Genomic DNA, 57671 nt, shown 5'->3' on the forward strand with positions numbered 1-57671 from the left:
TCGGCACCTCCATCGAAGCGGCCCGTTACCGGCAGCGTTTGCAGGAAGTTCTTGCCGAAACCCAACAGTTGAACGAAGAGCTGCAAGTTCAGCAGGAAGAACTGCGGACCGCCAACGAGGAGCTGGAAGAACAGTCGCGCATCCTCAAGGAATCCCAGGCGCACCTGGAAGCCCAGCAACAGGAACTGGAACAGACCAACGAGCAACTGGCTGAACAACGCGATGCCATGGACCAGAAGAACAGCGAACTGAACCTGGTGCAGATCCAGTTGCAGGAACGCGCCGAAGAGTTGCAGCGTTCGAGCAAATACAAGTCCGAGTTCCTGGCGAACATGTCCCATGAACTGCGTACACCGCTCAACAGCTCACTGATCCTGTCCAAGCTGCTGGCGGAGAATCCGCAGCAGAACCTCAACGAAGAACAAGTGAAATTTGCCGAGTCGATCTATTCCGCCGGTAACGACCTGCTGAACCTGATCAATGACATTCTCGATATTTCCAAAGTCGAGGCCGGGAAGCTGGAAGTGCGTCCGGAGAACACCGGCGTGACGCGCCTGGTGGAAGGCTTGCGTGACATGTTCATGCCCCTGGCGAGCGAAAAAGGCCTGAGCTTCGAGGTGCAACTGCTGCCCGACGCTCCGGCCATGCTGTATACCGACCGTCAGCGCCTGGAACAGGTACTCAAGAACCTGCTGTCCAATGCCATCAAGTTCACCGAGAAAGGCACGGTATGCCTGACGGTGGCCGGTCAGGCCGGGGCGGGCATCGCGTTCATGGTGCGTGACTCAGGCATCGGCATCGCCGCCGATCAACAACAAAGCATCTTTGAAGCCTTCCGCCAGGCCGATGGCACTACGAATCGCCGGTACGGCGGGACCGGTTTGGGCCTGTCGATTTCCCGTGACCTGGCCAGCCTGCTTGGCGGCTCGATTTCTGTCTCCAGCGAACCGGGGCAGGGCAGTGTGTTTACGCTGGTATTGCCAGAACGCTACGTCGAGTCGGGGGAGCCGCTGGTAGAACCGGGGATGTTCACTGCAGCCAACACGATGGCGCCCCCCGCGCCCCCTGAACCTGTCAGCGCACCGCTGATCGCCCAAGTCGATGTGCCCATCGCCCCCTTTGCCGATGACCGCGACAAGGCACCGTTCAACACCCGGTGCATTCTGGTGATCGAAGACGAGCCCAGCTTTGCCCGGATCCTGTTCGACCTGGCCCACGAGCTCGGTTACCAGTGTCTGGTGGCCCAAGGTGCCGATGAAGGCTTCGACCTGGCCTCGCAGTTGATCCCCGATGCAATCCTGCTGGATATGCGCCTGCCGGATCACTCCGGGCTGACGGTGTTGCAGCGGCTCAAGGAGCAACCTGGAACCCGGCACATCCCGGTACATGTGATTTCCGTCGAGGATCGCGTAGAAGCCGCGATGCACATGGGCGCCGTCGGCTATGCGGTCAAACCGACCTCTCGCGAAGAACTCAAGGAGGTATTCGCCCGCCTGGAAGCCAAGCTGACCCAGAAGGTCAAGCGGGTGCTGCTGGTGGAGGACGATGATTTGCAACGTGACAGCATCACCCGGCTGATCGGTGACGATGACATCGAGATCACCGCTGTCGGCCTGGCGCAGCAAGCCCTGGACCTGCTGCGAAGCAACGTCTATGACTGCATGATCATCGACCTGAAGCTGCCTGACATGCTGGGCAATGACCTGCTCAAGCGCATGTCCACCGAAGATATCTGCTCATTCCCACCGGTGATCGTCTACACCGGGCGCAACCTGACCCGCGACGAAGAAGCCGAACTGCGCAAGTATTCACGCTCGATCATCATCAAGGGCGCCCGTTCGCCGGAGCGGTTGCTGGATGAAGTGACACTTTTTCTGCACAAAGTCGAATCCCGGTTGTCCCATGAACGGCAGCGGATGCTCAGGACCGCCCGCAGCCGCGACAAGGTTTTCGAGGGCCGTAAAGTGCTGCTGGTGGACGATGATGTGCGCAACATTTTCGCCCTGACCAGTGCCCTGGAGGCCAAGGGTGCGATCGTCGTCATCGGCCGTAACGGCTATGAGGCGATCGAGCGTCTGAACGAAGTCGACGACATCGACCTGGTGCTGATGGATGTGATGATGCCGGAGATGGACGGTTTCGAGGCCACCGCGCTGATCCGCAAGGACCCGCGCTGGCGCAAGCTGCCCATCATTGCCGTGACGGCCAAGGCCATGAAGGATGATCAGGAGCGCTGCCTGGCGGCCGGTTCCAACGATTACCTGGCCAAGCCGATCGATCTGGATCGTCTGTTCTCGCTGATTCGCGTGTGGTTGCCGAATATGGAAAGAATTTAGTGGAACGTAACACTGACATTGAAATCCGTTTGTTGATCGACGCGATCTACCTCAAGTACAGCTACGATTTTCGGGACTATTCCGGCGCCTCCATCAAGCGCCGGGTCCAGCACGCGCTGAGCCAGTTCGAATGCAAGACCATCTCGGCACTGCAGGAGCGCGTGTTGCACGACCCGGGCATGTTCATGCAACTGCTGCAACTGTTGACGATCCCTGTCAGTGAGATGTTTCGCGACCCGTCGCATTTCCTGGCGATCCGCGAAGAAGTGGTGCCGCTGCTCAAGACCTATCCTTCGATCAAGATCTGGATCGCCGGTTGCAGCACCGGGGAGGAGGTCTATTCCATGGCGATCCTGCTGCGCGAGGAAGGGCTGCTGGAACGCACGCTCATTTACGCCACCGACATCAATCCGCGGTCCCTGGAAAAAGCCAAGCAGGGCATTTTTTCGCTCGAGAACGTGCGGGCCTACACCCAGAACTATCAGCGCGCGGGAGGGCGGCGATCATTTGCCGATTACTACACCGCCGCCTACGATTACGCGATGTTCGACAAAACCCTGCGCGAGAACGTGACCTTTGCCGATCACAGCCTGGCGACTGATAGCGTATTTTCAGAAACCCAGTTAATTTCATGTCGTAACGTATTGATATATTTCAACAAAAAGCTGCAAGATCGCGCGTTCGGATTGTTCCATGAGTCCCTCTGTCACCGTGGTTTCCTGGTACTGGGCAGCAAAGAGACACTGGATTTTTCGTCTTTCGGCAAGCAATTCGAGCCGTTGGTCAAACAAGAACGGATCTATCGCAAGTTATGAACCAGACGATGCACAGATCCAGATCGCCCATCCAAGCCGTTGTCGTCGGTGCGTCCGCCGGCGGCGTCGAAGCGCTGCTCAAAGTCTTCGGGCAACTGCCAAAGGGCTTCGGCGTACCCATTCTGGTGGTGCTGCATCTGCCCGATGAGCGCGACAGCCAGATGGCCCAGGTCTTCGGCCATCGTCTGGCGATACCGGTGCAGGAAGCTCAGGACAAGCAGAACATTCAACCGGGCACTTTGTATGTTGCCTCACCCGGCTATCACCTGTCGGTCGAAGCCGACCGCAGTCTTTCGTTGAGCCTGGAGGAGCCGGTGCACCATTCGCGGCCGTCGATAGATGTGCTATTCGAATCCGCCGCCGACGCCTTCGGCCCGAACCTGTTGGCGGTAGTGCTGACCGGCGCCAACAACGACGGTGCCCAGGGGCTGGCCAAGGTCAGGGAGCTGGGCGGAATCACGGTGGTCCAGGACCCTGACGAAGCCCAGGTTTCGACCATGCCCGAAGCAGCACTTGCCCTGCAAGAGCCCGACCATATCCTCACTTTGCAAGGCATCGGCCAATTACTGGCCGCTCTGGAATGAACCGCATGCCAAGAGATATTCAAGCCAAACTGCTGATCGTCGATGATCTGCCAGAAAATCTGTTGGCCCTGGAAGCGCTGATCAAACTCGACGGCCGCCAGGTTTTCAAAGCGCTGTCGGCCGATGAGGCGCTGTCCTTGCTGCTGCAACACGACTTTGCCCTGGCCATCATCGATGTACAGATGCCGGGAATGAACGGCTTTGAACTGGCCGAGCTGATGCGCGGCACGGAGAAGACCCGCAGCATTCCTATCATCTTTGTCAGCGCCGCCGGCCGTGAGCGCAACTATGCCTTCACCGGCTATGAAAGTGGCGCGGTGGATTTCCTGCACAAGCCACTGGACAACCATGCCGTCAAAAGCAAGGTCAATGTGTTCGTCGAGCTGTATCGCCAGAGAAAGGCGATGAAGGAGCAGGTCATTGCATTGCAGGAAAGTCGCCGCGAGCAGGAGGCCTTGTTGCAACAGTTGCAGGCCACTCGCGGCGAGCTGGAACAGGCGGTTCGTATGCGTGATGACTTCATGTCGATCGTCGCCCACGAGGTCCGCACGCCTCTCAACGGCCTGATTCTCGAGACGCAACTGCGCAAGATGCACCTGGCCCGAGACAACGCCGCAGCCTTCAGCCTGGATAAGGTGCGAGCGATGGTTGAGCGCGACGAGCGCCAGATCAAGAGCCTGATCCGGCTGATCGAGGACATGCTCGATGTATCTCGGATTCGTACTGGCAAATTATCCATCCGGCCAAGCCGCTTCAACCTGGCGACCCTGGTTGAAAACCTGCTGCGCAACTTCCAGCCGCAGATCGCGGCGGCCGAATGCTCATTGACTTGCACGATCGAGCCATCGGTGGAGGGACAATGGGATGAATTTCGTATCGAACAGGTGGTGTCGAACCTGTTGACCAACGCCTTGCGTTATGGCGGCAAAGGGCCGATTGAAGTGCGCGTTTACAGCACGCCTGAGCATGCTTGCGTCGAAGTCCAGGATCACGGTATCGGCATCAGCGAGGAAAACCAGCAGCGCATCTTTCAGCAGTTCGAGCGGGTGTCGTCCAAAGCCGTCACATCCGGCCTGGGCTTGGGGTTATTCATCTCCGAGCAGATTGTGACCGCTCATGGCGGTACTATTACGGTCAATAGCCGCCTCAATGAAGGGGCGTTGTTTCGCGTCTGCCTGCCTTTGCAGAAAACGGTCCTGGCCAAAACCGTCGAACAGACGCAACCTCTGAGTGACCCTACGGTCGTATCAGCAGCTATTGATCGAACAAAGGCTTCTCATGAGTGAAGATGCGCAAGACGTTGTACTGATCGTCGAGGATGACCCGTCGATCCTGATGGTATTGTCGGCCTACCTGTCGGGCGAAGGCTATCGAGTGCTGCAGGCCGAAAACGGTGAGCAGGCGTTCGAGATCCTCGCCAGCAAGCCCCACTTGGACATGATGATCACCGACTTCCGCCTGCCCGGTGGCATCACCGGCGTGCAGATCGCGGAACCGGCGGTCCGCTTGCGTCCGGACCTGAAAGTCATCTTTATCAGTGGTTACGCACAGGAAGTGCGCGACACCGACAGTCCCATCACCCGCACGGCCCCGATTCTGGGCAAACCGTTCGACCTGGATGTGTTGCAGAATATGATGCGCACGATGTTGTCGTAGGCGTGGAGAGGGATGACGGAGGGCGAGGTTTTGTGGGAGCAGGCTTTGCTGCCACAAAATCCCCGGTCACGGACGAACGAGGTGTGGACATTCGGCCGCCTCACACCTTGATCATCTCCCGCACCTTGGCCGTCAGCAGGTCAAAGGTGAACGGTTTGGTGATCATCTGCATGCCCGGGTCCAGGAAGCCGCCTCGCACCGCCGCGTGCTCAGCATATCCGGTGATGAACAGCACCCGCAGGTCCGGGCGGATCTGCCGGCCGATTTCCGCCAGTTGCCTGCCGTTCATGCCTGGCAAGCCCACGTCACTGATCAACAGATCGATGCGCTGGCTTGACTGAAGGATCGGCACGGCGCCGTCAGCATCGGCGGCCTCGACGAAGGCATAACCCAGCTCGCTCAGCACGGCGCTGACCAGCACCCGCACCGCCGGGTCGTCCTCGACGATCAGCACGGTCTCACCGTCCTGCGCGTAAGGGGCGTGCTGGGTATCGACCTGTGGCTCATTGACCTCTTCACCCACGAAACGCGGCAGATAGAGGTTCACGGTAGTGCCTTTGCCGACTTCGCTGTCAATTGTCACGTGACCACGCGACTGCTTGCTGAACCCATAGATCATCGACAGCCCCAGCCCGGTGCCCTGGCCGATCGGTTTTGTGGTGAAAAAAGGGTCGAACGCACGATTGATAACCGCTTCAGGCATCCCGCAGCCGGAATCCTGCACACTCAATACCACGTAATCACCCGGTTCCAGGTTGGTATAAGCCTCGGTGAAGTCGGCATCCAGCTGTTGATTGAAGGTCTTGACCACCAGTTGCCCGCCGTCGGGCATTGCGTCCCGGGCGTTGAGCACCAGATTGAGCAGGGCGCTTTCCAGTTGGTTCGGGTCGGCTTCGGCGATCCAGAGCTGATCGTCCAGTTGCATGTCCAGCCGGACGCTCTCGTTGAGGCTACGCTGCAACAGCTCGCCCATGGACAGCACCAGGGTGTTCATCTGCACCGCTTTTGAGTCCAGCGATTGTCGCCGGGAGAAGGCCAGCAAACGGTGCGTCAGGCCGGCTGCGCGATTGGCCGATGTCACCCCCAGATCGATCAGGCTGTTCAGGTCCTCGGTGCGGCCTCGGGCCAGGCGCCGGCGCAGCAGTTCGAGGCTGCCGATGATCCCGGTGAGCATGTTGTTGAAGTCATGGGCGATACCCCCCGTGAGTTGCCCGACCGCTTCCATTTTTTGCGACTGACGCAAGGCTTCCTCGTTGTGGCGCAGTTGGGCCGTGCGTTCTTCCACTTGTTGCTCAAGGGTCTCGAGGGTGGTTTGCAGGCGCAGTTCGCTGTTACTCAGGTCGATCAGCCGGTCTCGGGCTTCATATTGCCTGCGCCGACCACGCAGGGCGGTGGTGACCACGCTCACCAGCGTGACCGGGTGAAAAGGCCGCTCGAGGAACGTGACGTTGCCCAACTGGGTGCCGATACGCGCCGCAGGGTTCTGTTCCGGCCCACCGTGGTGGGTCAACAAAACAATCGGCAGGTCTGACCAGGCCGGTTGTTCTTCGATATGCAACAACAGCGTTTCCAGATCCGGCCCCACCAGGGCTTCGGAGGAAATCACCAACAGGCCGGCGCCGTGCTCAAGCTCTTCGCACAGATGGCCCAGATGCTGACAGATGAGGCCGCCGAAGCCGGCTTCGCGCAGGATCATCAGGGCAATCTGGCTGTCGCGCCCCAGTGGCGCGAGAATCAACGCCCGCTCCGACAGGGGCTCGGTCAACGTCACTGTGGATCATCCTTGAGCAACGGATTATCCGCTCCCATGTAGTTCGGCACCCCACGCAATACACCCTGGAAAGCTTCCAGTGGTTCGCCAATGGTCATGCCCTGTCTGCCGATGCGGTATTCGCGAATCGTGGATTCGTGGCTGCCGGTGCGTTTTTTTATGATGGAGATCGCTCGGCGGACTTTGCCCAGCGCTTCGAAATAACGCAACAGAATCACCGTGTCGGCCAGGTAGGTAATGTCCACTGGCGCCTGCATGTCACCCACCAGGCCGTGTTGCGCCACGGTCATGAAGGTCGCAGCGCCCCTGCGGTTGAGGTAGAGCAGCAGCTCATGTACGTGTAGCACCAAGGCATTTTCTTCCGGCATGGCGGCCTGGTAGCCATTGATGCTGTCGATCACAACAGTCTTGATGTTGCCTTCATCGACACAACGGCGTACCCGATGCGAAAACTCGCCGGGAGACAGTTCGGCGGCGTCCACCTGTTCGATCACCAGGTTCCCGGTCTCTCTGAGCGCTTCCAGGTCGATGCCGACGTTTTTCATGCGTTCAAACAGCAGACCCAATTCTTCATCGAAGATGAACAGCGCGGCTTTTTCCCCACGCTGCACGGCGGCCGCGGCGAAAATCATCGAAATCAGTGATTTGCCGGTGCCGGCCGGGCCCAGGATCAAGGTGCTGGAACCCGTCTCGATGCCGCCGCCCAGCAAGGCGTCCATGCCATCAAGACCACTGGACAATTGCTCGCGCAGGTATTGCCCGCGGTGTTCGGCGGCCACCAGACGCGGGAAGACATGAATGCCGTCGCCCATGATGGTGAAGTCATGATAACCACCGCGGTATTTCTGCCCGCGGTATTTGACCACCCGAATGCGTCGCCGCTCGGCGCCATAATTGGGCGTCAGTTCTTCCAGGCGAATCACCCCATGCGCGACGCTGTGCACGGTCTTGTCCAGGGATTCGGTGGTCAGGTCATCAAGCAGCAGCACCGTGGCGTCGTAGCGCACGAAGTAATGCTTGATCGCCAGGATCTGCCGGCGATAGCGCAGAGAGCTTTGCGCCAGCAGGCGGATCTCCGACAGGCTGTCGAGCACCACCCGGGTCGGCTTGACCCGCTCGACCACCTCGAAAATCTGCCGGGTCGCTTCCCCCAGCTCCAGGTCCGAGGAGTACAGCAGGCTTTGCTGGTGCTCGGCGTTGAGCAGGCTTTCGGGAGGGGTCAGCTCGAAGATATGGACGTTCTCGTCGATCGTCCAGCCGTGGGATGCCGCGCCTTGGCGCAGTTCACGCTCGGTTTCCGACAACGTGATGTACAACGAACGTTCGCCGGCCAGGGCGCCGGCCAAGAGGAATTGCAACGCGACCGTGGTCTTGCCGGTCCCGGGTTCCCCTTCCAGCAGGAACACATGGCCGCGGGACAAGCCACCGGAAAGGATGTCATCCAGCCCTTCGATACCGGTGGCGGCTTTAGCGCTGATCAACTCGTTAGATGTAGACAAAAAAAGCCCTCTCATGACTAGGGAAGTGGGCAGCAGGCTGGAGTACGCCTGAGAATGAACTGCCTGAACACTTGACCTTTTGCCGTGATCACGGTTCCGCTTTCGTTGATAAAACGAGGTGGACTGCTCAATTTTTCTGGCATCGGCGCAACACCTACAGGCCTTGCTGCAGCGCCGGATCATCGGGGTTGAGTTGCTCCAGTTGCGCCAACAAGATCTGCACATTCTGCAATTGCCCGGACTCCTTCCAGTAGTTGATCAGCAACACCCGCGCCCTGCGATCAGCCGGGTAGCGCTGGACGATTTCCTGCAACTGTTTCTGCGCTGCTTCCAGCTCCTGTTCGGCATACAGGGTGGTTGCCAGGTCATAGCGGTAATGTCGGTTATCGGGCTCAAGCTCCACGGCTTTTGCCAAGCCAAGCAGCGCGTACTCCGCCTGGCCATGGTGCAGCAGCCACAGACCCAATGCATGTTGCAGATAAGCCGACTCCGGCTGGGTTTTCAACTGTTGGGCGAGCAATTGGCGTGCTGCGTCGGCCTGGCCCTGTTTGTCCAACACGTCGATCTGCATGACCAGCGCCGGCAGGTTGTTCGATTGCAGGCGCAGGACTTGTTCTAGCGCCAACTGAGCCTTTTTCAGTTCAGCGTTATGCAGATGCAGCCGGGCGAGCTGATAGTGGGACTCGGCGGTTTGTGGACCGTCTTCAAGCATCTGCTCCCACTTGCCAATGACAAGCTGCATAGGCCCGAAGTACAAACCAAGCTCGTCCGGCGATAGGCCCAGCAACGCGTTCACTGCGGCGAAGCGCACGCTTGCGTCTTGATCTTCGAGCATCGGCCCCAGCAACAGGCTACGTTGGCCGGTGGGCACCAGCCCGCTGATGCTGCCAATGGCCGCTCGACGCACATCCGGCGACTCGCTGTGCAGGTCCGCGTCCGCCAGCTTCAGGGCTTGGGGACTTGGGTAGTTCGGTAGCTCGGCGTGCAGCCATACCCGGCGCTTGGGCGATAGGTCCGGGCGACCCAATTGCTGATAGAGCATCCGCGCCGCGCCTGGCTGCCCATTGCGTGCGTGTTCAAGGGTTTCACTGTAGCCACGTTTGATTGCCTCGGGGATTGGCGGCGTCGTGTTGCGTAGCCACATTGCGACTAGACCGATTACCAACAGGACGAACAGGCTGAGCAACAGATAGCGGCGAGGCGAGGGCATGCAGGTAGTCCATAACCAGGAAGCGTAAAATGCCGCCAGCTTCGGTCAGGTGCAGGCTTGAGTCAAACCTTGAAAGTATTTGCCCCAGACCCTGTGGGAGCGAGCAGGCTCGCTCCCACAAAAGTATGGCGATATGACCAAAAAAAGCCCCGCGTCCAACATGGGAAGCGGGGCAAAAATTTGGTTGGTTGCGGCCAACCAAAGGAGCTCGGTTGAATCAGGTCGGTCAGTTGCTGGCTACGGTTTCCGGTTGCCAGCCACCGCCCAGGGCCTTGTAGATCGCGACTATGCCGCGATACAGGTCCACTTCGGCCTGGGCCTGAGTGTCCTCGGCGGCCAGGCGCTCACGTTGGGCATCCAACAGGACGAGGAAATCCTCGGTGCCTTCGCGGTAGCGGATTTCGGCCAGGTCAGCGGCGGCTCGGCTCGATTCGCTCTGCCGGATCAGCGAAATCAGGCGTTGCTGGCGCTTGCCGTAGTCGCTGAAGGCGTTTTCCGATTCCTCCAGGGCCAGCAGCACTTGCTGTTCGTAGGTCGCCAAGGCGCCGTCCGCCTCGGCGTCGGCACCGCGCAGACGAGCGCGCACACTGCCCAAATCGAAGGCAGCCCAGGTGATGCTTGGCCCCAGCGCCCAGGCATTGGCCGCCGAGGAGCCAATCTGCGAACCGCGCCCGGCAGTAAAGCCCAGGAAACCGCTGAGGCTGACCCGTGGGAACAGGTCGGCCTTGGCCACGCCGATGCGCGCGGTGGCGGCAGCGAGTTGGCGCTCGGCGCTGAGAATGTCCGGGCGACGTTGCAACAGCTCACCTGGATCACCAATCGGCAGGGCCTTGGCGATGGCCGGCAGCTGTTTAGGGCTCAGGTCCACGCTCAGTTTGTCCGGGCGCTCGCCCAGCAAGGTAGCGATGCGGTTGCGCTGGCGTACCTGTTCGGCCTGCAACTGCGGCACGCTGGCTTCGACCGAGGCCAGGCGCGCATCGGCACGGACCACGTCGAGCTGATCGCCGACGCCGGCATCGCGCAGGCTTTCGGTGATTTTGCGCGATGCCTGCTGGTTCTCAAGGTTCGCCAGGGCGATTTTTTCCCGCAGTTGGGCCCCGCGCAGTTGACCGTAGGCGTCCACCAGTTCGGCGATCATCGTCACCTGTAACTGATAGAGATCGGCTTCGACCGCCTGCTGATCGGCATCGGTGGCTTCCAGGTTGCGCCGGATACGCCCGAACAGATCCAGTTCCCAAGCCATGTCCAGGCCCAGGTCATAGCGTTCGGTGCTGACCCGGTCGGTGGTTTCGCCCGGCACCTGGCCTTTGCCCAGGTTGCTGCTGGCGCGGCTGGTGATGGTCGGCATGACGTCATTGCTGGCGTCGTCGCGTATTGCCCGGGCCGCTCGCAAACGGGCGAACGCCACGCGTAACTCGCGGTTGCCTTCCAGGGACCGGGTGACCAGTGCATTGAGCGTCGGGTCTTCGAACTGCTGCCACCAGATCCCTTCGAAACGCGCCCGGTCGAAATTCTTTTGACCGGCGGCACCGTCGGTGGCGGTGGTAATGTTCGCCGCCTCCGTTTGCGGTGCCTTGTAGTCCGGACCCACGGCGCACGCACTCAAGGCCAGTACCAGCAGGCTTGGCACAAACACTTTCAAACTCATTGTTGCGCCTCCAGTTTCAAGGCACGGGCCGCTTTGCGGGCCTCGCTGCGCTCGACAAAGTTGCGGATCAGTACATAGAACACCGGCGTTAGCAGCAGGCCGAAGAAGGTCACCCCGAGCATGCCCGAGAACACCGCGACACCCATGGCATGGCGCATTTCCGCACCGGCACCGCTGGAGAAGACCAACGGCACCACACCCATGATGAACGCGAAGGAAGTCATCAGGATCGGCCGCAGACGCAAGCGGCAGGCCTCCAGCACCGCAGCCAGGGGGTTCAGCCCCTCGAGCTGTTTATCCTTGGCAAACTCGACGATCAGAATGGCGTTCTTGCAGGCAAGCCCCACCAGTACGATCAATCCGATCTGGGTAAAGATGTTGTTGTCGCCGCCGGAGAGAATCACCCCGGTAATGGCCGACAGCAGGGTCATCGGTACGATCAGGATCACCGCCAGTGGCAGGCTCCAGCTTTCGTACTGCGCCGCCAGCACCAGGAACGCCAGCAGGACGCAGAGCGGGAACACGAACAGCGCGGTGTTGCCCGAGAGAATCTGCTGGTACGTCAGGTCGGTCCACTCGTAAGTCATGCCATTGGGCAATTCGTCCTTGAGCAGTTTCTCGATGGCTTTTTCAGCCTGGCCGGAGCTGTAGCCCGGGGCGGCGGCACCGTTGATTTCCGCAGTGATGAAGCCGTTGTAGTGCATGACCCGGTCAGGTCCCGAGGTGTCGCTGACCTTGATGAAGGTCGCCAGCGGGATCATCTCGCCACGGTTGTTGCGCACCTTGAGCTGGCCAATCTGGTCCGACTCCAGGCGGAACTGTTGCTCGGCCTGAACGTTGACCTGATAGGTGCGGCCAAAACGGTTGAAGTCGTTGGCATACAGCGAGCCCAGGTAGATCTGCAGGGTGTCGAAGATGTCACTGACGGCCACGCCATGAGTCTTGGCTTTTTCACGATCGATGGCGGCATCGACCTGCGGCACGTTCACTGTGTAGCTGGTGAACAGCCCGGCCAGTTCCGGCACGTTGTGGCTCTTGGTGATGATATTCATGGTTTCTTTGTACAGCTCGTCGTAGCCCAGGTTGCCCCGGTCTTCGATTTGCAGACGGAAACCACCGATCGTGCCCAGACCCTGTACCGGCGGCGGCGGGAAGATCGCCATGTAGGCTTCCTGGATTTCCGAGTACTGGCCGTTCAAGGCCCCGGCAATGGCCCCGGCAGACATGCTGGGGTCCTTGCGCTCGTCGAAAGGCTTGAGGGTCACGAACACGATGCCGGCGTTCGGGCTGTTGGTGAAGCCGTTGATCGACAGGCCAGGGAAGGCCACGGCGCTTTCAACGCCCGGTTGCTTGAGGGCCATGTCCGACATGCGCTTGATCACGTCTTCGGTGCGGTCCAGGCTCGCGGCATCCGGCAGTTGCGCAAAGGCCACCAGGTATTGCTTGTCCTGGCCCGGTACGAAACCGGTCGGGGTATTGGAGAACCCGAAGAACGTCAACACCATCAGGCCCGCGTACACCAGCAGGGCGATGCCGCTGCTGCGAATCACTCGGCCTACCGTACCCACGTAGCTGTGGCTGGCACGATCGAAGAAACGGTTGAAAGGACGGAACAACCAGCCGCCGAAAATCTTGTCCAGGAACCTGGAAAACCGGTCCTTGGGCGCGTCATGACTCTTGAGCAGCACCGCGGCCAGGGCTGGCGACAGGGTCAGGGAGTTGAAGGCCGAGATCACCGTGGAGATGGCAATGGTCAAAGCGAACTGTTTATAGAACTGCCCGGTCAAGCCACTGATGAACGCCGCTGGAACGAAGACCGCACACAACACCAGTGCCGTGGCGATGATCGGCCCGGTCACTTCGCCCATGGCGCGTTTGGTGGCTTCCACCGGAGTCAGGCCCAAACCGATGTTCCGTTCGACGTTCTCCACCACCACGATGGCGTCGTCCACCACGATACCGATCGCCAGGACCAGCCCGAACAGCGAGAGCGCGTTCAACGAGAAGCCGAACAGATGCATCACGGCGAACGTACCGATCAGCGACACCGGCACGGCCACCAGCGGAATGATCGAGGCGCGCCAGGTCTGCAGGAACAGGATCACCACCAGCACCACGAGGATCAGCGCTTCGAACAGGGTGTGAACCACCGCCTCGATGGAGCCGCGCACGAAGATCGTCGGGTCATAGACGATGCTGTAGTCCATCCCCGCAGGGAAGTTCTGCTTGAGTTCGTCCATTTTGGCGCGAACGTCGTTGGAGATCTGGATGGCGTTGGAGCCAGGGCGCTGGAAGATCGGGATCGCCACCGCCGGCTGGTTGTCGAGCAATGAGCGCAGGGCGTATTGACTGGAGCCCAACTCCACTCGTGCGATGTCTTTGAGGCGGGTGATTTCACCGTCCTCGCCGGAACGAATAATGATGTTCTCGAACTCTTCTTCATTCACCAGGCGTCCCTGGGTGTTGATCGAGAGCTGGAATGCCTGGGCATTGGGTGCCGGAGGTGCACCCAGGGCACCGGCGGCGACCTGACGGTTCTGTTCGCGGATGGCGGTGACCACGTCGGTGGCGGTCAGGTTACGCGAAGCAGTCTTGTTCGGGTCAAGCCAGACCCGCAGGGAATAGTCTCCCATGCCGAACAGCTGCACATCACCCACGCCGCCCAGACGCGCCAGCTCATCCTTGATGTTGAGCAGGGCGTAGTTGGACAGGTAGAGCATGTCGTAGCGTTGGTCCGGCGAGGTCAGGTGCACCACCATGGTCAGGTCGGGCGAAGCCTTGTCCACCGTAATGCCGATTCGGGTGACTTCTTCCGGTAACTTGGGTTCAGTCCGCGTGACGCGGTTCTGCACCTGCACCTGAGCGTTGTCCAGGTCGGTGCCCAGCGCGAAGGTGATGGTCAGGGTGATCTTGCCGTCAGCGGTCGATTGCGAGGACATGTACAGCATGTTCTCGACGCCGGTGATGGCTTGCTCCAGGGGCGCGGCCACGGTTTCGCCGATGACCTTGGGGTTGGCGCCCGGGAAGTTGGCGCGCACGACCACGGTCGGCGGTACGACCTCCGGGTATTCGCTGATCGGCAACTGGAACAGTGAGATAGCGCCGGCGATCAGGATCAGCAGCGAAAGCACCGCTGCGAAGATCGGCCGCGAAATGAAGAACTGGGAAAATTTCATCTTGAGTTCAGTCCCTTAACCGCGTGGGGTCGCTGCGGCCAGTTTGCCTGCCGATCCGGAAGCAGCCTTGGCAGGCGCGACTTGGGGCAGGTTGCTGGCTTCGAGCGCTTTTCGTTGTTGTGCCAGGGCGGCGATGGTTTCTTCGCTGGCCATCGGCACGGTTTCAGGCGTGACCGGCGCACCGGGACGAGCGCGTTGCAGGCCCTTGACGATGATGGTGTCGTCCTTGCTCAGGCCCTTGCGCACGATGCGCAGGCCTTCGATCTTCGGCCCCAGCTCGACAGCGCGGTAGGCCGGCTTGTTGTCGGCGTCCATCACCAACACGAATTTCTTGCCCAGGTCGGTGCCGACCGCTTCGTCGTTGATCAGCACGGCTGAGTAAGTGCCGCTGCCCACCAGTTTCAGTCGGGCATACAGCCCTGGGGTGTAGGCGCCATCCTGGTTGTCGAACACCGCGCGACCACGAATGGTACCGGTCTGTGGATTGACCTGGTTGTCGATGAAGTTCATGTGGCCCAGGTGCGGATTACCTTCCTCGTTGGACAGGCCCATGTAGACCGGAGTCGCCTGACCGCGCTGGCCCTCGCGGGCAAGGCGGGTGTACTTGAGGAAGACGCGCTCGTCGGCATCGAAGTAGGCGTAGACCTTGTCGGTGGACACCACGCTGGTGAGCGGCGTGACATCGGCGGTCACCAGGTTGCCGGCGGTGATGTCCGCCCGGCTGACGCGGCCGCTGATGGGCGACGTGACCCGGGTGAAGCTCAGGTTCAGTTTGGCCAGGTCCAGTTGCGCCTGGATCGCCGCAGCGGCAGCACGAGCTTCCTGGGCAGCGCTGGTGCGCGAATCCGCCAGCTCGGCGGAAATGGCGTTGCTCAAGCGCAGGCGCTCGCCACGCTTGGCTTCGTTCTCGCTGCGGGTGGCGGTGGCACGGGCCTGGGCCAGTTGGGCTTCAAGGCGACGAACTTCAGCCTGGAACGGACGCGGGTCGATCTGGAATAGCAGATCGCCTTTCTTGACCAGCGCGCCTTCGGTGAACGCTACGCTATCGATCTGGCCCGAAACCCGTGGTCGGATCTCGACGGTTTCCGGCGCCTCGAGGCGCCCGGTGAATTCGTCCCACTCATTGACCGGCTGCTCCAGCACCTTGGCCACACTGACTTTGGCCGCCGGCATGGATGCCGCCGTATCTGGGGTCTTGCCGCACGCGCTCATCACCAGCACCGCCATCAGTGCGAGGGGAAAGCGCAGTTTTGAAAGTGAATATTCCATGGATAGCATCCGCCAAGAGTATTTGAGATGGGCGGATGATGCGGGGGGAGGCGGTGAGGCACGAATCGAATGAAGCAAAGGTAACTATCATTCGGAATGATATAAGCCATCACCCAGCCGTCTAGCCTGGGGCTTTCGTTAGGCTGCTATCAATCTTGCTGATATCCCTTCAGGTTGCTAGAGGCGCAAAGCTGCCTGCGGGAAGACTGCTACTGCGGCAGATAACGGTCATGGATGCGCTGGATCTCACCGCTGGCGCGAAGGCTTTCAACGGCCGCCCGCAGCTTCTTGACCATTTTTGGGGAGCACTGCTTGGAGCAGGCCAGATAGAGATCGGCACTGCTCTTGACCGGACTCATGAGCAGTGTTCGCTTGGACACCTTTGGCCAAATGTACCGACTCTCAGGGACGCCGTTGAACCAGGCGTCGATACGCCCCATCAAGAGCATCTGGGCGGGGTTGTCGCCGATGGCCAATGGATAGATCTGGTCGTCGCTGAACCCTTCGGTGCGCAGGATCTCCTGCTGCGCACTTCCCAGGCCGACGCCGATCTTGCGGTAGGTTTGCCTGGCTTCGGCGAAGCTGCTCACTGGCCGGTCGAGGGTGAAGAACGCTCGCTCCATGGGCATGACCGAAGCGATCCAGGTAAAACGATCCTCACGTTCCGGTGTGCGCGACAGGGGGGCGATCAAGTGATTGCGCTGTTCGCTGACATGTTTCTGTGCCCGGGCCCAGGGAAGGATATGCAGCTTGACGGCATACCCGGCTTGGGTCATGGCTGCCACGGCAACATCGCCGACAATTCCGTGCCCCCTGGGGTCGTCGACAAACGTCAGCGGCGGCGCGTCGAGAATGTGCAGTTCAATCGTCAAGGGGGCGGCGTACGCGCTACCGACAATCAGCATCGGCAATATCAGACACAGGTGCGCGAGTGCTTTTGTACGGCCTTCCAATACGCGTTTGATCCGGCTCATGATCGATACTTCAGGCATTGAAAGTGATGCGCCGTTCCAAACGCTTGGCGCCAGAAACATCGTCCTGCCATGTTTGCCACGGCTTTTTTATCAGTGCATGCCACGCTGTCGGCCTGATTGCGTGTATCTGAAGGTATAGATCATCCGGCCGACAAAAACCTTTTTACTCAGGCCCTGTCCTGGCTCGTTCAGCAATCAGTTGGGCCAGTATCCGTACCGGCTCGGTGAGGCTTTGCCCCGACCGATGCACCAATCCGATATCCCGGTGGAAGGTGTGCTGGCCAAGGTCGAGGGCTCTAACTCCTGCCGGCCAGTCATGCGCCGATGTTTGTGGCACCAGTGCCACCCCCACACCGTTTTCAACCAGCTTGATGATGGCCTCCAGTTCATCCAGTTCACACACCTCGCGCACGGTGAAGTGCATTTGCCGCAGGAAACGATCCACCTGCCGGCCACCGAATGAAGCACGGTCATATCGAATGAATGGAAGGCTGGAAAGGAGTGTCGTCCAGTCTTCCCCCGGCACTTGGCGTGCAACGATCAATCGATACGGCTCAAGTGTCAGGGTCGTCCAGCGCAGGTCGCTCTGAAGCGAGAAGGGCGGACGGATGATGGCCGCCATGTCGATTTCGCCAGCGTCCACCAGGTTGACCAGCTCCATCGAAAGCCCCGGCAGCACCCGCGTACGGCACTGAGGGCATTGCTGATGGAACCTGGCCAACGCGTCCGGCAAATAGGAACGCTGGACGGACGCAATGGCGCCAATGTTCACCAGGACACTGGCCGCAAGCTCCGGGAAGCCACCGCCCAGGTTGTCGTAGAGACGAAGCAACTCTTGCGCCTGCAAGAGGACTTGCTGACCCTCGCGATTGAGGTGGGCCGAGCGTCCTTTGCGGTCGAATATTTCGAAGCCCAACTGCGCCTCCAGGCGCTGGATCTGCGCGCTCACGGCAGCTTGGGTGAGGCCGATCCTGTTCCCGGCCGCCGCGAAAGTGCCTTCCCGTGCCACGGCGATGAGCGTCTTGAGTTCTTTAATCATTCACAAATATTAGTTGTGTTTCTAAGCAATATATATTGATTTTTCCGCCTGTAGCGCCGCACTACGATGGCCTCACCTAAAAGACACAAAAAAGGAATCTTGATGAGCCTCTCACCCTTCCACCTGGCGATCCCGGTTTACGACCTCGCGGGTGCCCGCACCTTTTATGGCGAAGTGTTTGGACTGCAAGAGGGGCGCTCCAGCGCCCAGTGGGTCGACTTCAATTTTTACGGCCACCAACTGGTGATTCATGAGCAGCCAAAAACCGCTGCCCAGGACAGCGTCCACAGCAACCCGGTGGACGGTCACGACGTGCCTGTTCCTCATTTCGGCATCATTTTGGGCTGGGAAGAATGGGAAGCACTGGCCGAACGCTTGAAATCCTTCGGCACCGAGTTTGTGATTGAACCCTACATTCGCTTCAAGGGGCAGGTGGGTGAGCAGGCGACGATGTTCCTGTTCGACCCTTGCGGTAACGCCCTTGAATTCAAGGCGTTCAAGGATATGAGCCAGTTGTTTGCAAAGTAGTCCAAGCAAAGGTGGGCAGGCACAGAGTTGGGGCGACTAAAGATGTAAGAACAGGCGATGGCGATCCTTTGAGGGTATACCCCTTCAGAACCGCACACACATGCCGATACAGCGCGCGTAGATCCTGATTGCGCAAGCGCTTCAGAGGGGTCGCCCCCCATACTCAGGGCGTATGTGCGCCTGTATCCACTAGGTTTTCGCAGGTCTGCCCATAAGCGGGCCTCAGGTAAGAATCATGTCAGCCCACCCCAGGACCGAGCTGGAAGGCGCCCTTGCCGTATGCAAAGGCAGTTTTCTTTGCGTTGGTTTTTTCAGTTTTTTCGTCAATTTGCTGATGCTGGTTCCATCGTTCTACATGTTGCAGGTGTATGACCGCGCCGTAGGAAGCGCCAGCCAGTCGACTCTGTTGATGCTCACGCTGATCATGTTGCTGTTGATGATCACGATGGGCGGCCTGGAGTGGGTTCGTTCGCGGATTATGGTACGAATCAGTACTCGCCTGGACACGCTGCTGGGCCAGCGTCTGTTCGACGCCAGTTTCAAGCGGGCACTCAACACCAACGGCATGAATGCCACCGCCCAGCCGTTGAGCGATCTTAACGCCTTGCGCCAGTTCCTGACCGGTAACGGCTTGTTTGCCTTTTTCGATGCTCCGTGGATTCCGATCTACCTGGCGGTAATGTTCATTTTTCATCCCTGGTTCGGGTGGATGGGGGTCGTGAGCGCGGTGATGCTAGGGGCGTTGGCTTTCATCAACGAGAAGCTCACTCACACACCGTTGCAGGCTGCCAACCGCGAGCAGATCGCGGCTACCACTTTCACTAACAAGAGTCTGCGCAATGCCGAAGTGGTCGAGTCCATGGGCATGCTTGCAAGTCTGCGTCAGCACTGGAACGGGCAAACCCATAAGGTCCTGACCCTGCAAAGCCTGGCCAGTGACCGCGCCGCGAGCATGATGGCGATGTCCAGGACGTTCCGTCAGATTGTTCAGTCGCTGATGCTGGGCCTGGGCGCCTACTTGACGATCAATCATGAAATTTCGCCCGGACTGATGATTGCCGGCTCCATTTTACTGGGGCGCGCCCTGGCGCCTATCGACCAGTTGATCGGCGTCTGGAAAGGCTTTCTTGGCGCACGCTCGCAATATGCCCGATTACGCGAGTTGCTGGTCAAGATCGCCGCCGAGCCTGAGCGTATGTCGTTGCCGGCACCTGAAGGGGCGATTCGCGTCGAGGGGCTTTCAGTGGGTTCCCCGGACAATCGCAAGCCGATCATTCGCGGCGTGGACTTCCAGGTGGCCGCTGGTGAAGCGGTGGGGATCATCGGTCCCAGCGGCGCAGGAAAGTCGACCCTGGCCAGGGCGTTGCTGGGGATCTGGCCAAACCTGGCCGGAACCGTGCGCCTGGACGGTGCGGACATCAGCCAATGGCGCCGGGACGAACTGGGCCAGTACATCGGCTATTTGCCCCAGGACATAGAACTGTTCGAGGGCAGCATCAGCCAGAATATCTCACGCTTCGGTCCGGTGAATGCGCCGGCAGTGGTCGCCGCCGCGCGCATGGCCGGTGTACATGAACTGGTGCTGCAACTGCCCGATGGCTACGACACATTGATTGGCGCCAATGGCGGTGGGCTCTCTGGCGGCCAGCGGCAACGCATCGGGCTGGCCCGAGCCTTGTACGGCGAGCCGCGTCTGGTGGTACTTGATGAACCGAACTCCAATCTGGATGACGCTGGAGAAAAAATGCTCGCCCAAGCGCTGCAGAAACTGCGGCAGAGTCGGGCCACGGTGTTTGTCATTACCCATCGATCCGCGGTGCTGGCGCAGGTGGACAAGCTGTTGGTTCTCAATCATGGCGAGCTGAGTCTGTTCGGGCCGCGCGACAAAATCCTGGCACGGCTGCAGGGCGCGACGCCCACGGCCCACCAGGCTGCCGCGATTGAATCGTAGGGACGGATGAACAACGTTATGCAAGACAGTAAGCACTCATCCGTCGATATGTCCGGGCTGCCAATCGATGACAAACCCGTGCGGCGCATCGGCTACCTCATGCTGCTGGTCACCTTTGGCCTGTTTGGCGGCTGGGCTACCCTGGCTCCGCTCGACAGTGCTGCGCTCGCGCCGGGCGTGGTCACCGTCAAGAGCTATCGCAAGACCGTACAACATCTTGAGGGCGGCATTGTGCGCGAACTGCGCGTGCACGACGGCGACCTGGTGAAAGCCGGCGATGTATTGTTGGTACTCGATAGCACCCAGGCGCGTTCGGAAATGGAAGCCATGCGTAGCCAGTTGATCGCCGCGCTCGAACTCCAGGCCCGATTGGTGGCTGAACGTGATGCACTGCCCGAGCCACCGCTCGTGCCTACGCTGGATCCCAATGATTCCCGAGTGCGCGAGGCTCGCGACAGTGAAGGGCGGATCTTCCAGACCCGACGGACCTCGTTGCTGGGCGAAATCGGTTTGCTGGAGAAGTCCATCGGACAAATCGAAGAACAGATTCGTGGATTCAAGGCCGTCATCGCCAGCAAGCAGATGCTGGCCGCTTCCTATGAAGAAGAGATTGTCGACTTGCGTGCATTGCTTGCCGAAGGCTACGTGGACAAGCAGCGTCTGCGCGAGCAAGAGCGAAGTCTCTCTCGCCTGCAGGCCGAAATCGCCGAAAGCCGCTCCGAAAGCGCGCGAGCGCGGGTTCATATCGACGAGGCGCGGTTGAAGATACTGCAACTGAAAAAGACTTTTGCCACCGAGGTCGCAGGTCTGCTGGGCGATGCGCAGACCAAGGTCTATGAATTGCGCGAGCGGCTGGCCACCCTGCAGGACCGCGACCAACGCACCGATATCCTCGCGCCCGAGTCGGGAATGGTCATGGGTATGAACGTACACACGCTGGGCGCAGTGGTCAGTCCAGGCACTGCGCTGTTGGACATCGTCCCGGCCAACGAAGAACTGATTGTTGAAGCACAGCTGTCACCGATGGACATCGACCGTGTCGCACTGGGCAAATTGGCGGACATTCGCTTCAGTGCCTTCAAGAGCAGCACCACGCCAGTCATCGAAGGGCAACTGGTGCAGATATCAGCTGATCGCCTGATCAACAAGGACACCGGCGCCGCTTATTACCTGGCACGCGTGGCCCTGACCGACAAGGGACGTCAGGCCCTGGGTGATCTGATCCTGGTACCAGGAATGCCGGTCGAAGTGCTGATTAATACGGGCGCGCGGACGCTGTTGCAGTATTTGATGCAGCCGGCCAGCAATGCTTTTGCCCGTTCGTTGATCGAGGATTGACATGAAGCTTCTGATCGCGATGAGTCTGGCCCTCGTGCCGCTTGGCGCTCTCGCTGACGACAGCTCGACGCCCCCTTACACAGATCTGTTGCAGCTGCATCAGGAAGCTCAAGGGGCTGACCCGCGTATTTTACGGGCACAAGCCATGGTCCGTAGTGGTGAGGGCAGCGAGCGGGCGGCCTTTGGTCAACTGCTGCCACAGCTCAATGCCAGCGGCAGTGTTAACCGCAGTCGCCGCGATGACGATTTGAATCGTATTCAATACAACGGCAAACGCCTGGCGATGATGCTCAATCAGGTTATTTACGATCCGCAGGTCTGGCGCAGCTATCAAAAGTACATAGAGCTGGCCCGCCAGAGCGAATATGAGTCCGATGACACCCAGGTGCAGGCCAGCATTGATTTATCCGAGCGCTACTTCGCGGTTCTCGCGGCGGAGGACGAATTGGCCCTGGTACGCAGCGAGCTGGATGCGACCGAGCGCAACCTCAAACGGACCCACGCGCTGTATGCACGCCAAATGGCGATGGTGACTGATGTACTTGACCTTGAGGCGCGCGTGGATGCGCTCAGGGCGGACGAGATCGAAGCCAGCAATGAGGTCGAGGTGAGTCGCCAAGCCATGTCCGAACTGGTGGGGCGTGATATCCGTGAGCCGCTCAAGCGCATGGCAGGCAATCCGGCCTTCAGTTTGCCTGCGCAAGCGCAGGATTATTGGGTGCAGACGGCACTCGACAGTAACCCGGCACTGCTTGCCCGCGAGCACGGTATCCGCGCCGCCGAGGCCGCTATCGGTGAAGCCAGGGCGGGACATCTGCCACGGCTGGGGTTGAACTTGACCGCGCAACGCAGTGATATCGGCTATGAAGGCGCGTTGACACCCCGCTCGGACAATCTCGTCGCCTCCCTGGACTTGCAGGTGCCGCTCTACAGCGGCGGCTCCACCCGTGCCCGAGTATCAAGCTCCGAAAACGATAAGGAAGTCGCCCAGCAAGAGCTGGAAGCCTTACGGCGTCAGATCATCACGCAAACCCGAACGGCCTATCTCGGCGTGACAACCGGGCTCAGCCGAATCAAGGCAACACAACGTGCCTTGGAATCCGCCGAAAAATCACGGATAGGCACCGAGAAGGCTTTCGGATACGGCGTCAAGCATGCCGTCGATGTGCTGGACAGTATCAAGGAAGAGTTTCGCGCACGGCGCGACTTCAATCAGTCCCAATACAAGTTCGTGACCAGTTTGCTGGTGCTGCATCGCTGGAGCGGCAGATTGGGGGAGGGGGATATCCGCAGGGTCAACGAATGGCTCGTAGCACCGTCATCTCAATGAAGACAAAAATAGTGGCAAGATGATGTTAAATCCACTCTTTCTGATGCAAAATATCCCTCTGTAATGGCCGCGTCCAGGAAAGGCCACAGACTGCTCAAGGAAGCTTCACATGCCCCATCCCGTTGGTTACTCGTTTGTTTCGTCCGCAAAGCTGACCGGCAATGCGCAAGTCAATAGCTTGCTTTATGGCACTTATTGGATGGGCAACTCGTGGAGTACCGGCACGTTTACCACGCCCCTGACGTATAGCTTCGTCACTGCGGACTCGCGTTTCGCCATTAATTACAGCAGTGATAATGAATATGAGTCCATTTACCTCCTGACGTCAGCGCAGCAAAACGCCATCGTCAGCGCGCTCGGCACCTGGAGTTCGGTCGCCAATCTCAAATTCACACGGGTCAACGAGTCCTCCACCAATGTCGGTGATCTGCGCTTCGGCGGCTATCTGGATATGGACGAAGACACCGCTGCCTGGGGCTATTTTCCCGCCCACACCGCCAGTGCCGGTGATGTCTGGATCGGGCCAGTGACGAACGACCCGACTCCCGTCAAAGGCACGTACGACTATCTGACTTTTATGCATGAGATCGGCCATGCTCTGGGCCTCAAGCACCCGTTCTCACAAAGCCTGTCAAACCCCACGGTACTGGCGCCTCAGTTCGATGATGTCCGCTATACCATCATGAGTTACGACAGTGCTTATTCCTATGAGCCCACCACGCCCATGTTGCTGGACATTGCCGCCATCCAGAGCCTCTATGGGGCCAACACTCAGTGGCAAACCGGCAACAACACATACAGTTGGGCGGCAGACCAATCGGTTTTCGAAACGATTTGGGACGCCGGCGGCAATGACACTATCGATGCCACCAATCAGGTCGCAGCGGTGCGCATCAATTTGAACGAAGGCCAGTTCAGCAAAATCGGTCAAGCGTTCATCGACCTGGACACCCTGGCGGCGTTCAACGAAGGGCTGGCGATCGCCTACGGCGCAAAAATTGAAAACGCAATCGGCTCGGCCAATAACGACACGCTCATAGGTAACGCACTAAACAATCTGCTAAATGGCCGTGCCGGCAAGGACATGATGATCGGCGGGGCGGGTAACGATACTTACGTCGTCGACAACGGCGGTGACGTGGTTCAGGAAAGCAGTGCCCTCAATGGAGGAATCGATAGCGTTGTTTCGTCCATCAACTACATTCTTGGCAGCTACCTTGAGAACCTGACACTGAGCGGCACCGGCAACCTCAACGGTACCGGCAACACGCTGAACAACCGCATCACCGGCAACGCTGGCGCCAACAACCTTTCGGGAGGGGCGGGCAGCGACACCCTGGATGGTGGCAGTGGTATCGACACGCTGATCGGTGGCGTCGGCAATGACACCTACGTGGTCGATAACATCAGGGACCTGATCAGCGAAACCAGCACTCTGGCCAGCGAAGTGGATACGGTGCGCTCCTCGGTGAGCTGGACCCTGGGCAACAATCTGGAAAACCTCACGCTGACCGGGTCAGCCTCTCTCAATGGCACCGGCAATGCGCTGGGCAACGTACTGATCGGTAATGCCGGCAGCAACCTGCTGAACGGCGGCGGAGGTATCGACACGTTGATCGGTGGCGTCGGCAATGACACCTACGTGGTCGACAACCTCAGGGACATCGTCCGTGAAACCAGCACTCTGGCCAGTGAAATCGATACTGTGCGTTCCTCGGTGAGCTGGACCCTGGGCGCTAATCTGGAAAACCTCGCCCTGACCGGCGCTGCTCACCTCAGCGGCACCGGTAATGCCCTGCGTAATGTACTGACGGGTAATGCGGGCAATAACGTGCTCAATGGAGGCGCAGGCCACGACACACTGGACGGTGGTAGTGGTATCGACACGCTGATTGGTGGCACCGGCAACGACATCTACGTGGTCGACAACCTCAGGGACATCGTCCGTGAAACCAGCACTCTGTCCAGTGAAATCGATACCGTGCGCTCCTCGGTGAGTTGGTCCCTGGGGGCCAATCTGGAAAACCTCGCCCTGATTGGCACTGCCCACCTCAGTGGCTCCGGCAACGCCCTGAACAATGTGCTGATTGGTAACGTCGGCAACAATCTGTTGAACGGTGGCAGTGGTATCGACACGCTGATCGGCGGCACCGGCAACGACACCTACGTGGTCGACAACCTCAGGGACGTGGTCCGTGAGACCAGCACTCTGGCCAGTGAAATCGATACCGTGCGCTCCTCGGTGAGCTGGTCCCTGGGGGCCAACCTGGAAAACCTCGCCTTGACCGGCGCTGCTCACCTCAATGGCATCGGCAATGCCCTGCGTAACGTACTGACGGGTAATGCGGGCAATAACGTGCTCAACGGAGGCGCCGGCAACGACACCCTGAACGGTGGCGGTGGCATCGACACGCTGATCGGCGGCAGCGGCAACGACGTCTACGCGGTCGACAACCTCAGGGATATCGTCCGTGAAACCAGCACCCTGGCCAGTGAAATCGACACTGTGCTCTCCTCGGTGAGCTGGTCCCTGGGGGCCAACCTGGAAAACCTCACCCTGATCGGCACTGCTCACCTCAATGGCACTGGCAATACATTGGGTAACGTGCTGATTGGTAACGTCGGCAACAATGTGCTGAACGGCGGAGCAGGTAACGACACCCTGGACGGTCGCAGCGGTATCGACACACTGATCGGCGGCACGGGCAAGGACACTTACGTGGTCGATAACCTCAGGGACATCGTCCGCGAAACCAGCACCACGGTTAGCGAGATCGATACCGTGCGCTCCTCGGTGAGCTGGTCCCTGGGGGCCAACCTGGAAAACCTCACCTTGGTCGGCAGCACCCACCTCAATGGCACCGGCAACACATTGGCTAACGTGCTGATCGGCAACGTCGGCAACAATGTGCTGAACGGCGGAGCAGGTAACGATACCCTGGACGGTGGCAGCGGTATCGACACGCTGATCGGCGGCAGCGGCAATGACACTTACGTGGTCGACAACCTCAGGGACATCGTCCGCGAAACCAGCACCACGGTTAGCGAGATCGATACCGTGCGCTCCTCGGTGAGCTGGAGCCTGGGGGCCAACCTGGAAAACCTCACCCTGACCGGCACCGCCCACCTCAACGGCACCGGCAACGCCCTGGGCAACATGCTGAACGGCAACACCGGCAACAACGTGCTGAACGGTGGAGCAGGCAACGATAAACTCAACGGCGGCGCAGGCGATGACACGCTGATCGGCGGCGTTGGCAGTGACACTCTCACGGGCGGCACTGGAGCCGATCGATTTGTTTTCAGTGCGCTGAATGAACTGGGTACGGGAAGCGCTCGCGACGTCATTACCGACTTCAGCAGCATCCTGGGCGATAAGATTGACCTATCGAAACTGGCTGCCGATGTCCTGAACGCGCCAATCAACGGGTTCAGCTTCATCGACTCGAACGACTTCACGGACGCGGGACAATTGCGCTTCGTCGATCAGGTGCTTTACGGCAACATCAATGGCAATCTGGATGCGGATTTCGAAATCCAGCTACTGGGCGTCAATACCTTCAGTGCCAACGATCTGATTGCTTGATAAAGCGGTGTCCTGACGCTTTGAGACAGTGAGAGCTTGCCCAATGCCGACTTGGCTTATAGCGACGCCCTGACTACCAATGGGCAATCTACTGGCTGGGCGCCCGATACCTCAAGGTTCTCGATCAGGTGCCGGGCAGCCCTGCGACCGATCTCGTAGTACGGCAGTTGGACCGTGGTCAGTGGCGGGATGAACAGCTCGGCGATGCCGATCATGTTGTCATAGCCGAGCACCGCAACGTCGCCGGGAATCTTCAGGCCACGGCCCAGCAACAACTGATAGGCACAGAAGGCGATACGGTCGTTGCCGCAGATCAGAATGTCGAACTGCGGTCGCCCCTCGATGATGTGCCGGTCGAGAATGGCTGCGGTTTCACCGTAGGCATCGTGATCGGAAAGGTCGTATTGCAGGAGCGTTTCAGGCGCCAGCCCAAAGGCCTGGCAGGCACGTCGCAAACCTTCTTGTCGCAGGCTCCAGGCAAGGCTCTGTTTTGGCAGATTAATACACAGAGGGCGCCGATAGCCTTGGCTCAAGGCGTGATGCACCGCTCGATGCTGCCCCGTTTCATCATCCGGCACATAGCTGACCAGGCGAGTGTCATCGGCCAGGCAATTGGCGAGTACCAGCGGTTTGCTCTTTAAACGTTCGGGGATGCTCACCTGGCGCAACCCCATGGCACTGAAGATCAGCCCGTCGGGACGGTGTGACATCATCAGGTCGATGTTCTGCTCGGTGGGCGGGTTGCTCAACAGGTTGAGGATAAACACATTCCAGCCGGCTTGCTGTGCGGTCTGCTCGATGGACAGTAGCAGCTCGACGGCGAAGGGGGTGGTGGCGGTATCCAGTGCGAACACACCGATGGTTCGCGCCTGGAGATTGTCCCCGCGCATCCTGCGCGCCGAAAGGCTCGGTACGAATTGCAGTTCGTCAATGGCGCGACGCACCCGCTGGAGGGTTTCCGGGCTCAGTTTTTCCGGGGTGTTGAGCGCTCGGGAAACCGTCATCAGGGACACGCCGGCCAGCTGTGCAACGTCTTTCACTGAAGTCATGCGAGGTGCGGCCAGTCAGGTTGACGCCGAATCATGACACAGGCCCCGGGCTTCTCGCGACTCGAATGACGATGCTCATAGCCACCCCGAGGCCAAAAGCCACGCATGGGTGATGGAGACATCCCCGCCAGTCCCGCTTGCGAGTAACTTCACCCCCAGGCTGTCGGGCTGGGGGTAGATGCGGCTGCTGAGACTGAAGCGGCCGCTTTGCTCAAACACCTCGATGGACGAGCGGTCCAGAAACACACGCAGTTGCAGAGGCTCTTGTTCCCGGTCGATCGCCACGCTGCGTTGACCGCTCACTTGTGCCCCCGAACGACTGCGGTCGAGCACCAGGCGCTGCAGTGACGCATCGTAGTAAAGCAGGGTGTATTCATCGCCATCGGCACTGCATCGCAAGGCGATGCCCAGGGTGCCTTCGGTGCAGTCGAGTAAATTCAACTGCACATGGATCTCGAGCCTGTCGCCATTCACTTGCGGCACCCACCGACTGCCCGATTCACCCCACGCAGGCGTGCTTGGCAACGGCGCCTTGCGCAACGCCGTCAATTCCCGGGCCGGGAACACCCTGAGGCGATCAGCATGCAATTGCAGCTCGCGGGGCAGTCCGAGCATGCCGCACCAGTGATGGGCCTGGCTCGGCATCGGGCTTTCCCACATGTCGAGCCAGGCCCACACCAGGCGCCGACCATCGGCGGCTACCAGCGTTTGCGCGGCATAGAAGTCATGGCCGTTATCCAGCTCGATAAACGGCCCGCCGCTGAAATGCCATTGGCTGTCGAGTTGCCCCACGCGATAACCGGTCTGGTACTTATTGAGCCGCTCGTAACCCTCGGGGCGCATGCCCTGGGGGGAGTACAGCAGCACGTCGCGCCCATTGAGGCGAAACAGATCCGGGCACTCCCACATATAGCCATCGCCCTCGTTGCCACGGGACACATAGTCAAGGAACTCCCAGGCGCGCAGATCGGTGGAACGGTACAACGGGAGCAAAGGCGTGTCGCCCAGGCGTGCGCCAGCAATCAGGTACCAATAGTCGTTGTCCTTCCAGACCTTGGGATCACGAAAATGCATGATCGCATCTTGCGGTGCTGTCTCGATGACGACACCCTGCTTGACGAACCGGATGCCGTCGACGCTGGTGGCAAGACACTGGACCTGGCGGATCTGGCGTTCGTCACCCACTTCCCCCAGCCAGGTGTGCCCGGTATAGATCAACGCCAGCGTGTCGCCACACACCACCGCACTGCCGGAAAAACACCCGTCGCGGTCAAAGTCATCGCCCGGCGCCAGTGCGATGGGCAGGTGCTGCCAATGGACCAGGTCAGCACTCTTGGCATGTCCCCAATACATTGGGCCCCATTTTGCGTCGAAGGGGTGATGTTGATAGAACACGTGATACTCGCCACGGAAGTACACCACTCCGTTAGGGTCGTTCATCCAGCCCGCGGGCGGGGCAAGATGATAGTCGGGACGATAGTCATCGATGACGCGGGACAAGCCAGCGTTCAGCGCCTGTTGCGCAAGCTCAAGGGTCGCGGATATTGGAGCGTTCATGGGATTCACACACACGGTCATAGGGCGCCTGCTCGTACCGAGCGCTGGGCAATATCATCCAACGGGGTTTCGAGGGTTTGTGGATGGCGCCTCAAGGCCGTACCGTCGGCATCGAACAGGTGCAGATTGTCGATCTCCACCTGCAGTTCGACCCGATCGCCCACTCGCCACCCGGCGTGGACCTCACAGCGACAGATCATGGGCTCATCCTGGCCGGTATCGAGGTGTACATAGGTTTCGCTGCCCAGGTATTCGACCCCGATCACGGCGATGCCGGCAGTGCCCTGTGCCGCCTTGAGCGTCACATGTTCCGGGCGAATCCCCAAGCTCAGTTGGCTGTTCGCCGCCAGGCTCGAGCTGTCAAAGGGCAGGGCGGTCCTGCCCAATACGAGGCTTTCAACCAGGCTGCTTGCGCCTGGCGTATGCAGGCTCGCAGCAAGAAAGTTCATTCTGGGCGAACCCAGGAAGCCGGCGACAAAGCGAGTGGCCGGGCGCTCGTAGAGCTCCCGCGGCGAGCCAACCTGTTCGATGTGGCCGCCATTGAGCACGACAATCTTGTCGGCCAGGGTCATCGCCTCAACCTGATCGTGGGTCACGTAGATCATGGTGGTGCCCAGTCGAGCATGCAGTCGGGCGATTTCGTTACGCATCTGCACCCGTAAGGAAGCGTCCAGATTGGACAGCGGCTCATCGAACAACAAAATGTCCGGCTCCCGCGCCATGGCCCTGCCCATGGCCACCCGCTGACGCTGTCCGCCCGACAGTTCCTTGGGCTTGCGTTGCAGCAGTTTATCCAATTGCAGGATTTGCGCGGTTTTCAACACGCGCTCACGAAGGCTGGTCTTTTCGGTCTTGGCCAGTTTCAGACCAAAACTGATGTTGTCGTAGACGCTCATGTGCGGGTAGAGCGCGTAAGACTGAAACACCATACCGACGCCACGCTCGCGCGGCTCCAGGTCATTGACCCGGCGACCGTCGATCAGTAGGTCGCCGGCGCAGATGGAATCGAGCCCGGCGATCAGTCGCAGCAGGGTCGATTTTCCGCAGCCCGAGGGGCCGACGAACACCACGAATTCACCGGCGGCGATTTCCAGGCTGACGTCGCGAAGAATGCGCATGCCGCCCAATTGTTTGTTCACGTTGTCTAGCTTCAACTTGATCACGATGCTGTTCCTTGTCTTTGTTGGGCATCAACCCTTTAACGCACCGGTAGTGAGACCGGAAACGATTCGGCGCTGGAAGATCAGCACCAGAATCACCAGTGGGACGGTGACCAGCACCGAAGCGGCCATCAACAGCCCCCAAGGCAACTCATGAGAGCTGCCGCCGGAAATCAGGGCGATGGCCACCGGCACCGTGCGCTGCGTGTCGGTGAGGGTGAAGGTCAGGGCAAACAGGAACTCGTTCCACGCAGCAATGAAAGCCAGCAGGCCAGTGGTGACCAGCGCCGGCCAGAGCAGTGGCAACAACACGCGGGTCAGGGTGACCCAGGGCGAAGCACCGTCCATGATCGCCGCCTCTTCCAGCTCATGGGGCAGTTGGCCCATGAATGTGGTCAGTACCCAGACGGTGAAGGGCAGGGTGAAAATCGTGTAGCTCAGGATCAACGCCCAGGACGTGTTGTACAGCCCCAGTGCACGGATCACCTCGAACAGCCCCGACAACACCGCGACCTGGGGAAACATCGACACGCCAAGGACCATCATCAGCACCGTGCCCCGCCCACGAAACTTCACCCGGCCCAAGGCATAGGCGGCGGTCAGGCTGAGGAACAGCGCCAGTGCGACCACACTCAGGGCAACCACCAGCGAGTTGCCGATCGCCCGCAAGAACGAGGCCTGCTGGAGCACGGCGGCATAGTTGGAGAAGTCGGGGTTGTCGACCCAGTAGCTCACCTGGAACAAGGCGCTGGACGGCTTCAGCGAAGTCACAATGGCGTAGTAGAAAGGGAAGACCGCATACAGCAGCAAAATCCCGATCAGGCACCAGAACCCGACGCGCAACAGCGCTTTTTTCAGTAGGCGCGGGCTCATGAGCGAACCTCCATTTGACGGCGTCCGAGGTACAGATAAATCATGGCGATGACTGCGACGACCAGAAACAGCAAGGTCGAGGCAGCGCTGCCGTAGCCGACGTCCTGGAACTCCATCAGATGCTGGCGGGCGTAGACCGACATGCTCATGGTGCTCGACGAGTTGGAGGTCAGCACATAGATGACGTCAAACACCCGCAACGAATCGAGGATGCGGAAAATCGCCGCCACCAGCAGCGCAGGCATCAGCAGCGGCAGGGTGACTCGCCAGAACACCTTCAGCGGGTGAATGCCATCGACGCGGGCGGCTTCGTAGCAATCGCCCGGCAACATCTGCAAGGCCGCCAACATCAGGAGCGTGACGAACGGGACGGTCTTCCAGACGTCGACGATGATCACTGCCCACATCGACAGGTCGGCGTCTGCCGTCCAGGCCAGGGGCGCGTCAATCAGGCCGGCGCCCAGCATCAGATGATTGATGATGCCGAACTGGTCGTTGAGCATCCAAGACCAGATTTTCGCCGAGACAATGGTGGGTATCGCCCAGGGAATCAGAATCAATGCCCGCACCAAGGCGCGCCCGGTGAACTTGACGTTCAGCAGCAGCGCCACCAACAGCCCCAGCACCATTTCCAACCCCACTGAAACCACAGTGAAATGCAGGGTGTTGCGCACCGCGTTCCACCATTGTGGATCGACTAGAACGCCCGACCAGCCGGTGCTGCTGTGCAACAGATAATTACTCAGGCCGATAAAGCTTGCGTCACCAGTGTCGGCCAGGCTGGCGTCGGTCAGACTGAACCAGAATGTGCGCAGCAGCGGCCAGGCCGCCACCAGGGCCAGACACGACAACATCGGTGTCAGGAACAGCCAGGCGGCGCGAACACGGCGGCGTTGTACCGGGGTTTCCCGGGCGGGCAGCAGCTCGTCACCGGTGGCCAGGGTAGTGGAGACAGACATGGTGATTTCCTTCCTTGTGGCTTACCAGTTCCGGCGTTTGATGCGCGTCAGTTCGCTTTCCAGCTCGGCCAGTGCTTGATCGACAGGCACCTCGCCGGCCAGCACGCCATGCACTTGATCGAAGAACGCATTGGAGACCCGTGGATAGCGATCGGCGGTAATCGAGGCAGGGCGCATGACCCCATCCTTGAGAATGCTGCGCAGTTGACTGTAATAAGGCATCGCCGCGAGCAACTCGGGGTCTTGATACAGCGACTCGATCACCGGGTTATAGGCGCCGACCAGGGCACGATGTTTCTGCTGCTGAGCACTGCTCAGGTAGCTCACCAGTTCTGCGGCCAGCTTGGGGTTGGCGCTGTAACGCGACACCGCCAGGCCCCAGCCACCGAGGGTGGAGGCGTGGGTGCCAGTCTCGCCACCGCGGGGCAGGGGAGCCACGCCAACCTTGTCTTTTACGACGCTATCCGGGCTTTGCACCAGGGCCCAGACATACGGCCAGTTACGCATGAACAGCGCATTGCCCGACTGGAACACGCCACGTCCTTCTTCCTCGGTGTAGTTGAGTACGCCGCGTGGGGAAATGTCTCCTACCCAGCTCTTGGCCAGCGTCAGCGCGGTTCTTGCCGCCGGGCTGTTGACCACGATGTCGCCTTGCGGATTGACCAACCCACCTTGTGGCTGGCTGCTGATCCACTCCAGTGCATTACACGTCAGGCCTTCGTAGGCGCGGCCCTGGAAGACGTACCCCCAGGCATTGGCGTTCCCGGCATTGCGCTCAGCCTGTTGGACTTCCCGGGCAGTTGCAGTCATTTGCTCCCAGGTCTGCGGCACCTGCTTGTGGTACTTCTCGAGCAAGTCCTTGCGGTAATACAGCAGGCCCGAATCGGTGAACCAAGGCATCGTCACCAGCCGGCCGTTCACCGTGGCGTTGTCCACCTGGGCCTGGAAGTAGCCCTCGGTCGCGTTGGCAGGGAGCACCGCGCGCAGGTCCATCAGATGTTTGGCCAGCATCCCCGGCCACACCATATCGATTTGAATGATGTCGATGTCGCTGGACCGGGCACTCAGGATTTGTTGGTAGAACGACAACCTTTCGGTGGCCGAGTTAGGCGTCGAAACCACTTCGACGCTGTTGCCGGTCTGCTTCGACCACGCGTCGACAGCCTCCTTGCACAGCTGCAGTTCAGCACCCACCGCACCGCAGGAGATTGTCAGGTTGGCGGCGGTCGAGAGGGATGGAAGCCCGACACAAAGGCCGAGCAGCGCAGCAGGAAGGAGCGATTTGAGCTGTTTCATAAAGCCCTCTTTATTTTTGTTTTTAGAAAAGTTAACGTTAACATCGCCAAATGTAGCAGCGTATTTGCGATGAGGCATCCTTTTTTTCATGGTTTTTGACAATTCAAAGGCCGAGAAAAAAAGACCATTGCGGGAACACAAAAATAAAAACAAAACAGGGAAATCCACATGCAGAAAGCATCAAGCTGGCTTCTCGCAGGCGTGCTCGGCACCTCGGCAGCCACCGCTCACGCAGCGACGCTGGAAGAACGCATGGCCGCGTTCGAGGCTCGTGCCAGTGCCGCGGAAAAACGTGCAGCGGCCGCCGAACAGCAAACCCAGGCCCTGGCCAGGGAACTGCAACAACTCAAACGCGCCGCTCCCGCCCTCCAATCCATGGCATCCCCTGCAAGTGTCGCCACGTCGACGCTGGACACGCGGCTGGCAAAACTCGAAGCCCATCAACAGAGTCTGGAAAAAAAGGACAGTGGTGCACACCTCACCGACGGGTTCAGTTTCAAGGGCTACGCCCGCTCCGGGTTGTTGGTCAATGACGGGCTGGGTGGCGGTCGTGGCGGTCCTTATACCACCCCGGCAGGTTCCGTCGGCGGCGCCGTCGGGCGACTCGGTAACGAGGACGACACCTACATGCGTATCGACCTGTCGAAAGAGCAGTACGCGCGCAACGGCACCCGCTCGAAATTCACGGTGTCCATCGCCGATGGCGTAGAAAGCTCCAATGACTGGACCGCCGACGAAAGTAACCTGAACGTGCGCCAGGTGTTTACCGAACTGGACCATATCGCGGCGTTCAAGGGGAACTCGGTGTTCGAGAATTCCACCCTTTGGGCAGGCAAGCGGTTTGACCGCGACAATTTCGATATCCACTGGCTGGACTCGGACGTCGTCTACCTGGCTGGCACCGGCGGCGGCATCTACGACGTGCAGATGAATAAGAACTGGCGCTCGAATTACTCGCTGGTCGGGAGAAATTACGGGGAGTTCAGTGACGGCGGCGTCAACGCTGATGTGGAAAGCTACGTCCTGACCTCCAACCAGTTTTTCGATAATGGGCAGTGGCAATGGATGTTCAACGCCATTGGCGCCAAGGAAAACGACATCGGTACTCGTAGCAATGAAGCGGGCCTGACGCCTGCGGACTCCGGCTTGCACAGTATGGTGGCCAATCACCAGAAGACCTTTTTCGGCAGGGAAGGCTTCTTCAAAACGGCGTTGCTCTATGGGCAAGGCCTGGGGGCAGAGGTCAAGAACATTGGCTCGGACGGCGAACTGATCGACGACGCCCGCGCTTTGCGTCTGGCGCTCTACGGTGAGACACCCATCGCTCCCGGCTGGCGCATCGGTCCGAGTTTACTGGCCGAGCAGAGCAAGGACCGCTACGTCAAAGGGGATGACTACCGCTGGATGACACTCAACGTGCGCCTGGCCAATGAAATCAACAGCAATTTCGAAATGGCCTACGAGATGAGCTGGCAAACCATGGACCTCGATCCCAAGGGCTACCTGCAACGCAACGCAGTCGACGGTAACTTCTGGAAGTTCACGATCGCCCCGACCTTCAAGCCTGATTTTGGGGACCTTCTCACACGCCCCGAACTGCGTGTGTTTGCCAGTGTCATGGACTGGTCCTCGGATCTGGACAGGTACAGCGCCGCCGATTCGTTCGGCAAGTCTGACTTCAATTCAGGTGGCGTGTGGCAATACGGGATACAGATGGAAACCTGGTTCTAAAGGGCTGGGGGGCATCTTCAAAGAGAATCACACCGTCAGGTTTACCTCCGCGGCCTCGTCAAATTTCGACCGGGCCGCTTCAACCTCAGACAGTTTGTCGAGCGTCCATTTATGCAGTTCGCGAAATGGCTGTTGCAGCGTTTGACCCAGTGGGGTGATCTCATACTGGACCGCCACGGGCGAGAACGAAATCACCTTGCGTGAGACAAGGCCATTTCTTTCCAGCCGCCGCAGGCACTGTGTCAGTGCTTTCTGAGTGACGCCCTCCAGGCGGCGCTTGATGGCATTAAAGCGGTGCGGGCCATCATCCAGCACCGCCAGCACCATCATTGACCACTTATCGGCGATCTGGTCGAACAGCGCCCGGCTTGGGCACTCCGACGAGAAACATTGCGGCTTTAATTCCAGCATCGAAGTTTCCTCATATATACCTAGGCGACTCTAGGTGCCTAATTGACATTTGGTTTACAAAATATACTTATATGGCTTCCAAAAGCAAACGGAGTCCATCCAATGTCAAACCCTGATACCAGCATACTATTTCGTCCTTTTTCGATCCGCTCGCTTGAACTGAAAAACCGGATTGTCATGGCGCCGATGACGAGGCAATTTTCGCCGCAGGGCATTCCCGGTGAAGGGAGCGCTGCCTACTACCGGCGGCGGGCTGAGGGTCGGGTCGGATTGATTTTGTCAGAAGGCACCGTCATCGACCGTCCCGCTTCACGTAACGGTTCCGGCATTCCTTTTTTCCACGGTGAAGCAGCGCTAGCTGGATGGAAGAACGTCATCGATTCTGTTCACACTGCTGGGGGCCGTATGGGGCCGCAACTCTGGCACACCGGTGCAGTACGTGACGTCAGCGGCTGGGAGCCTGATGCACCGGTTGAAAGCCCATCTGGCCTCGATTCGCCAAACGACCCGCGCGGTATGGCAATGAGCGAAGAGGACATTGCAGACACAGTTGCTGCTTTTGCCAGGGCAGCGGCGGATGCCAAACGGCTGGGTTTCGACACAGTCGAGATCCATGGGGCTCATGGATATTTGGTGGATCAGTTCTTCTGGGCGGGTACCAATCAGCGCACCGATCGTTATGGCGGACCGACGATCAAAGAGCGCTCGCGCTTTGCCGCTGAGATTGTGTCTGCCGTTCGTCATGCGGTGGGGCCCGAGTTCCCTATCATTATGCGCGTTAGCCAGTGGAAGCAGCAGGACTTTGGGGTGCGCCTCGCCGAGACCCCTGCATTGATGGAAGAGTGGTTGCTACCGTTGGTTGAGGCGGGTGTTGATGTGCTGCATTGCTCGCAGCGACGCTTCTGGGACGCTGAGTTTCCCGAAGTCGATGGTGAGAACGGGCTGAACTGCGCGGGCTGGGCAAAGAAAGTCACTGGCGCCACGACTATTAGCGTCGGTTCGGTCGGGCTGGACAATGATGTTACTCACGCCTTCGCTGGCAAGGGATCAACCCCCGCGAGCCTGGAGCGGCTCGTCGAGCGCATGGAGCGCGAAGAGTTTGATCTGATCGCTGTAGGGCGTGTTCTGCTGAGTGACAAGGAGTGGGTCGCCAAAGTGGAAAAAGGCGATTACGCAGATCTGAAGGGCTTCAATCCGGCATCTTTAGCCGAATTGGTTTGAGCCTTGGAGAGTGTCATGCCACACAGGTAATCCCGTAACCGGTGGACCTTGAGAGGTAAATTTGGCCAGCCGGCTCAGGTTCTGCATGCCTTGCCGGCCGGGCAGCGGTATTCCTCAATCTCTTCATTCCAGTGGAAATCGTTGCTCGAAAAACTGTCGTTCTTGCGCTCGGTTTGTCCCACGCCGGCGCGTGAGGTTCGATGTCTTTTTCCTCCACCAGATGCCAAGGATTGGTGCTAAGTAGCGATCGCCTGCTCGTCGTCGGCCCGGAGCTTGTCCAATACTGAGCGCTCCGGACGCGGTGCACCGAGATGCAGGTAACGTAGTTCATCCATAAAGGCACTCCAAAGCGAAGGGCCGCCCTTTTCCAGCACCTCCGCGCGCAAAGACGCTTCCTTGCTCGGATGCGTATGCCGAACACCCCATGCAGCCAAATGCGCGAGCAGAGGTACAAGCTGTATCGCCGCTTCCGTGAGGCTGTAAATTACTTTCTGCTGGTGATTCGGATCCGGGCATCGTGTCAGCAGGCCAGAAGCGGTCAAGTGTTTCAGCCTACTCGCGAGGATGTTCGTGGCGATGCCTTCCTGGTTTTTCTCCAGCAGGACGCCATAAGTGCGTCTGTTCTCGAACATAACATCGCGGATAACGATCAGGCTCCAGCGGTCGCCGATCTGCTCAAGCGTCAGGTTGATCGGGCAGCCCGATCGTCTTGTTTGTTGCACAGTTACTCTCCTTGAATTTCCACTTGCATTGTGCAAGTCGCTCAAATATTATTCAACCACTTGCACATTGCAAGCGCTATGGTGGCTCAGTCGGATCGGCGAAAAAATCGAACATCCGGGCTTTCATCACGGGTAATACCGGCAATTCGATGCTGCGTATGGCCGGAAAGGCGGTAACAGCGACATGGCACGATGAGCTGGGCGTTTTGCTAAAGATCATTACAGCTGTACGTACCTACATACCCACCACACACAATGGTTAAGAACACTATGAAATTCTCCACCATCACTTCGCGTACCCTGCTCGCGGTATCGTTAGCCTTCGCGGGTGCCTTCGCTGCCGTAGCTCCGGCCCAAGCTGCAGCGCCGATGCAGCACAAGCAGGTGCCGGGCTTCTATCGCACGATGATTGGCGACTATGAAGTCACTGCGCTCTATGACGGTGGCGGTAGCATCGACTCCAGTCTCCTACACGGTGATCCCGCGCTCATTCAGTCCCTCTTGGCGCGCTCCTTCCAAAACGATCCCAAGCAGGTTTCGGCAACCGTCCAAGGCTTCCTTGTCAACACTGGCTCCAAACTCGTTCTCATCGATACCGGTTCAGGCGGTCACTGGGGCCCTCCCACGCTGGGCAAGCTCGTGCAGAACTTGAAGGCCTCCGGCTACAAGCCGGAGCAGATTGACCTGGTTCTACTGACTCACCTTCACGCTGACCATGCCGGCGGTATCTACCAAAACGGGAAACGCGTCTTTCCGAACGCGACCGTGATGATGACGAAGGCCGACGCCGACTTCTGGTTGTCGAAGGAAATCATGGCCAAGGCCCCGGAAGAAGCAAAGATCTTCTTCAAAGTCGCACAGGAAGGCGCCGCACCTTACATCGCCGCAGGCAAATGGAAGCCGTACGAAGGCCTGGCCGAAATCGTCCCCGGTATCGCACCGTATGCCATTCCCGGCCACACGCCCGGTCACACTGGCTACATGATTTCCTCAAAGGGTCAGTCGCTGCTCATCTGGGGCGACGTAGCTCATGTTGGCGCCGTCCAGATGCCGCATCCGGAAATCAGCATCGTCTTCGACTCAGACAGTGCGACGGCCATCAAAACGCGTGAAGCCCTTTTGGTAAAGCTCGCTACGGACAAAACGATGATTGCCGCAGCCCACATGCCGTTCCCTGGCCTGGGCCGTCTTCGCAAAGCCGACAACGGCGAGGGCTATGACTGGGTGCCGGCGACTTTCCTCAACCTGGAGTGAGCTGATCATGACTTACGATTCATCTTCCGTCCGGGAGCTTCGGGATGCGATGTTCGCCTTCGACTTTGCGCATCCTGTACGCACCATTGAGACGCTCCGCGTCGGCATGGAGGCCATTTCACAAGCGAACCCGCCGGCGGCCGACCTAACCGTCGAGGCGATCAAGCTCGATGGTGTGGCCGCGGTGGCGATTACAGCTCCTGGCGCATCTAAGGACCGAGTCATCTACCATTTCCATGGTGGTGGCTGGGTGGCTGGCTCTCCTGCGTCGCATTTGGGCATGCTTGGGGAGCTGTCTCGAGCGGCAAAGTCCCAGGTCATCGTTCTGGACCACTCCAAGGCTCCCGAGCACCCATTTCCAGCATCCTACGACGAGTCCATCCGCGGCTACGAAGCCGTGCGTGCGCTTGGCAAGCCGTTTGCCGTGACAGGTGATTCCAGTGGCGGTGGCATGGCTCTCAACGTTCTGGCCTATGCAGCCTCGAAGGGCCATAAGGACGCACGAGCAGCGCTACTCATTAGCCCATGGGCAGACTTAACGCTAACGCTGCCCTCGTTAACGCAACTGGCTCACCGCGACCCAATGGTCAACGCGAGCGCGATGCGGGAGATGGTAGAGGCTTACGCCGGCAACCACGATTTGAAGGATCCGCGCATCTCACCCATGTTCGCCGACATGCACGGTTTTCCTCCGCTGCTCATACATGTCGGAAGCGACGAAGTACTTCTCGACGACGCGCTTGAAATTGACCGAAAGGTGCGCGCGGCCGACGGCGAGTCGCACCTTGAGGTCTGGCCGGAGATGCTCCACGTCTGGCACATTCAGACAGCTTCTTTGCCTCAGGCCCACGACGCTCTCCAGAGAGCCGGCGAGTTTCTCATCGGGCACCTCGCTGACTAGCACGCGCACGCACACTGCAAAACCGCAGACACTAGATAGGAGATGGTAATGACTACTGACGCCACCCCACCGGGGACAGCGTGGATGCAAATCGTCAAGAAGAAAGGAACGAGCGACTTCGCGACGTCGTTCACTGCTGACGCCAGCCTTCAGACCTCAGCCCTCAGCAAGACCGTGATCGGCCCGACATCCATCGGGGCATTCTTTGCCGCGACAAGTACGATGTACGAAGATTTCGTGTTCACTGCGGAGACGGTTGACGGTGCGAAGACTTACCTGGAGTGGGATGCCATCCACGGGGGTAAGCCGATCGCCGGCACCACCATCATCACTCGGAATGAGTCTGGCCTCGTCCGCAATATCAAGCTCTTTCAAAGCCCGTTCCCCGTCGTTCGTGAGTTCTCGGCGGGCCTGAAAGAGCGACTCGAAGAAACACTCGGTCAAGACTTCTTTAGCTAAGCCGGGCCAATTCGTCGCGGCGTTAGCTGAGCAACACCACTGAGGAACCACTCATGCCAATTTTCCACGCCCACATTCCAGCTCAAAAATTCTCTAGCGAAGAGAAACGCGCGCACCGAGCCGGAAGCACTGCAGGTGGCAGTCCTTGCGCGCGTCCCCAAAGAGGTAAGCTATGACCGATTGGCATTCCTGCGAACCGGCACAGGGACATTCCCTGCGGCACGATCCGCTCAACGCCATCGTTGCTCCGCGCCCGATCGAATGGATCAGTACTGTCTCCAACGACGGCGTACGTAACCTTGCTCCCTACAGCTTTGTTAACCTATTCAGCTACAAGCCGCCGATCATCGGCTTTTGCTCGCTTGGCGCGAAGGACTCGCTCGCCAATGCGCGTGCGACCGGTGAGTTCGTATGGAATCTGGCGACGCGAGAACTCGCCGAGGCGATGAACGCCTGCTTGGAAGCGGCGGTGCCCGGTCATCCACCGTTTAAGTGTGCGACGGTTTGAATCAAAGACTCTCAGGATCGCCAAAAAACATTTTGACTAGGCCCTAGGAAGGCGTTTTCAGGTCGATAATGCTGTTATTTGCTCCCACTTTTGCCCCCAATCGCATTGAGTGTGCGAGTGATCTTGAACGGCGACCTGCGACTGGCTCCAGTATGGTAGTAGCGGGTATTCGGTGCGCCTTCGCGTTCTTTTGGCAGGCACGCTAAAGCGGCGCTCCCTAGCAACGCAATAAGCGTGAGCGGGAATCTTTTTTTTGATCAGAAGCATCCCGGTATTTATGCTCGCGTCTCAGTCAATCTTGATTGTTTCGTGGAATATTTCTGCATAAAGCCGGGCGACGGCGGGTGTGAGGTTGTGTACTGAAGGAATCAGAAAACTTGAGTGGGGTGCGAGTCGTTTTGCGTAGATAACTTCGTACACCCTGCGCACGACTCCTGGCTCTGTTTCCTCTTGGTCTAAGCCAGGCATTATTCCTACGGCTTTGTAACCCGCATGCTCCAATGCTTGTTGCATATACGGAGCGCTGGTTGTCGCCATACCATAGATCAAGCCCGCGCCCATGGACCTTCCCATTTTTTCCCCGAGGTCTTGGGCAGCTACGGCCAGTTTGGTTTGTCTATGATGTTTGGCTACCGCGCCCACTCGCCCGAAGATGACATCAGCGCCGTCAATTTTTTCCCACGTTGCTATCGCGACGATTTCATGATTCTGGCGCACCACGATAGCGAACATTCCCCGCTCCAGATCGTTTTCGAGCACCACGTTGTCTTCATAAAATCGCTGGTTCAGAAAAGGGCTCCCTAACCCCACCTTAATGGAGGGGAACCACGTCTGGAAAAAAATTATCGCTACATCGATCTCCTCGCGTTTCAGGTAATCCCATGTGTAGCCAGAGGGTAAAACAGTGAAACTGCGAATTTGATCGATCGTTGGCCATTTCATGCGGTTCTGCTCGTCTTGATTGTCTAATTGCCTTGCAGGAATCGGTCGGAGGAAGAGGCTTATTCAGTCGCTTCTCTATCGAGTTGTTTGCGATCTATCAGCAATTCCCGGGCGTCTATTGGGGAAGGCGGCGGGTTAGCCGGTGGTGTTTTCAGTCCTGAGGACAGCGCCCTTGCAGAATCTTGGGTCATGCCCGGCCGCAAATTGTCTGTGACGGTCGACCACTTCACCGATGACAAACTGCATCAGCCTCCGGACGAAGGCCGTATCGAGGTTGGCCTCCTGGGCGAGGGCTGTCAGACGTTCGTATTGATGCTGCTCTCTCTTCTTGTCCACCGCAGGCAATTGATGTCGGGCTTTGAGCAAGCCGACCTCATCAGTACAGCGGAACCGTTCAGCAAGCATGTGGATGAGTGCGGCGTCGATATTGTCGATGGTTTGTCTGATTGCCCAGAGTTGACGCGTGATGTCGGAGTTTTCCATGGATAACCTCGTGGCGGTTGTTCTAAGGGTCTTGTCTGTACCCATCCTTGGTCCCTTCATGGTTGGACGGAGAACCTGAGCAGGCGCTTTACGCGGGATCGGGCATGCTCAACGATTTCTTCAGCCACTGCGTGACTACCTTGAAAGCCGAATCTGAATTGCGTTCATAGATCAATCCATGGCCGTTGCCGTGAATACCCAGTGCCGGTAGATCCAGGTGGTGAATGTTGGCACCGGCATTTCGCAGGAAAGGGACGATGCTGGATGCATAAGAAGCAAACACTGATGTCTCGCCTGTCACCAGCGCTACCGGAACGCCCTGCAAACCGGGAATTTTCAGGGTCGATGGTTCTGCTGTGCGGACTTGCTCCGCCGTCTTGCGAGGCGGATCAAAGGTCAAAGGAGCGGCGGTCAGTCCCCATTCGAGGCTGCCTATACCCGGTGTGTGGCCAAATACCGGACCCATAGGCTCCACCGCCACAATCCCTGCGATCAGGTCGGGTCGACGATCGGCGACCAACCAGCCACTGGGCCCGGAAGCGGAATGCGTAACGATGATGGCCTTACCGATTCTGTCGAGCAGTTCGGCCAGTCGATCCGCGTCTAGGGTCTGCGATGCCGCAAGGTCGGCCGGCATGGGGCCGTAAGCTGCAATGAAGGCGTCAAAAGCCGCTTCATCGTCCAGCTCAAACGGCCACTGTGTTTCTCCTCCTCCTTCTGGAAAGTAGACTTCGCGGGCGCGCTCATAGGAAAACGCGGGCCCCATCGGCCCCATGATGTCGGGATGATAGGGCGATCGTCCGTGACCCGGTCGGTCGACGCGAAAGACTACAAAGCCCGCTTCGAGGAACCGCTGCGCCCATCCCGGACGACCATCGGGGGTATCCAGCCATTCAGTGCCTTGCAGCGTGCCACCGTGCACCAGCACCACGGGATAGGGTTGAGTGATGTGCTCGGGGGATTCCCAGGCTACGTACATCGGCCCTTTCTGAAAGTTTTTACCGTTCTGGGTAACGCGGGCTCCGGTCACCCAGAAGTTGCCACGCCGCGTACGTTTTATCGGTGCGCTTCGCCAGGGTTGCTGGGCATGATCGGTTGATTGGGTAACTGTCTGCATAGCGAAAACCGACCAGTCCTTGTCGTCGTACCCCCGGGCCACCGCTGACGTCATTTTCGATTGCACAGCATCCGCTGCCGGCAGTTCCAGGTCCTTGAGACGGCCCGCATCAATAGCCAGATTTATATCCTTGAGGCCAAGAGACAATTTGAAACCCGGTTCAAAGCTGCTGTTAACGATGTTCTGCCCATACCGGTGATAACTAGGGCAGGCGAACAGGGTCTGGGTCATGAGGTTGACGAAAATAGAAGGGCTCAGTCCGTGACGTTGAACGAGTCCGGTTGCTTCGCCCAGCGACTGGATGGCTTGGGTGATCATCATGTTGCCGGCGATTTTCGCGATACACGCGTGTTCAGGCTGATCGCCCAGATACCAGGTGTTTTTCCCGAGCAGGTCAAACAGCGGTTGAACCGTCGAGACCGCTTGCTGCGATCCGGCCGCCAGGATATTCAACTCGCCGTTCGCGGCCACGGCGGGCACGCCGAAAACCGGCGCCGCGACCAAGGCCATGCCGATCGCATCATGCATGCCCTGCAACTCGACCATGAGCGAAGGCGACAAAGTCGACATCACGACATGCACGCAGGTCTTATCTGCTTTTTCCAGAGCCGCGCTGGACAGCAGCACCTCCCTGACGGCGGCATCATCGGCCAGCAGGCTGATGACGACCTCTTGCTCAAAGGCCGAGGTCGGCGATTCGAGAACACTTACGCCTGCGAGATCCATGATCGCCGCGTGACTACGGTTCCATGCCGAGACGTGATGGCCTGCCCGGACGAGCAGTGGAATGATTGCTCTGCCCATGCTTCCCACACCGATAAAACCAATCTTCATTTGCAATCCCCGGTTGGTATTCGACGAAGGAGAATGCAGACAAGTATGTCCGGCGCGGGATTGCTACGGCAGTGCCATTGCTGCACTCTCACTGTTCATTTTTGTACGGGGAAAAGCATGGACTGGAGTGATGTGCGGGTCTTTCTCGCGATTGCCCGCAGCGGGTCATTGGGCGCTGCCGCCAAGCTGTTGGGTGTAAGCCATCCGACCGTGGGGCGGCGCTTGCAGGTGCTTGAGCAGTCCAGTGGCCAGCCCATTTTTCTTCGTACCACCCAAGGTCTGGTACTGACCGACAGCGGCGAAAAGCTACTCAGCCTGGCGCAAGAAATGGAGCAAAGTGCATTGGCAATCGAAAGGCGCCTTGCGGGGGACAGCGCACAGCCCGAAGGCGTGTTGCGCATTTCTTGCGCTGACTGGTTCGCCTGTTATGTGCTCGCCCCGGTCCTGAACGAACTGGGACGACGTTATCCGCTGATCGTGCCCGAGGTCATCGCCGGGCATCGATTGTTTGACTTGGCTCGCCGCGACGCCGACATCGCGTTTCGAATCGTTCCTTTCACCGAACCCGATATTGTTCACCGCAAGCTGACTACCCTGAGCTATGGGTTGTATGCCGCCGTCGGATCTGCTGACCCCGAGTCACAGGGCGACGGGCTTGGTTTGATCACCATGAGTGTTGCCCAGTCTCATTATCCCGATGTGCGGTGGCTGCAGCAGCGTTACCCTCTGGCCCGTACCGTGTTCACCAGTAGCAGCCGCACAGTCCAGGCGCAAATGTGCGCGCAAGGGCAGGGCGTCGCCGTATTGCCCCGCGCCCTGGGTGACCAGTTAACGGCGCTGCGGCTGATTGATCCGCATGAACCGCCCCCGGGCCGCGACATATGGATGGGTTACCACCAGGACATGCGCCAGATGGACAGCCTTCGTGCTCTTGCCGACCTTGCTTCCATCATGGTCGGCAATCAGGCAGCCGGTTGACTCACTCTGCTGGGCGCAGGGTCGCTGTTTGCAGCTCTGCAGCAGGTTGGCGCGCCAGGGTAAGACTTAGTCCCGCGCCTACCGCCAGGCACGCCGCAATGCAGAGTATGGAGACGGTGAAGGCGTGGGTGATGGCAGCCGCGTCGGTATCCGTGCCCAGAAGGGTGTAGAAAATGCCGCCTATTATTGCGACGCTCAGTGATGTGCTGATTTGCAGGGTGGAGCTGGTAATGCCCGCAATCATGCCGGAGTACGCGGGCGCCACACGTCCTGTGATCATGCGCATCAATGTCGGAAGGGCCAATCCTTGTCCGAAACCGATCAGAAAGAGAATGACGGCAAGGGGCAGCGCCGCGGGACTGACGGTCATCGGCGTCTTTGCTACGAGCCAGGCCATTAGCACAAACCCCAGCACTTCCAGCCCCATTCCGAAGGGATTCACGTAATCTCCGAGACAACGCCGGAACTGATGGGTGGCGAGCGGTCCCAGCAGAAATCCCGCGCCGAAAGGAAGAAAAACCAGACCTGCACTGAGTGGGCTCGTATGCAGTGCTCCCTGTAAATAAATGGAAAACAGCAGGAAAAACACGCCGATCGCGTAAAAGGTCAGGGCGACGAGCAACGCCCGGCCCAGGCCAGGCGCGCGCAGTGCGGCAGGATTAAGCAACGGTGCGCCTTGCGCTTGATGCAAACGGGCTTCGTAGTGCCAGAACAGCCAGGCCAGCAGCGGCACCGCCGCCAGCGACAGCCAGGCCCACAAAGGCCAGCCCGCTTCACGCCCCTCGATCAGTGGAACGATCAGAGCCCCAAGCGTCACCATGGACAATAGCGTTCCGCCCAGATCCAGCTTGCTGGTCTGTTTCGCGCGGGTCTCCTTGACCACGGGAATGGCGATCAGAACGACCAGCAACGCAATCGGTAAATTCACCAGAAATATCGCCCGCCACCCTAAGTTCATCAGGTTGAGCGATATCAATATCCCGCCAAGTGCCTGGCCGATGACGGACGCCAGGCCAAAGACCGCGCCATAAAGGCTCAGTGCCAAGGGCTTTTCGGACTCGGGGAATATAGCCTGCACAGAGGCGAGTGCCTGGGGCGCCATGACCGCTGCCGTCACGCCTTGCAGCGAACGTCCGGCAATCAACACCCAGGGTGACTCGGAAACACCGCAGATCAGTGAGGCGACGGCAAAGCCAATGAGGCCAACGAAGAACATTCTCATGCGGCCAAAGATGTCTCCAAGCCGTCCGCCGGTGATCAGTGTCACGGCATAAAGCGCCGCATATGAAGAGATGATCAGCTGTTCGGCAGAGGAGGCTGTGCCCAGCGAATCCTGAATTGAGGGCAGCGCTACGTTGACGATGAAAAAATCCAGCGGTGGTAAAAACGCACCGACCAACAAGATGGCGAACATCAACCAGCGCCGCGGTTCCGGGGGGGCGATTTTTGTCTGAGGCATAAGATCTCCTTCCTGAAACCCTTCGGTTCCAGAATATTCTCGATTGCGGGTCATGCTCTGAATCAACTGGTTCCAATCTAAGCGATCAGGCCTTCGCTTACGCCTCACATAATTGAACGGCCAATGTTCATTTATGGCAGTGCCGCTCAGCGCCTGACTCCTCTCAAAATGGCCGCATTGTGGTTCCAGTCGATCCACACAACCGAGGCTGAGGAGTCAGATATGTCAGGTAAATTCGCTAATCAGGTTGCAGTCGTCACCGGCGCATCCACCGGGATCGGGTTTGCGATTGCGCAGGGTTTGATTGCCGAGGGAGCCAAGCGTGTTTACATCACTGGGCGTTCTGCAGCCACGCTGGAGGCGGCGGTGGCCAAGCTTGGCGATAGAGCGGTCGCGGTCATTTCCGATGTCGCCCGCCAGGCTGATCTCGATAAGCTCAAGGCAATAATCGAGGCCCGCAACGATCAGTTGAACTCTGTGTTCGCCAATGCGGGTATTTGTGAAAAAAATCCGCTGGGCGAGACCACCGAGGCGGCTTATTTCAACATGTTCGACATCAACGTGAAGGGCGTTTTTTTTACCGTCCAGACGTTGATGCCGTTGTTGAAAAATGGCGCTTCGATCGTGTTGACGGCATCTATCTGCTCAAGCAATGGCATGGAAGGACTGAGCCTCTACAACGCATCCAAGGCCGCGGTGAGGTCGTTCGCAAGGACTTGGGCCAACGAACTCAAGGGTCGCAAGATTCGAGCGAATGTCCTGAGCCCTGGCTTCACCCGCACGCCTCTGATGGATAACGGCTTGAAGATGAGCGAAAGCGACATTGTCGCGCTGCGTCAACATGTCGAGCAGATCACTCCGCTGGGGTATATGGCCCAGCCTGAAGAAATCGCCTCCTCAGCGCTGTTCCTTGCATCCGCCGATGCGAAATATGTCAACGGTGTGGAGCTGATGGTCGACGGCGGCCTGTCGCAGATCTGAGCACTTGCTCAACCGTAGTGCAGCCCTCGCAGAGGGTTGCTTTGTCGCTTTTGCGAAGCCTCAGCAGGAAACCTCCTCATGAACATTGAAGAATTGACCACCCGACTGGACGCCCTGGAAAGTCGCGCCGCCATCGAGTCGCTGATCAGCGCCTACGCCAATGCCTTCGACCGCATCGACGTGTCGCTCCTGAGCGGTATCTGGCACGAGGAATCGACACTGGATTTACCAGGTTTCGGCAATGCCCAAAGTCGTGATGAAATCCTCGCGATGGCGCAAAACAGCTGGCGCCAGATGCCACATATGCACCACTGGATGGCCAACCCGTTGATCGAAATCAAAGGTGACAGCGCGATGGGTACGGTGGCTGCGGATTGCCTGTTCCATGACATTGAAAAAGGCCCGGTTCAAGTCAGCGGGCTGTACTACGACAGGTTTGAACGTCGGGACGGAAAATGGGCGTTCCTGTCACGTCGTTTTGAACTGCACTTCCTGACACCGTTAAATGATTGGGTACCCATAGCCGGCGAAGAAACGTATGCGCCGATCGAGCATCAGAGCCTGAGCAAGCCCTCAGAACGTTGACCTGCTCGCATGACTTTCAGTGAGGGCAGCGAACGACAAGCGCTGCCCGTTGATATCGTTCAAGCTCCAGGGAATGACAGCGAAAAACGGATAATCCCAGGCTTTGGCTGTTCGACACGCACGTGACCTCCATGCAGTTGCATGATTGCCACAACGATGGCGAGGCCAAGGCCGTAGGAGTCGGAGTTCTGCTGGCGAGACGCATCGCCGCGGTAAAAACGGTCGAAGAGTTTGCCCAGGGTTTCGTCGCCCAGTACAGGACCTTGGTTCTCCACTTCAATCCGCGCACCGCTGTGGGAGTCCGTCACCCGCATCACAATCTCGGTGCCCTCGTAGGCGTAGCGAATCGCGTTCGCCACCAGGTTGCTCAAGGCTCTGCGCAGCAGCAATGGATCAGCGAGCACGTTGCCATCGCCTGTTATCTGGAAGCTCATTCGCCGCTCTTCAGCCAAGCCTTCAAAATATTCAGCAATGCGCTGAGATTCGTCATGCAACGATAGTTGTTGGCGCTCCACCATCGCTTGCGCTTCATCGGCGCGCGCAAGGAACAGAATGCTTTCGACGATGCGCGAGATCCGTTCGAGCTCTTCAAGGTTTGAAGCGATCAGTGCCTGATAGTCGTCCTCGCTGCGCCGCTGGCGAAGGGCGACCTGACAATGCCCCATAAGCGACCCCACCGGCGTGCGGATTTCATGGGCAAGGTCAGCGGAAAATTGCGTCAATCGCTGATAACCCTGGGCAAGGCGATCAAGCATTGCGTTATAGGCGTCACTCAGCTGTTGCAGTTCAACTGGCGTATCGGCGCTGTCCATGCGGCTGTGGAGACGCTCGGGTGTGATGGCTGCCGCATGGGCGGCCATTTCGCGCAACGGACGCAGCCCTCGGCGCAGTACCAGGTAGCCCAGCAAGGCTGTTGCCAGAAAGGCAAGGGCAACGGCCAGGTAGATACGTTCGCGATACGCCGCGAGCATAGCCATTTCCTTGCCCATGAGGTGTGCGGCTGTCAGTCGGACTTCACGTCCACCAGACGTCGTGACGACGGTAGCGGCGCGCAGCATCGTTCCCGAGTCGGTCACGCCGCTGCGCAGATCACTGACGCTCAGCTTTGTATTCTGGCCGATCACGGGCAGTTCAGGCAGCGTGACGTTGAGTGGATTTACCTGGATTACCGGTTGCTGCCCGGGTTCTTCAATGATGAAGATGTCGTCTTCGCTGTCGAGCATGTTCTTGAAAATCTGTGGGCTGTCGCGCAGCTTCTCGATGGCGAGCTCGTAGTGCAGCAGCTTGCGAAAGTGCTCCAGACGGCCCATGACCGCATGATCGCTGTATACCAATACCGAGGCTTTCATCGTCTGATACAGATAAACGCCCGCACCGGCCACGGCCAGCATCGCTACCATGGAAAACGCCACGGTCGATCGCAGTGTCAGAGAGGGTTGACGTCGGGACCGCATGGCCTCACCTCGCAGACATAGCCGATACCGCGAATGGTATGGATCAGCTTGATCGGATAGGGCTGGTCGACCTTGTTGCGCAGACGCTTGACCGCTACGTCCACCACGTTGGTATCGCTGTCGAAATTCATGTCCCAGACTTCCGAAGCGATCTGTGTCCTGGACAGCACATCGCCTGCGCGGCGCAGAAACAGATGCAGCAGGGCGAACTCCTTGTTGGTCAGCACAATCACCTGCTGTTGGCGTGTAACGCGGCGCCGCACCAGGTCCAGTTCCAGGTCTGCGAGGTGGAAATGGTCGGCTTCGCGCACTACACCGCGACGCAAAATGGTGCGTATGCGTAACAGCAGTTCGGTAAACGAAAAAGGTTTGACCAGGTAATCATCGGCGCCCAGTTCCAGGCCGCGAATGCGGTCATGCAACTGGTCGCGCGCGGTGAGGAACAGCACGGGTACGTCTTGTCTGGCGCGCAAGAGCTCAATGATCTGAAACCCGTCAATCCCGGGCAACATAACGTCCAGCACGATCAGGTCGTAGGTTGTATGCAGGGCCATGTGCAGGCCGTCGGCACCATGCTGGGTCCAGTCAACGTTGTAACCGGACTCGCCGAGCCCCTTTTTGAGGTACTCACCTGTTTTGGTGTCATCTTCGATCAGCAGGATATGCATCGTGAGGCGCGCTCGGGTCTCTTCATGACGGGATTCAGCCCGCGACATCGGTATCTCGGCTGTGCAGTGTAACGGGATGAGCGGGCGCAGTCGGTTACATTTCTGTCATTCATGGGCAGGGCTGACGAATGACAAAAATGTCATTCGGCGGTCATCGTGACGTCCCGGTCTGCGGTCGAGGATGGCGGCAAATCAACCCATGAGGAATCGTCGCCATGCAACTCAAACACGCCCTGTCTACCACGTTCGGTTTGTTGATGCTCAGTGCCGCCGTCATTGCCACCGCGGCCGACATGCCGGTCATCAAACCGCTGCGTGGCACGGTGGAAAGCGTCAGCAACAATACTCTGACATTCACTGTCCGCTCCGGCGCTAAGCAGACTATTGGACTGACTGACAAGACCGGTATCAACCGGGTATCGAAGGCCAATATCGACTCGATCAAATCCGACAGCTTCATTGGCTCGGCGGCCATTCCGCAGACCAACGGAACATTGAAGGCGCTGGAGGTCACGGTATTCGACGCCAGCCTCAAGGGCAGTGGCGAAGGTCATTACGGCTGGCAGAACGCGGATGGCAGCACAGGCACCATGACCAACGGTACCGTGGGGAAGCTGTCCAAAGCTGACGGTCGCACATTGACCGTCAACTACAAGGGCGGCGAGAAACAAATCGTCGTACCGGATGATGTGCCAATCGCCTACGTCGAGCCAGGCAAAGCCGATGAACTGGTCAAAGGTGCGAAAATTGTCGTGTTCCCGGCCGCAGATGGAACCACCGCGCGCGGCATTGCGGTTGGCAAGGATGGCTTCCAACCACCGATGTAATCACCTGAAAAGGCAGGAGCGCTGCCGTTTGGCAACGCTCCGCAACATGGATGGCTTCCAAGGGGAAACACGTGAGACAGAAAAAGCTTCATCCCTGGCCGGTTCGCCTCACCCACTGGATCAACGCCGCCTGCATGGTCTGCATGTTCATGAGCGGTTGGGCCATTTACAACGCCTCGCCGCTGTTCGGCTTCAGGTTTCCGGTGGTGGTGACCGTGGGCGGTTGGCTGGGTGGAGCGCTGGCCTGGCATTTCGCATTTATGTGGCTGCTGCTGATCAACGGTTCAATTTACATGCTGTATGGGTTCGCCAGTCGGCATTTCAAACGTGATTTGCTGCCCATCGGGCTCGCCGCGTTGAAGCATGATTTGACGGACGCTTTGCGCTTACGGCTGGTGCATGAAAAGGGCGTCTATAACGCAGTGCAGCGTCTGATGTACTGGATGGTGCTGGCGGCAGGCGCACTCGTCGTTATCTCGGGCGTGGCGATCTGGAAACCCATTCAACTTCAAGAGTTGGTCGCGCTACTGGGCGGCTATGACACTGCACGCTATGTACATTTCGGGGCGATGGCGATGATTGCTGCATTCGTCGTGATTCATCTTGCGTTGGTAATGCTGGTGCCCAGAACCCTGCTGCCAATGATTACAGGTGGTGTGCGGTCTTTGGAAACCGGGAAAAAAGGCCATGATTGAACGCCAAAAAAGAACTGTTCAGCGTATCAGGCTTGAACCTGCGCAACAGCTTGAGCTGGAGAATATCCAGCGCCGCCATTTCCTTCGGGCCGGTTTGACGGTAGGCGCGATGTCGATGCTGACCGGTTGCAACCTGCAGGACGGCGATCAGGTCGACAAGGTCCTTTGGGCCATGTCGCGCTGGAACGATCGGGTCCAGGCCTGGCTGTTCAGCGGACGGAAACTGGCCCCGACCTTCACAAGGACGCAGATCACCACGCCATTTCCGTTCAACGCATTCTATGGTCAGGACGACATCCCTGAGGTGGACTTGGCAAGTTACTCGCTCGCCGTCTCCGGCCGGGTCAGGGACAAGGCACCCTGGACACTCGAAAGCTTACGCAAACTGCCGCAACGTAGCGATATCACCCGTTTGATCTGTGTTGAAGGCTGGAGCGCCATCGGGCAATGGGGAGGCGTACCGCTCAAAACCTTCCTGGAACACATCGGCGCCGACACCACAGCGAAATTTGTCGGTTTCAAATGTGCTGATCGTTATTACTCCAGTCTGGACATGCCAACAGCCTTGCACCCACAAACACTGCTGGCACTGGATTACGCTGACGTCGCATTGCCGCCCGAGTACGGCTATCCCCTCAGGGTTCGAGTACCCACCAAGTTAGGCTTTAAAAACCCCAAGCATGTTGTCGAGATTGTCGTGAGCAACGACAACCCGGGCGGGTATTGGGAAGACCAGGGATATAACTGGTTCAGCGGGATCTGATGAGGCAGGTCGAGGTAGCGCAGTCCGTCCTGGTAGTGCATGGCAACGCCAGGAGTATCGGAGTGAGTGATGACATTAGCTAGGGTATGAGGTGCTCTTATGACCGGTATTTCTGCGCTACCGCCAGCTCCAACGGTGTTGCCGCCTTCAGAAAACAAAATGCGAGCTGCTACCAATGGAGCGGATTTCCGCTCCCACTTGCAGACCCAGTCCAGGTCACATGTGCAGCAGCCGGAGACAACAAGCGCACAGGCGTTATCAGACTCGACCACGAACTTGTCACGCCGACCGGAGATGGAAGCAATGCTTCAGATGTTGGCGTGGCGCAAGCATACGGACAGCGCTCCGAGCAGACCCGGTCGATCAGCGCCAGGTACGCGAGCCAGTGGCCTGGATATTGCGGACTTCAACTTCCTCGTTCGAGGCGTTTTGGCTAGCAGTGAGGTTACCCAGCAGGGCTGCCTGAATGAAGAGGGTAGGCCGCTCTACGTGAAGTCTTTTGATGACCGGACCACGTGTACTTCTGGTGGCGAAGAAAGCGAATTCCCCTCTGACGTTATCTGCGGAGGGGGGCTGAATGCATTCGCAATCGCAGTGGCTCTGTCCGCGATAACCCTCACCTGGATACCGATTGAGATTGTTCGAGCGCCGCTAAGATCACCCAATATTCGGATGTTGCGCCGTCGTAAGCCGTCTTCAGCCGAGAGCCATCTTTTCGACCCGTCAGATTCAGAGGAAAGGGGGGGAGAAACAGACGGTTCTCGATAGCTCTTTCGCCGCGGGCTAGGATTTCTACGGGGAATACCGGCCGGATTTGATTGATTAATGAGGAATGACCCGAGTGGACGCCGCTCTTGCACCTGGGTCAGCTTTCGTATCTGTTTATATTTTGGGTTCCACAACCATGACTGATCGTCAGGTCATCGTTCCAGATTGCATGAGATTGCTCTGCGAGCATGCTGGTTATGCACCAGCTGTAAAGGTAGGAAAAACGCTTTATTGCGCTGGTCAGGTAGGCCGGACGCCCGAATTATCAGTTATCGAAGACCCTGAGCAGCAGTTTTTGGCGGCATGGGAGAATCTCCGGCTCGTCTTGGAATCCGGTGGCTGCGAATTCGAAGATGTTGTCGAAATGACAACTTATCACGTCGATATGCACCGCCACATGCCAGTTTTTAGACGCGTGAAAGATAAAGTCTTTCCTAGGAGCACTTGTGCATGGACATGCATAGGTGTCGGTGAACTGGCTCGCCCCGGCCTTCTCGTGGAGATCAAATGCGTCGCCGTAGAGCGATAATTTTTCTGATAGCCACCGGAATATATAAATCCTAGATGGGTGTCCATCTATGCGGCAGTAAATCTGAAATTCCTCTCGCCCGCTGCGTCGGCAGACGCGTGAGAACCTCCTTGCATGGTGTTTGTGTTTGTGAACAGCCGCGGGTGAGTTTTGGAGGAGGGGGGCTGTTGGACCTCAGGCTGGGGGCATCCTTTTCAATCCATCCAAAGCATGCCCTCAAATATGCCCCCAATGTAGCAATCCACTGGAAGTGAATGGAACTCCATGGTTTGTGGAAAGGCAGAAATGATCAGCTAAACAGCCAGCCCGACAACGCCTAAAGACTCTCAGGGTCGCCAAAAAACATCTGAATCCGCGAACGCAACCAGCGCTCGCCCGGGTCGTTGTCCTGGGAGCCGCGCCAGGCCATGTGCAGCTCGAAGCTGCGCACCGGGATCGGCGGGTCTTCGGCGCGGACGCCGCCGGCGGCGGTCAGTGCGTCGGCGGTGTAGTCGGGCACGATGGCGATGATGTCAGTGCCCGCCAGCAGCGTGCTCAGGCCATTGAACTGCGGCACGGCCAATACCACGTGACGCTTGCGGTCCAGTTTCTCCAGCTCTTCATCGATGAAACCGCTCAGGTCCCCGGCGAAGGACACCAGCGCATGGGGCCGGGCGCAGAATTCGTCCAGATTCAGTCGTCCTGGGGCCGTGTCGGCCCGCAGCACTTTGGGCATGCTGCGCCGCAAGACTTTACGCTTGGCGTTGGCCGGCAGATCCTCGGTGTAGCTGACGCCGATGGAGATTTCACCGGACGCCAGCAAGCCTGGCATCAGAATGTAGTTGACCCTGCGCACGACCAGGACAATGCCCGGGGCTTCGGCCCGCAGGCGTTTGAGCAGCATCGGCAACAGCGCGAACTCGGCGTCGTCCGACAGGCCGATGCGGAACACCGAGGTGCTGGTGGCCGGGTCGAACTCCGCCGCGCGGCTGACCGCCGTGGAGATCGAATCCAGGGCTGGGGAGAGCAGGGCGAAGATTTCGACCGCCCGGGCCGACGGTTCCATGCTACGACCGGTGCGCACGAACAGCGGGTCATCAAACAGGTTGCGCAGGCGTGACAGCGCGGCACTGATGGCCGGCTGGCCGAGGAACAGCTTCTCGGCGGCTCGGGTCACACTGCGTTCATGCATCAATGTTTCGAACACGATCAACAGGTTCAGGTCGACACGACGCAGGTCATTACGATTCATCTGGGGTCCTGGCAGATTCAGCAAGCTTGACGTGAGCGGCCATATGAGAACAATGACCGGCATGAATCTTACGGGGAAAGGCTGGTACTCTGCACCGGCTAATTTGAATATTCCTACAGGACGGATCCGATTTCTTGCTGCGGAATCAATGACAGGCATGTCGACTATTAATAGCCACTGATGGTCTTGGGTACAAAGCCCGGATAGAGTTCATGGCATTAGAGGTTACTTTGACGAGGTTTGCGATGTCCCGCACGATCCGTTTTCACAAGTTTGGTGGTGCCGAGGTGCTCAAATGCGAAGAGCATGCGGCGGCTCTTCCTGCGCCAGGAGAAGTGCAGGTCCGTGTCGAAGCGATCGGCATCAGCTGGTATGACACCCTGTGGCGCCAGAATCTGGCGTCGTCCCAGGCGCGCCTGCCTTCGGGCCTTGGTCATGAAATGGCCGGGGTGGTGACGGCTGTTGGAGACGGTGTCGACGACTTGGCTGTAGGCGACAAAGTCGCCAGTTTCCCTGCCGAGAGCCCTAACGATTACCCGGTGTACGGTGAGATCATCGTGCTGCCGCGTACCGCGCTGACCCGTTATCCCGACGTGCTCACCCCGATCGAAGCCGCTGTGCACTACACGCCACTGCTGATCGCCTATTTCGCCTACGTGGACTTGGCACGGGTCAAACCGGGGCAGTTTGCCCTGGTCACTGATGCCAGTCATTGTGCCGGCCCATCCTTCGTGCAACTGGGCAAGGCCTTGGGTGTACGGGTGATCGCGGCCACCAAGACCGCTGATGAGCGTGAGTACCTGCTGTCGCTCGGCGCCGAAAAAGTCATCGTCACCGAAGAGCAGGACTTGCTGATGCAAATCAACAAGCTCACTGATAACCGTGGCGTCGATGTGGTGTTCGATGGCCTCGGCGGGCCGCAAATGTCGCTGCTCGGTGATGTGCTGGCGCCGCGGGGCAGCCTGGTGCTGTATGGCTTGCAAGGCGGCAACCAGACGCCGTTTCCGGCCTGTGCGGCGTTCCAGAAGAACATTCAGTTCTTTGTGCACTGTATCGGCAATTTTACCGGCAAGCCGGAACTGGGCATCATCCAGGACCAGGTGGCATTGCAGCGGGCGCTGCGTGATATCAATCAACTGACCGCCGATCGCGTGCTGTTGCCGCTCAAGACCCGGGTGTTTCCATTCTCCGAGTTTGTCGAAGCCCACCGTTATATGGGCGAATGCCCCTGCCGTGAACGCGTCGCCCTTCAGGTAGTCGATCCCGCCTGATTCCTCCTCCGCGCAAGAGTCAGCAAGGCGACTCTTGCGCCGCCGTCGGCCTGAACCTGCTTTTCTTCCTCTCTTCTGCCATTGCCGCTCCGTCCGGCAATGACGCCCTTGTGCGCGGCAACCATGCCCTTGCCTGGGCGGTCCAGTTCGCTCAACACCCGAAAAGTGTTTAATTCCCAGGGAACTGAACTGGTTTTTGCCCTCAATCTGTATCTTCTAATCGTTATTTAAGTCCTGATAATTGAACGCTGATTTCCATCTCAAGGAAGAAGTCGTGGCGCAGTACAAGTTTTTAGAAAATCGTCATCCTTCGGGCAAAGGTGCATCAAGCGTTAATTGTTTTAACGCTATCAATCGACTGCGGGGAAAACTGACTGGGGCAGGGGGGCAATTGAAGTTAGGCATGTTCTTTGTTTTTCGTACTCATTGTCTGAAGGACGCTGTCGGAAACTTCCTAGGACGCAACACTGAATCGCTGAAACCCAATGGCCCAGAGGCTTGCAGGCGCGTACCAAGGCGAAGCGGGCGAACTCCCCAGCTTATGTATCAAATAATTACGACAAGCAAAGCTTGAGCGTATTACCAATACTCTTTGCAGCACTAGAACAATTTTCCAGATCAACCCGTCGCTCGGTCACGCTATGCCAGTGCGACGCCGATATTTGAATTTCCAGGTATATGGCTATGAGTTCAATTCATGAGCAGGCAATGAATCACGTGTATCAACAGATATTGCAGCGACTGTCAGGTTTTTATTCCCGCGCGGAACGGACGGCGTTGCAGCTTTTGATCCAGCGTTTAATTGTCGCCGCCGGCGGCATCGACCGGATCGGCGACTATCGCGTGTTGACGGTCCAGAACGGCAGCCGGGACAGCTTTTATGTCCTGACCGCCTTGCGGGCCGCACAGTTGAGCATCGCAGGCAGGCATCCGGTGACCTTCGACTTGCGCGTCGCCACGCCACGCCTGAGCGAAACCACCCAGGCGACCCTGGAAAACATCCACCGCTGTTACAGCGCGCTGTTCGTCTACGACGACCCCCGGGTGGAACTGCTGATGGCGGATAACCGCGAGGTGGTGCCGTTCAATCACAAGCAGCCGTTGTCGGCGGTCGGGCATGAGGCCAATCGCATGGACACGTTGGTTCTGGGCCACCTTCGCTCGGTCGACAGTCCCCTGGAGGTAGGCGATCACGGCTACCTGGCGATGGCGGAGTTCTATCGGCATATGGCTCGCTGGGAGCGTGGCGTGGACTCGTTAGTCAGCAGTGATACG

47 protein-coding genes and 2 pseudogenes (2 of these 49 running past the window's edge) are annotated in these 57671 nt (G+C 58.7%); 25 read left to right on the forward strand and 24 right to left on the reverse strand.

The annotated features are described in order from the left end of the window. The 5 genes in view from BMY45_RS12960 to BMY45_RS12980 are tightly spaced (at most 5 nt apart) and all read left to right on the forward strand, a layout consistent with a single transcriptional unit that may run on beyond the window. Positions 1–2336, forward strand: partial view of a response regulator gene (locus BMY45_RS12960; protein ID WP_092398582.1) — the 3' portion only. 1147 nt of this gene lie to the left of the window's left edge; the window shows 2336 of its 3483 coding nt (coding positions 1148–3483); the start codon falls outside the window, past its left edge; the stop codon is at positions 2334–2336. Next, the gene (locus BMY45_RS12965; protein ID WP_092398120.1) at positions 2336–3151 is read left to right on the forward strand and encodes a CheR family methyltransferase; all 816 of its coding nucleotides are present in this window, start codon (positions 2336–2338) and stop codon (positions 3149–3151) included. The genes BMY45_RS12960 and BMY45_RS12965 overlap by 1 nt, the downstream gene beginning before the upstream one ends. Beyond that, positions 3148–3735 carry a chemotaxis protein CheB gene (locus BMY45_RS12970; RefSeq protein WP_092398122.1) on the forward strand — a complete coding sequence of 196 codons (588 nt, stop codon included), beginning with the start codon at positions 3148–3150 and terminating at the stop codon, positions 3733–3735. Before BMY45_RS12965 ends, BMY45_RS12970 begins: the two co-directional genes overlap by 4 nt. 5 nt (positions 3736–3740) lie before the next feature. Next, positions 3741–5021: a hybrid sensor histidine kinase/response regulator gene (locus tag BMY45_RS12975; protein ID WP_092398124.1), complete on the forward strand. Its 1281-nt coding sequence runs from the start codon at positions 3741–3743 to the stop codon at positions 5019–5021. Continuing rightward, complete coding sequence (locus tag BMY45_RS12980; RefSeq protein ID WP_092398126.1) at positions 5014–5391, forward strand: response regulator; 378 nt, start codon at positions 5014–5016, stop codon at positions 5389–5391. The genes BMY45_RS12975 and BMY45_RS12980 overlap by 8 nt, the downstream gene beginning before the upstream one ends. A 100-nt stretch (positions 5392–5491) precedes the next feature. On the opposite strand, the gene BMY45_RS12985 is transcribed toward BMY45_RS12980, so the two are convergent. The 8 genes from BMY45_RS12985 to BMY45_RS13020 all read right to left on the reverse strand — a co-directional run bounded on the left by BMY45_RS12985 (position 5492) and on the right by BMY45_RS13020 (position 17977). Then, on the reverse strand, positions 5492–7162 hold the full coding sequence (locus tag BMY45_RS12985) for an ATP-binding protein (protein ID WP_092398128.1): 1671 nt from the start codon (positions 7160–7162) through the stop codon (positions 5492–5494). After that, positions 7159–8661, reverse strand: coding sequence for an ATPase domain-containing protein (locus BMY45_RS12990; protein ID WP_092398130.1), 1503 nt, complete (start codon positions 8659–8661; stop codon positions 7159–7161). Before BMY45_RS12990 ends, BMY45_RS12985 begins: the two co-directional genes overlap by 4 nt. Before the next feature lie 154 nt (positions 8662–8815). Further along, positions 8816–9871, reverse strand: coding sequence for a hypothetical protein (locus BMY45_RS12995; RefSeq protein ID WP_092398132.1), 1056 nt, complete (start codon positions 9869–9871; stop codon positions 8816–8818). Between the two features lie 226 nt (positions 9872–10097). After that, positions 10098–11519, reverse strand: a complete 1422-nt coding sequence (locus tag BMY45_RS13000) for an efflux transporter outer membrane subunit (RefSeq protein ID WP_092398134.1) — start codon at positions 11517–11519, stop codon at positions 10098–10100. Next, positions 11516–14695: an efflux RND transporter permease subunit gene (locus tag BMY45_RS13005; RefSeq protein ID WP_092398136.1), complete on the reverse strand. Its 3180-nt coding sequence runs from the start codon at positions 14693–14695 to the stop codon at positions 11516–11518. The genes BMY45_RS13000 and BMY45_RS13005 overlap by 4 nt, the downstream gene beginning before the upstream one ends. Before the next feature lie 15 nt (positions 14696–14710). Beyond that, positions 14711–15964 (reverse strand): multidrug efflux RND transporter periplasmic adaptor subunit MexE, encoded by a 1254-nt coding sequence (mexE, locus tag BMY45_RS13010; protein ID WP_092398138.1) that lies wholly within the window; start codon positions 15962–15964, stop codon positions 14711–14713. A gap of 209 nt (positions 15965–16173) precedes the next feature. Further along, entirely contained in the window at positions 16174–16938 is a 765-nt protein-coding gene (locus tag BMY45_RS13015) for a substrate-binding periplasmic protein (RefSeq protein WP_092398584.1), read from the reverse strand. Positions 16939–17101: 163 nt separating this feature from the next. Beyond that, positions 17102–17977 (reverse strand): LysR family transcriptional regulator, encoded by an 876-nt coding sequence (locus BMY45_RS13020; protein ID WP_092398140.1) that lies wholly within the window; start codon positions 17975–17977, stop codon positions 17102–17104. A gap of 102 nt (positions 17978–18079) precedes the next feature. Here BMY45_RS13020 and BMY45_RS13025 point away from each other — a divergent pair, with 102 nt between their 5' ends. From BMY45_RS13025 to BMY45_RS13045, 5 genes are all read left to right on the forward strand, one after another. Next, positions 18080–18505: a VOC family protein gene (locus BMY45_RS13025; protein ID WP_092398142.1), complete on the forward strand. Its 426-nt coding sequence runs from the start codon at positions 18080–18082 to the stop codon at positions 18503–18505. 235 nt (positions 18506–18740) lie between these two features. After that, entirely contained in the window at positions 18741–20456 is a 1716-nt protein-coding gene (locus BMY45_RS13030) for a type I secretion system permease/ATPase (protein WP_092398144.1), read from the forward strand. Between the two features lie 18 nt (positions 20457–20474). Next, complete coding sequence (locus tag BMY45_RS13035) at positions 20475–21794, forward strand: HlyD family type I secretion periplasmic adaptor subunit (RefSeq protein ID WP_256573645.1); 1320 nt, start codon at positions 20475–20477, stop codon at positions 21792–21794. A gap of 1 nt (position 21795) precedes the next feature. Continuing rightward, entirely contained in the window at positions 21796–23124 is a 1329-nt protein-coding gene (locus BMY45_RS13040) for a TolC family outer membrane protein (protein ID WP_092398148.1), read from the forward strand. Between the two features lie 109 nt (positions 23125–23233). Continuing rightward, positions 23234–26710, forward strand: coding sequence for a M10 family metallopeptidase C-terminal domain-containing protein (locus tag BMY45_RS13045; protein WP_092398150.1), 3477 nt, complete (start codon positions 23234–23236; stop codon positions 26708–26710). A gap of 56 nt (positions 26711–26766) precedes the next feature. Here BMY45_RS13045 and BMY45_RS13050 read toward each other — a convergent pair whose 3' ends face one another. From BMY45_RS13050 to BMY45_RS13075, 6 genes are all read right to left on the reverse strand, one after another. Then, complete coding sequence (locus BMY45_RS13050) at positions 26767–27759, reverse strand: LacI family DNA-binding transcriptional regulator (protein WP_092398152.1); 993 nt, start codon at positions 27757–27759, stop codon at positions 26767–26769. 75 nt (positions 27760–27834) lie between these two features. After that, complete coding sequence (locus BMY45_RS13055) at positions 27835–29337, reverse strand: glycoside hydrolase family 32 protein (protein ID WP_092398154.1); 1503 nt, start codon at positions 29335–29337, stop codon at positions 27835–27837. Further along, complete coding sequence (locus tag BMY45_RS13060; protein ID WP_092398156.1) at positions 29334–30479, reverse strand: ABC transporter ATP-binding protein; 1146 nt, start codon at positions 30477–30479, stop codon at positions 29334–29336. The genes BMY45_RS13055 and BMY45_RS13060 overlap by 4 nt, the downstream gene beginning before the upstream one ends. 27 nt (positions 30480–30506) lie before the next feature. Beyond that, entirely contained in the window at positions 30507–31349 is an 843-nt protein-coding gene (locus BMY45_RS13065) for a carbohydrate ABC transporter permease (RefSeq protein WP_092398158.1), read from the reverse strand. After that, a complete protein-coding gene (locus BMY45_RS13070) occupies positions 31346–32308 on the reverse strand; it encodes a carbohydrate ABC transporter permease (protein ID WP_092398160.1) in 963 nt (320 codons plus the stop codon). Before BMY45_RS13070 ends, BMY45_RS13065 begins: the two co-directional genes overlap by 4 nt. A 21-nt stretch (positions 32309–32329) precedes the next feature. Next, positions 32330–33604 (reverse strand): ABC transporter substrate-binding protein, encoded by a 1275-nt coding sequence (locus tag BMY45_RS13075; protein ID WP_092398162.1) that lies wholly within the window; start codon positions 33602–33604, stop codon positions 32330–32332. 168 nt (positions 33605–33772) lie between these two features. Here BMY45_RS13075 and BMY45_RS13080 point away from each other — a divergent pair, with 168 nt between their 5' ends. Next, positions 33773–35335 carry a carbohydrate porin gene (locus BMY45_RS13080; RefSeq protein WP_092398164.1) on the forward strand — a complete coding sequence of 521 codons (1563 nt, stop codon included), beginning with the start codon at positions 33773–33775 and terminating at the stop codon, positions 35333–35335. Between the two features lie 27 nt (positions 35336–35362). Here BMY45_RS13080 and BMY45_RS13085 read toward each other — a convergent pair whose 3' ends face one another. After that, on the reverse strand, positions 35363–35746 hold the full coding sequence (locus tag BMY45_RS13085; RefSeq protein ID WP_092398165.1) for a winged helix-turn-helix transcriptional regulator: 384 nt from the start codon (positions 35744–35746) through the stop codon (positions 35363–35365). A 102-nt stretch (positions 35747–35848) separates the two neighbouring features. Between BMY45_RS13085 and BMY45_RS13090 the strand changes: the two genes are divergently transcribed. Then, a complete protein-coding gene (locus BMY45_RS13090) occupies positions 35849–36967 on the forward strand; it encodes an NADH:flavin oxidoreductase (protein ID WP_092398167.1) in 1119 nt (372 codons plus the stop codon). A 77-nt stretch (positions 36968–37044) separates the two neighbouring features. On the opposite strand, the pseudogene BMY45_RS28400 reads toward BMY45_RS13090, so the two are convergent. Both BMY45_RS28400 and BMY45_RS13095 read right to left on the reverse strand, forming a co-directional pair. Beyond that, positions 37045–37187, reverse strand: a pseudogene (locus tag BMY45_RS28400) (IS5/IS1182 family transposase); the annotation flags it as partial. Positions 37188–37203: 16 nt separating this feature from the next. Beyond that, positions 37204–37689, reverse strand: a complete 486-nt coding sequence (locus BMY45_RS13095) for a winged helix-turn-helix transcriptional regulator (RefSeq protein WP_092398169.1) — start codon at positions 37687–37689, stop codon at positions 37204–37206. A gap of 270 nt (positions 37690–37959) precedes the next feature. Here BMY45_RS13095 and BMY45_RS13100 point away from each other — a divergent pair, with 270 nt between their 5' ends. The 4 genes and pseudogenes from BMY45_RS13100 to BMY45_RS13115 form a co-directional block, all read left to right on the forward strand. Beyond that, on the forward strand, positions 37960–38943 hold the full coding sequence (locus BMY45_RS13100) for an MBL fold metallo-hydrolase (protein WP_092398171.1): 984 nt from the start codon (positions 37960–37962) through the stop codon (positions 38941–38943). Between the two features lie 7 nt (positions 38944–38950). After that, positions 38951–39844 (forward strand): alpha/beta hydrolase, encoded by an 894-nt coding sequence (locus BMY45_RS13105; protein ID WP_092398173.1) that lies wholly within the window; start codon positions 38951–38953, stop codon positions 39842–39844. A gap of 48 nt (positions 39845–39892) precedes the next feature. Beyond that, positions 39893–40303: a hypothetical protein gene (locus BMY45_RS13110; RefSeq protein ID WP_092398175.1), complete on the forward strand. Its 411-nt coding sequence runs from the start codon at positions 39893–39895 to the stop codon at positions 40301–40303. Between the two features lie 172 nt (positions 40304–40475). Next, positions 40476–40808, forward strand: a pseudogene (locus BMY45_RS13115) (flavin reductase family protein); the annotation flags it as partial. Positions 40809–41099: 291 nt separating this feature from the next. Here the strand turns inward: BMY45_RS13115 and BMY45_RS13120 are convergent. The 3 genes from BMY45_RS13120 to BMY45_RS28405 form a co-directional block, all read right to left on the reverse strand. Continuing rightward, complete coding sequence (locus BMY45_RS13120; RefSeq protein WP_092398177.1) at positions 41100–41753, reverse strand: hypothetical protein; 654 nt, start codon at positions 41751–41753, stop codon at positions 41100–41102. Between the two features lie 135 nt (positions 41754–41888). Next, positions 41889–42236, reverse strand: coding sequence for a chorismate mutase (locus BMY45_RS13125; protein ID WP_092398586.1), 348 nt, complete (start codon positions 42234–42236; stop codon positions 41889–41891). Between the two features lie 88 nt (positions 42237–42324). Then, positions 42325–44187, reverse strand: coding sequence for an NAD(P)-binding domain-containing protein (locus BMY45_RS28405; RefSeq protein WP_256573646.1), 1863 nt, complete (start codon positions 44185–44187; stop codon positions 42325–42327). Between the two features lie 117 nt (positions 44188–44304). Here BMY45_RS28405 and BMY45_RS13135 point away from each other — a divergent pair, with 117 nt between their 5' ends. Further along, a complete protein-coding gene (locus BMY45_RS13135; protein WP_092398179.1) occupies positions 44305–45165 on the forward strand; it encodes a LysR family transcriptional regulator in 861 nt (286 codons plus the stop codon). 1 nt (position 45166) lies between these two features. On the opposite strand, the gene BMY45_RS13140 is transcribed toward BMY45_RS13135, so the two are convergent. Next, positions 45167–46624: an MFS transporter gene (locus BMY45_RS13140; protein WP_092398181.1), complete on the reverse strand. Its 1458-nt coding sequence runs from the start codon at positions 46622–46624 to the stop codon at positions 45167–45169. A 123-nt stretch (positions 46625–46747) separates the two neighbouring features. On the opposite strand from BMY45_RS13140, the gene BMY45_RS13145 reads away from it, so the two are divergent. Both BMY45_RS13145 and BMY45_RS13150 read left to right on the forward strand, forming a co-directional pair. After that, the gene (locus BMY45_RS13145) at positions 46748–47605 is read left to right on the forward strand and encodes an SDR family oxidoreductase (protein ID WP_256573648.1); all 858 of its coding nucleotides are present in this window, start codon (positions 46748–46750) and stop codon (positions 47603–47605) included. A 78-nt stretch (positions 47606–47683) separates the two neighbouring features. After that, a complete protein-coding gene (locus BMY45_RS13150; RefSeq protein WP_092398183.1) occupies positions 47684–48190 on the forward strand; it encodes a nuclear transport factor 2 family protein in 507 nt (168 codons plus the stop codon). A 59-nt stretch (positions 48191–48249) separates the two neighbouring features. On the opposite strand, the gene BMY45_RS13155 is transcribed toward BMY45_RS13150, so the two are convergent. Then, positions 48250–49644 (reverse strand): heavy metal sensor histidine kinase, encoded by a 1395-nt coding sequence (locus tag BMY45_RS13155; RefSeq protein ID WP_092398185.1) that lies wholly within the window; start codon positions 49642–49644, stop codon positions 48250–48252. Then, entirely contained in the window at positions 49617–50312 is a 696-nt protein-coding gene (locus BMY45_RS13160; RefSeq protein WP_092398187.1) for a heavy metal response regulator transcription factor, read from the reverse strand. Before BMY45_RS13160 ends, BMY45_RS13155 begins: the two co-directional genes overlap by 28 nt. Positions 50313–50527: 215 nt before the next feature. Between BMY45_RS13160 and BMY45_RS13165 the strand changes: the two genes are divergently transcribed. The 4 genes from BMY45_RS13165 to BMY45_RS13180 all read left to right on the forward strand — a co-directional run bounded on the left by BMY45_RS13165 (position 50528) and on the right by BMY45_RS13180 (position 53894). Further along, positions 50528–51139, forward strand: coding sequence for a hypothetical protein (locus tag BMY45_RS13165; RefSeq protein WP_092398189.1), 612 nt, complete (start codon positions 50528–50530; stop codon positions 51137–51139). 50 nt (positions 51140–51189) lie between these two features. After that, on the forward strand, positions 51190–51834 hold the full coding sequence (locus tag BMY45_RS13170; RefSeq protein WP_371913924.1) for a cytochrome b/b6 domain-containing protein: 645 nt from the start codon (positions 51190–51192) through the stop codon (positions 51832–51834). Continuing rightward, positions 51827–52597, forward strand: a complete 771-nt coding sequence (locus BMY45_RS13175) for a molybdopterin-dependent oxidoreductase (protein ID WP_092398191.1) — start codon at positions 51827–51829, stop codon at positions 52595–52597. Before BMY45_RS13170 ends, BMY45_RS13175 begins: the two co-directional genes overlap by 8 nt. Before the next feature lie 904 nt (positions 52598–53501). Next, a complete protein-coding gene (locus BMY45_RS13180) occupies positions 53502–53894 on the forward strand; it encodes a RidA family protein (protein WP_092398594.1) in 393 nt (130 codons plus the stop codon). A 316-nt stretch (positions 53895–54210) separates the two neighbouring features. On the opposite strand, the gene BMY45_RS13190 is transcribed toward BMY45_RS13180, so the two are convergent. After that, positions 54211–55125: a LysR family transcriptional regulator gene (locus BMY45_RS13190; protein WP_047226434.1), complete on the reverse strand. Its 915-nt coding sequence runs from the start codon at positions 55123–55125 to the stop codon at positions 54211–54213. Positions 55126–55370: 245 nt separating this feature from the next. Between BMY45_RS13190 and BMY45_RS13195 the strand changes: the two genes are divergently transcribed. Continuing rightward, on the forward strand, positions 55371–56396 hold the full coding sequence (locus BMY45_RS13195; RefSeq protein ID WP_047226435.1) for a zinc-dependent alcohol dehydrogenase family protein: 1026 nt from the start codon (positions 55371–55373) through the stop codon (positions 56394–56396). Positions 56397–57080: 684 nt separating this feature from the next. Beyond that, positions 57081–57671: the beginning of a hypothetical protein gene (locus BMY45_RS13200; RefSeq protein ID WP_092398195.1), read on the forward strand. Its footprint extends 897 nt past the window's final position; only the first 591 of its 1488 coding nucleotides appear in the window; its start codon is at positions 57081–57083; its stop codon lies off the right edge, out of view.

The organism is Pseudomonas sp. NFACC39-1, from assembly GCF_900110355.1.
In the GTDB taxonomy this organism is placed as follows: domain Bacteria; phylum Pseudomonadota; class Gammaproteobacteria; order Pseudomonadales; family Pseudomonadaceae; genus Aquipseudomonas; species Aquipseudomonas tehranensis.

Coding starts and splice junctions, on each gene's coding strand:
- BMY45_RS12970 (WP_092398122.1), top strand. CDS start 3,148: ATGAACCAGACGATGCACAGATCCAGATCGCCCATCCAAGCCGTTGTC.
- BMY45_RS12975 (WP_092398124.1), top strand. CDS start 3,741: ATGCCAAGAGATATTCAAGCCAAACTGCTGATCGTCGATGATCTGCCA.
- BMY45_RS12980 (WP_092398126.1), top strand. CDS start 5,014: ATGAGTGAAGATGCGCAAGACGTTGTACTGATCGTCGAGGATGACCCG.
- BMY45_RS12995 (WP_092398132.1), bottom strand. CDS start 9,871: ATGCCCTCGCCTCGCCGCTATCTGTTGCTCAGCCTGTTCGTCCTGTTG.
- BMY45_RS13000 (WP_092398134.1), bottom strand. CDS start 11,519: ATGAGTTTGAAAGTGTTTGTGCCAAGCCTGCTGGTACTGGCCTTGAGT.
- BMY45_RS13005 (WP_092398136.1), bottom strand. CDS start 14,695: ATGAAATTTTCCCAGTTCTTCATTTCGCGGCCGATCTTCGCAGCGGTG.
- mexE (WP_092398138.1), bottom strand. CDS start 15,964: ATGGAATATTCACTTTCAAAACTGCGCTTTCCCCTCGCACTGATGGCG.
- BMY45_RS13015 (WP_092398584.1), bottom strand. CDS start 16,938: ATGAGCCGGATCAAACGCGTATTGGAAGGCCGTACAAAAGCACTCGCG.
- BMY45_RS13020 (WP_092398140.1), bottom strand. CDS start 17,977: ATGATTAAAGAACTCAAGACGCTCATCGCCGTGGCACGGGAAGGCACT.
- BMY45_RS13025 (WP_092398142.1), top strand. CDS start 18,080: ATGAGCCTCTCACCCTTCCACCTGGCGATCCCGGTTTACGACCTCGCG.
- BMY45_RS13030 (WP_092398144.1), top strand. CDS start 18,741: ATGTCAGCCCACCCCAGGACCGAGCTGGAAGGCGCCCTTGCCGTATGC.
- BMY45_RS13035 (WP_256573645.1), top strand. CDS start 20,475: ATGCAAGACAGTAAGCACTCATCCGTCGATATGTCCGGGCTGCCAATC.
- BMY45_RS13040 (WP_092398148.1), top strand. CDS start 21,796: ATGAAGCTTCTGATCGCGATGAGTCTGGCCCTCGTGCCGCTTGGCGCT.
- BMY45_RS13045 (WP_092398150.1), top strand. CDS start 23,234: ATGCCCCATCCCGTTGGTTACTCGTTTGTTTCGTCCGCAAAGCTGACC.
- BMY45_RS13050 (WP_092398152.1), bottom strand. CDS start 27,759: ATGACTTCAGTGAAAGACGTTGCACAGCTGGCCGGCGTGTCCCTGATG.
- BMY45_RS13055 (WP_092398154.1), bottom strand. CDS start 29,337: ATGACCGTGTGTGTGAATCCCATGAACGCTCCAATATCCGCGACCCTT.
- BMY45_RS13065 (WP_092398158.1), bottom strand. CDS start 31,349: ATGAGCCCGCGCCTACTGAAAAAAGCGCTGTTGCGCGTCGGGTTCTGG.
- BMY45_RS13070 (WP_092398160.1), bottom strand. CDS start 32,308: ATGTCTGTCTCCACTACCCTGGCCACCGGTGACGAGCTGCTGCCCGCC.
- BMY45_RS13075 (WP_092398162.1), bottom strand. CDS start 33,604: ATGAAACAGCTCAAATCGCTCCTTCCTGCTGCGCTGCTCGGCCTTTGT.
- BMY45_RS13080 (WP_092398164.1), top strand. CDS start 33,773: ATGCAGAAAGCATCAAGCTGGCTTCTCGCAGGCGTGCTCGGCACCTCG.
- BMY45_RS13085 (WP_092398165.1), bottom strand. CDS start 35,746: ATGCTGGAATTAAAGCCGCAATGTTTCTCGTCGGAGTGCCCAAGCCGG.
- BMY45_RS13090 (WP_092398167.1), top strand. CDS start 35,849: ATGTCAAACCCTGATACCAGCATACTATTTCGTCCTTTTTCGATCCGC.
- BMY45_RS13100 (WP_092398171.1), top strand. CDS start 37,960: ATGAAATTCTCCACCATCACTTCGCGTACCCTGCTCGCGGTATCGTTA.
- BMY45_RS13105 (WP_092398173.1), top strand. CDS start 38,951: ATGACTTACGATTCATCTTCCGTCCGGGAGCTTCGGGATGCGATGTTC.
- BMY45_RS13110 (WP_092398175.1), top strand. CDS start 39,893: ATGACTACTGACGCCACCCCACCGGGGACAGCGTGGATGCAAATCGTC.
- BMY45_RS13120 (WP_092398177.1), bottom strand. CDS start 41,753: ATGAAATGGCCAACGATCGATCAAATTCGCAGTTTCACTGTTTTACCC.
- BMY45_RS13125 (WP_092398586.1), bottom strand. CDS start 42,236: ATGGAAAACTCCGACATCACGCGTCAACTCTGGGCAATCAGACAAACC.
- BMY45_RS28405 (WP_256573646.1), bottom strand. CDS start 44,187: ATGAAGATTGGTTTTATCGGTGTGGGAAGCATGGGCAGAGCAATCATT.
- BMY45_RS13135 (WP_092398179.1), top strand. CDS start 44,305: ATGGACTGGAGTGATGTGCGGGTCTTTCTCGCGATTGCCCGCAGCGGG.
- BMY45_RS13140 (WP_092398181.1), bottom strand. CDS start 46,624: ATGCCTCAGACAAAAATCGCCCCCCCGGAACCGCGGCGCTGGTTGATG.
- BMY45_RS13145 (WP_256573648.1), top strand. CDS start 46,748: ATGTTCATTTATGGCAGTGCCGCTCAGCGCCTGACTCCTCTCAAAATG.
- BMY45_RS13150 (WP_092398183.1), top strand. CDS start 47,684: ATGAACATTGAAGAATTGACCACCCGACTGGACGCCCTGGAAAGTCGC.
- BMY45_RS13155 (WP_092398185.1), bottom strand. CDS start 49,644: ATGCGGTCCCGACGTCAACCCTCTCTGACACTGCGATCGACCGTGGCG.
- BMY45_RS13160 (WP_092398187.1), bottom strand. CDS start 50,312: ATGCATATCCTGCTGATCGAAGATGACACCAAAACAGGTGAGTACCTC.
- BMY45_RS13165 (WP_092398189.1), top strand. CDS start 50,528: ATGCAACTCAAACACGCCCTGTCTACCACGTTCGGTTTGTTGATGCTC.
- BMY45_RS13170 (WP_371913924.1), top strand. CDS start 51,190: ATGGCTTCCAAGGGGAAACACGTGAGACAGAAAAAGCTTCATCCCTGG.
- BMY45_RS13175 (WP_092398191.1), top strand. CDS start 51,827: ATGATTGAACGCCAAAAAAGAACTGTTCAGCGTATCAGGCTTGAACCT.
- BMY45_RS13180 (WP_092398594.1), top strand. CDS start 53,502: ATGACTGATCGTCAGGTCATCGTTCCAGATTGCATGAGATTGCTCTGC.
- BMY45_RS13190 (WP_047226434.1), bottom strand. CDS start 55,125: ATGAATCGTAATGACCTGCGTCGTGTCGACCTGAACCTGTTGATCGTG.
- BMY45_RS13195 (WP_047226435.1), top strand. CDS start 55,371: ATGTCCCGCACGATCCGTTTTCACAAGTTTGGTGGTGCCGAGGTGCTC.